The 55,515-nt window shown below is 74.0% G+C and carries 54 protein-coding genes (2 of these 54 cut by a window edge); 29 read left to right on the top strand and 25 right to left on the bottom strand.

Going from position 1 to position 55,515, the window contains the following annotated elements:
• A protein-coding gene (locus GL259_RS35370; protein WP_243762488.1) for a SpoIIE family protein phosphatase crosses the window boundary here: on the top strand, nt 1-1,195 show its final stretch. 1,226 nt of this gene lie to the left of the window's left edge; 1,195 of the gene's 2,421 nt are visible here — the last part of the coding sequence; the start codon falls outside the window, past its left edge; the stop codon is at nt 1,193-1,195.
• 68 nt (nt 1,196-1,263) lie between these two features.
• Here GL259_RS35370 and GL259_RS35365 read toward each other — a convergent pair whose 3' ends face one another.
• Together GL259_RS35365 and GL259_RS35360 are read right to left on the bottom strand one after the other, a co-directional pair.
• Nucleotides 1,264-1,926 (bottom strand): peptidoglycan-binding domain-containing protein, encoded by a 663-nt coding sequence (locus GL259_RS35365; protein WP_159537608.1) that lies wholly within the window; start codon nt 1,924-1,926, stop codon nt 1,264-1,266.
• Nucleotides 1,927-1,999: 73 nt separating this feature from the next.
• On the bottom strand, nt 2,000-2,845 hold the full coding sequence (locus GL259_RS35360; protein WP_159537606.1) for a hypothetical protein: 846 nt from the start codon (nt 2,843-2,845) through the stop codon (nt 2,000-2,002).
• Nucleotides 2,846-2,973: 128 nt separating this feature from the next.
• Between GL259_RS35360 and GL259_RS35355 the strand changes: the two genes are divergently transcribed.
• Nucleotides 2,974-3,708 carry a TetR family transcriptional regulator gene (locus GL259_RS35355; RefSeq protein WP_159537604.1) on the top strand — a complete coding sequence of 245 codons (735 nt, stop codon included), beginning with the start codon at nt 2,974-2,976 and terminating at the stop codon, nt 3,706-3,708.
• A gap of 175 nt (nt 3,709-3,883) precedes the next feature.
• Nucleotides 3,884-4,300: a zinc ribbon domain-containing protein gene (locus GL259_RS35350; protein WP_159537602.1), complete on the top strand. Its 417-nt coding sequence runs from the start codon at nt 3,884-3,886 to the stop codon at nt 4,298-4,300.
• A gap of 36 nt (nt 4,301-4,336) precedes the next feature.
• Here the strand turns inward: GL259_RS35350 and GL259_RS35345 are convergent, their stop codons facing one another.
• Complete coding sequence (locus GL259_RS35345) at nt 4,337-4,717, bottom strand: PPOX class F420-dependent oxidoreductase (RefSeq protein WP_159537600.1); 381 nt, start codon at nt 4,715-4,717, stop codon at nt 4,337-4,339.
• A gap of 136 nt (nt 4,718-4,853) precedes the next feature.
• Nucleotides 4,854-5,633: a BTAD domain-containing putative transcriptional regulator gene (locus tag GL259_RS35340; protein ID WP_159537598.1), complete on the bottom strand. Its 780-nt coding sequence runs from the start codon at nt 5,631-5,633 to the stop codon at nt 4,854-4,856.
• A 380-nt stretch (nt 5,634-6,013) separates the two neighbouring features.
• Between GL259_RS35340 and GL259_RS35335 the strand changes: the two genes are divergently transcribed.
• From GL259_RS35335 to GL259_RS35325, 3 genes are all read left to right on the top strand, one after another.
• Nucleotides 6,014-6,922, top strand: coding sequence for a manganese catalase family protein (locus tag GL259_RS35335; RefSeq protein ID WP_159537596.1), 909 nt, complete (start codon nt 6,014-6,016; stop codon nt 6,920-6,922).
• Nucleotides 6,923-6,987: 65 nt separating this feature from the next.
• A complete protein-coding gene (locus tag GL259_RS35330) occupies nt 6,988-7,218 on the top strand; it encodes a hypothetical protein (RefSeq protein WP_159537594.1) in 231 nt (76 codons plus the stop codon).
• Nucleotides 7,211-8,542 carry an Nramp family divalent metal transporter gene (locus GL259_RS35325; protein ID WP_159537592.1) on the top strand — a complete coding sequence of 444 codons (1,332 nt, stop codon included), beginning with the start codon at nt 7,211-7,213 and terminating at the stop codon, nt 8,540-8,542. Before GL259_RS35330 ends, GL259_RS35325 begins: the two co-directional genes overlap by 8 nt.
• 137 nt (nt 8,543-8,679) lie before the next feature.
• On the opposite strand, the gene GL259_RS35320 is transcribed toward GL259_RS35325, so the two are convergent.
• Nucleotides 8,680-9,450, bottom strand: a complete 771-nt coding sequence (locus GL259_RS35320; RefSeq protein WP_159537590.1) for a class I SAM-dependent methyltransferase — start codon at nt 9,448-9,450, stop codon at nt 8,680-8,682.
• A 38-nt stretch (nt 9,451-9,488) separates the two neighbouring features.
• A complete protein-coding gene (locus GL259_RS35315; RefSeq protein WP_159537588.1) occupies nt 9,489-10,682 on the bottom strand; it encodes an aminotransferase class I/II-fold pyridoxal phosphate-dependent enzyme in 1,194 nt (397 codons plus the stop codon).
• A 221-nt stretch (nt 10,683-10,903) separates the two neighbouring features.
• On the opposite strand from GL259_RS35315, the gene GL259_RS35310 reads away from it, so the two are divergent.
• On the top strand, nt 10,904-12,280 hold the full coding sequence (locus GL259_RS35310) for a S1 family peptidase (protein WP_159537586.1): 1,377 nt from the start codon (nt 10,904-10,906) through the stop codon (nt 12,278-12,280).
• A gap of 655 nt (nt 12,281-12,935) precedes the next feature.
• On the opposite strand, the gene GL259_RS35305 is transcribed toward GL259_RS35310, so the two are convergent.
• From GL259_RS35305 to GL259_RS35280, 6 genes are all read right to left on the bottom strand, one after another.
• Nucleotides 12,936-13,121 carry a hypothetical protein gene (locus tag GL259_RS35305; RefSeq protein ID WP_159537584.1) on the bottom strand — a complete coding sequence of 62 codons (186 nt, stop codon included), beginning with the start codon at nt 13,119-13,121 and terminating at the stop codon, nt 12,936-12,938.
• A 129-nt stretch (nt 13,122-13,250) separates the two neighbouring features.
• Complete coding sequence (locus GL259_RS35300; RefSeq protein ID WP_159537582.1) at nt 13,251-13,946, bottom strand: L,D-transpeptidase family protein; 696 nt, start codon at nt 13,944-13,946, stop codon at nt 13,251-13,253.
• Nucleotides 13,947-14,080: 134 nt separating this feature from the next.
• Complete coding sequence (locus tag GL259_RS35295) at nt 14,081-14,884, bottom strand: SDR family NAD(P)-dependent oxidoreductase (RefSeq protein ID WP_159537580.1); 804 nt, start codon at nt 14,882-14,884, stop codon at nt 14,081-14,083.
• Between the two features lie 50 nt (nt 14,885-14,934).
• A complete protein-coding gene (locus tag GL259_RS35290; protein ID WP_159537578.1) occupies nt 14,935-15,849 on the bottom strand; it encodes an SDR family oxidoreductase in 915 nt (304 codons plus the stop codon).
• Nucleotides 15,850-15,951: 102 nt separating this feature from the next.
• Nucleotides 15,952-16,581, bottom strand: coding sequence for an MBL fold metallo-hydrolase (locus tag GL259_RS35285; RefSeq protein WP_159537576.1), 630 nt, complete (start codon nt 16,579-16,581; stop codon nt 15,952-15,954).
• Nucleotides 16,581-17,666: an S-(hydroxymethyl)mycothiol dehydrogenase gene (locus GL259_RS35280; RefSeq protein ID WP_159537574.1), complete on the bottom strand. Its 1,086-nt coding sequence runs from the start codon at nt 17,664-17,666 to the stop codon at nt 16,581-16,583. Before GL259_RS35280 ends, GL259_RS35285 begins: the two co-directional genes overlap by 1 nt.
• A 186-nt stretch (nt 17,667-17,852) precedes the next feature.
• On the opposite strand from GL259_RS35280, the gene GL259_RS35275 reads away from it, so the two are divergent.
• The 4 genes from GL259_RS35275 (at nt 17,853) to GL259_RS35260 (ending at nt 21,705) form a co-directional block, all read left to right on the top strand.
• The gene (locus GL259_RS35275; RefSeq protein ID WP_159537572.1) at nt 17,853-19,607 is read left to right on the top strand and encodes an ABC transporter ATP-binding protein; all 1,755 of its coding nucleotides are present in this window, start codon (nt 17,853-17,855) and stop codon (nt 19,605-19,607) included.
• Between the two features lie 115 nt (nt 19,608-19,722).
• Nucleotides 19,723-20,088, top strand: a complete 366-nt coding sequence (locus GL259_RS35270) for a nuclear transport factor 2 family protein (protein ID WP_159537570.1) — start codon at nt 19,723-19,725, stop codon at nt 20,086-20,088.
• Nucleotides 20,076-20,249 carry a hypothetical protein gene (locus GL259_RS35265; RefSeq protein WP_159537568.1) on the top strand — a complete coding sequence of 58 codons (174 nt, stop codon included), beginning with the start codon at nt 20,076-20,078 and terminating at the stop codon, nt 20,247-20,249. Before GL259_RS35270 ends, GL259_RS35265 begins: the two co-directional genes overlap by 13 nt.
• A 193-nt stretch (nt 20,250-20,442) precedes the next feature.
• On the top strand, nt 20,443-21,705 hold the full coding sequence (locus GL259_RS35260) for a YncE family protein (protein ID WP_159537566.1): 1,263 nt from the start codon (nt 20,443-20,445) through the stop codon (nt 21,703-21,705).
• A gap of 294 nt (nt 21,706-21,999) precedes the next feature.
• Here GL259_RS35260 and GL259_RS35255 read toward each other — a convergent pair whose 3' ends face one another.
• Nucleotides 22,000-22,503, bottom strand: coding sequence for a metallophosphoesterase (locus GL259_RS35255; RefSeq protein ID WP_159537564.1), 504 nt, complete (start codon nt 22,501-22,503; stop codon nt 22,000-22,002).
• Nucleotides 22,504-22,719: 216 nt separating this feature from the next.
• Here GL259_RS35255 and GL259_RS35250 point away from each other — a divergent pair, with 216 nt between their 5' ends.
• Both GL259_RS35250 and rfbC read left to right on the top strand, forming a co-directional pair.
• Nucleotides 22,720-24,657 carry a glycosyltransferase family 2 protein gene (locus GL259_RS35250; protein ID WP_159537562.1) on the top strand — a complete coding sequence of 646 codons (1,938 nt, stop codon included), beginning with the start codon at nt 22,720-22,722 and terminating at the stop codon, nt 24,655-24,657.
• A 4-nt stretch (nt 24,658-24,661) separates the two neighbouring features.
• The gene (rfbC, locus tag GL259_RS35245; RefSeq protein ID WP_159537560.1) at nt 24,662-25,270 is read left to right on the top strand and encodes a dTDP-4-dehydrorhamnose 3,5-epimerase; all 609 of its coding nucleotides are present in this window, start codon (nt 24,662-24,664) and stop codon (nt 25,268-25,270) included.
• On the opposite strand, the gene GL259_RS35240 is transcribed toward rfbC, so the two are convergent.
• The 6 genes from GL259_RS35240 to GL259_RS35215 all read right to left on the bottom strand — a co-directional run bounded on the left by GL259_RS35240 (nt 25,260) and on the right by GL259_RS35215 (nt 30,838).
• Complete coding sequence (locus GL259_RS35240; protein WP_159537558.1) at nt 25,260-26,063, bottom strand: class I SAM-dependent methyltransferase; 804 nt, start codon at nt 26,061-26,063, stop codon at nt 25,260-25,262. The genes rfbC and GL259_RS35240 overlap by 11 nt on opposite strands.
• Nucleotides 26,050-26,937 (bottom strand): dTDP-4-dehydrorhamnose reductase, encoded by an 888-nt coding sequence (gene rfbD / locus GL259_RS35235; RefSeq protein ID WP_159537556.1) that lies wholly within the window; start codon nt 26,935-26,937, stop codon nt 26,050-26,052. Before rfbD ends, GL259_RS35240 begins: the two co-directional genes overlap by 14 nt.
• On the bottom strand, nt 26,934-27,914 hold the full coding sequence (gene rfbB, locus GL259_RS35230) for a dTDP-glucose 4,6-dehydratase (RefSeq protein WP_159537554.1): 981 nt from the start codon (nt 27,912-27,914) through the stop codon (nt 26,934-26,936). Before rfbB ends, rfbD begins: the two co-directional genes overlap by 4 nt.
• The gene (locus tag GL259_RS35225) at nt 27,911-28,978 is read right to left on the bottom strand and encodes a glucose-1-phosphate thymidylyltransferase (protein WP_159537552.1); all 1,068 of its coding nucleotides are present in this window, start codon (nt 28,976-28,978) and stop codon (nt 27,911-27,913) included. The genes rfbB and GL259_RS35225 overlap by 4 nt, the downstream gene beginning before the upstream one ends.
• Before the next feature lie 412 nt (nt 28,979-29,390).
• Nucleotides 29,391-29,810, bottom strand: a complete 420-nt coding sequence (locus GL259_RS35220) for a CBS domain-containing protein (RefSeq protein ID WP_159537550.1) — start codon at nt 29,808-29,810, stop codon at nt 29,391-29,393.
• Between the two features lie 80 nt (nt 29,811-29,890).
• Nucleotides 29,891-30,838: a LysR family transcriptional regulator gene (locus GL259_RS35215; RefSeq protein WP_159537548.1), complete on the bottom strand. Its 948-nt coding sequence runs from the start codon at nt 30,836-30,838 to the stop codon at nt 29,891-29,893.
• Nucleotides 30,839-30,999: 161 nt separating this feature from the next.
• Between GL259_RS35215 and GL259_RS35210 the strand changes: the two genes are divergently transcribed.
• Nucleotides 31,000-31,692, top strand: coding sequence for a type 1 glutamine amidotransferase domain-containing protein (locus GL259_RS35210; protein WP_159537546.1), 693 nt, complete (start codon nt 31,000-31,002; stop codon nt 31,690-31,692).
• Nucleotides 31,693-31,707: 15 nt separating this feature from the next.
• On the opposite strand, the gene GL259_RS35205 is transcribed toward GL259_RS35210, so the two are convergent.
• Nucleotides 31,708-34,152, bottom strand: a complete 2,445-nt coding sequence (locus GL259_RS35205) for a SpoIIE family protein phosphatase (protein ID WP_159537544.1) — start codon at nt 34,150-34,152, stop codon at nt 31,708-31,710.
• Between the two features lie 337 nt (nt 34,153-34,489).
• On the opposite strand from GL259_RS35205, the gene GL259_RS35200 reads away from it, so the two are divergent.
• Nucleotides 34,490-36,634 (top strand): SpoIIE family protein phosphatase, encoded by a 2,145-nt coding sequence (locus GL259_RS35200; protein WP_159537542.1) that lies wholly within the window; start codon nt 34,490-34,492, stop codon nt 36,632-36,634.
• 78 nt (nt 36,635-36,712) lie between these two features.
• Here the strand turns inward: GL259_RS35200 and GL259_RS35195 are convergent, their stop codons facing one another.
• On the bottom strand, nt 36,713-37,993 hold the full coding sequence (locus GL259_RS35195) for a S1 family peptidase (protein ID WP_159537540.1): 1,281 nt from the start codon (nt 37,991-37,993) through the stop codon (nt 36,713-36,715).
• Nucleotides 37,994-38,177: 184 nt separating this feature from the next.
• Between GL259_RS35195 and GL259_RS35190 the strand changes: the two genes are divergently transcribed.
• The 5 genes from GL259_RS35190 (at nt 38,178) to GL259_RS35170 (ending at nt 45,241) form a co-directional block, all read left to right on the top strand.
• Nucleotides 38,178-38,591, top strand: a complete 414-nt coding sequence (locus tag GL259_RS35190; protein ID WP_159537538.1) for a PaaI family thioesterase — start codon at nt 38,178-38,180, stop codon at nt 38,589-38,591.
• 453 nt (nt 38,592-39,044) lie between these two features.
• On the top strand, nt 39,045-39,260 hold the full coding sequence (locus GL259_RS35185) for a type A2 lantipeptide (RefSeq protein ID WP_159537536.1): 216 nt from the start codon (nt 39,045-39,047) through the stop codon (nt 39,258-39,260).
• Nucleotides 39,261-39,388: 128 nt separating this feature from the next.
• Complete coding sequence (locus GL259_RS35180) at nt 39,389-40,195, top strand: HlyD family efflux transporter periplasmic adaptor subunit (protein WP_159537534.1); 807 nt, start codon at nt 39,389-39,391, stop codon at nt 40,193-40,195.
• A complete protein-coding gene (locus GL259_RS35175) occupies nt 40,192-42,414 on the top strand; it encodes an NHLP family bacteriocin export ABC transporter peptidase/permease/ATPase subunit (RefSeq protein WP_159537532.1) in 2,223 nt (740 codons plus the stop codon). Before GL259_RS35180 ends, GL259_RS35175 begins: the two co-directional genes overlap by 4 nt.
• 1 nt (nt 42,415) lies before the next feature.
• Complete coding sequence (locus GL259_RS35170; RefSeq protein WP_159537530.1) at nt 42,416-45,241, top strand: NHLP bacteriocin export ABC transporter permease/ATPase subunit; 2,826 nt, start codon at nt 42,416-42,418, stop codon at nt 45,239-45,241.
• Nucleotides 45,242-45,319: 78 nt separating this feature from the next.
• Here GL259_RS35170 and GL259_RS35165 read toward each other — a convergent pair whose 3' ends face one another.
• The gene (locus tag GL259_RS35165) at nt 45,320-46,771 is read right to left on the bottom strand and encodes an FAD-dependent oxidoreductase (RefSeq protein ID WP_159537528.1); all 1,452 of its coding nucleotides are present in this window, start codon (nt 46,769-46,771) and stop codon (nt 45,320-45,322) included.
• 713 nt (nt 46,772-47,484) lie between these two features.
• Between GL259_RS35165 and GL259_RS35160 the strand changes: the two genes are divergently transcribed.
• The 3 genes from GL259_RS35160 to GL259_RS37825 are packed head-to-tail and all read left to right on the top strand — an operon-like array spanning nt 47,485 to nt 49,291.
• On the top strand, nt 47,485-47,979 hold the full coding sequence (locus GL259_RS35160; RefSeq protein WP_159539217.1) for an erythromycin esterase family protein: 495 nt from the start codon (nt 47,485-47,487) through the stop codon (nt 47,977-47,979).
• A 55-nt stretch (nt 47,980-48,034) separates the two neighbouring features.
• Nucleotides 48,035-49,054, top strand: a complete 1,020-nt coding sequence (locus GL259_RS35155; RefSeq protein WP_159537526.1) for a Ppx/GppA family phosphatase — start codon at nt 48,035-48,037, stop codon at nt 49,052-49,054.
• A 60-nt stretch (nt 49,055-49,114) separates the two neighbouring features.
• Nucleotides 49,115-49,291 (top strand): hypothetical protein, encoded by a 177-nt coding sequence (locus GL259_RS37825; protein WP_166461600.1) that lies wholly within the window; start codon nt 49,115-49,117, stop codon nt 49,289-49,291.
• Between the two features lie 12 nt (nt 49,292-49,303).
• On the opposite strand, the gene GL259_RS35150 is transcribed toward GL259_RS37825, so the two are convergent.
• Entirely contained in the window at nt 49,304-49,912 is a 609-nt protein-coding gene (locus GL259_RS35150; protein ID WP_159537524.1) for a flavodoxin family protein, read from the bottom strand.
• Between the two features lie 80 nt (nt 49,913-49,992).
• Between GL259_RS35150 and GL259_RS35145 the strand changes: the two genes are divergently transcribed.
• From GL259_RS35145 to GL259_RS35135, 3 genes are read left to right on the top strand one after another with little or no spacing between them, the layout of a single operon-like run.
• Nucleotides 49,993-50,979 carry an iron-containing redox enzyme family protein gene (locus GL259_RS35145; protein ID WP_159537522.1) on the top strand — a complete coding sequence of 329 codons (987 nt, stop codon included), beginning with the start codon at nt 49,993-49,995 and terminating at the stop codon, nt 50,977-50,979.
• 57 nt (nt 50,980-51,036) lie between these two features.
• On the top strand, nt 51,037-51,681 hold the full coding sequence (locus GL259_RS35140) for a HemK2/MTQ2 family protein methyltransferase (protein ID WP_243762486.1): 645 nt from the start codon (nt 51,037-51,039) through the stop codon (nt 51,679-51,681).
• Nucleotides 51,662-51,877 (top strand): CDGSH iron-sulfur domain-containing protein, encoded by a 216-nt coding sequence (locus tag GL259_RS35135; RefSeq protein ID WP_159537518.1) that lies wholly within the window; start codon nt 51,662-51,664, stop codon nt 51,875-51,877. The genes GL259_RS35140 and GL259_RS35135 overlap by 20 nt, the downstream gene beginning before the upstream one ends.
• 236 nt (nt 51,878-52,113) lie before the next feature.
• Here the strand turns inward: GL259_RS35135 and GL259_RS35130 are convergent, their stop codons facing one another.
• Nucleotides 52,114-52,548: a subtilase-type protease inhibitor gene (locus GL259_RS35130; protein WP_159537516.1), complete on the bottom strand. Its 435-nt coding sequence runs from the start codon at nt 52,546-52,548 to the stop codon at nt 52,114-52,116.
• A gap of 324 nt (nt 52,549-52,872) precedes the next feature.
• Between GL259_RS35130 and GL259_RS35125 the strand changes: the two genes are divergently transcribed.
• The 3 genes from GL259_RS35125 (at nt 52,873) to GL259_RS35115 (ending at nt 55,423) form a co-directional block, all read left to right on the top strand.
• The gene (locus GL259_RS35125; protein WP_159537514.1) at nt 52,873-53,433 is read left to right on the top strand and encodes a hypothetical protein; all 561 of its coding nucleotides are present in this window, start codon (nt 52,873-52,875) and stop codon (nt 53,431-53,433) included.
• 36 nt (nt 53,434-53,469) lie between these two features.
• Complete coding sequence (locus GL259_RS35120; protein ID WP_159537512.1) at nt 53,470-54,165, top strand: alpha/beta hydrolase; 696 nt, start codon at nt 53,470-53,472, stop codon at nt 54,163-54,165.
• Nucleotides 54,166-54,253: 88 nt separating this feature from the next.
• A complete protein-coding gene (locus GL259_RS35115; RefSeq protein ID WP_159537510.1) occupies nt 54,254-55,423 on the top strand; it encodes a lactate 2-monooxygenase in 1,170 nt (389 codons plus the stop codon).
• 56 nt (nt 55,424-55,479) lie between these two features.
• Here the strand turns inward: GL259_RS35115 and GL259_RS35110 are convergent, their stop codons facing one another.
• Nucleotides 55,480-55,515, bottom strand: partial view of an RICIN domain-containing protein gene (locus tag GL259_RS35110; RefSeq protein ID WP_159537508.1) — the 3' end only. It continues 1,605 nt past the right edge of the window; the window shows 36 of its 1,641 coding nt (coding positions 1,606-1,641); the start codon falls outside the window, past its right edge; it ends in the stop codon at nt 55,480-55,482.

Here is a 55,515-nt window from a genome sequence, read left to right as displayed (position 1 = left end):
CGTCACGTGGCTCCGGCACGCCTCCTCCGACCGGCAGGAGCAGCGGCTCGCCGACCTGCAGCGGCTGGGCAACCTCGGCTGGGCCAACTGGAACCTGAGCACGCGTGAGGTGTCCTGGTCGTCGCAGGTCTTCGCGATCCTCGACCGGGACCCGGCGGACGGGCCCGTCCGGCTCGCCGACCTCCCCGGACTCGCGGTGCCCGAGGACCGGTCCGCCCTGAGCCACGCCGTCGGCGGCCTGGCCGGCGAGGGCCTGCCGTTCGACGTCCCGTTCCGGGTCCGCACCGCACACGGCGTACGGCACCTGCGTCTGGTCGCCGAGGCCGTGACGGACCTGCGCGGCACGCCCGTCGAGGTGCACGGCTTCGTGCAGGACCTGACCGCCCGGCGCCGGGCCGAACTGGCCCTGGTGGAGAGCGAGCAGGCGATCCTCACCCAGCACGACGTGCTCCAGGCCGAGCGGACCCTGGTCGCCCGCCTGCAGAACGCCCTGCTGCCCCTGCCCCGACGGGCGGTGAACCTGGCCGGACTGCGCGTCGAGGTCGCCTACCTCCCCGCCCAGGCGGGCATACACGTGGGCGGTGACTGGTTCAGCGCCATCGAACTGCCCGACGGCGACGCCCTGTTCGTCGTCGGTGACGTCGCCGGACACGGGATCGGCGCCGTGGCCACCATGGCCCAGCTGCGCTTCACCGCCAAGGGCATGGTCATCACCGGCTCCTCGCTGACCGGCGCGCTCGCCCGGCTCAACACGCTGCTGCTGCACTCCCGGGACACCCACGGCACCGCGACCATGGTCCTGGCCCGCTACGACCCCGGGGAGCGGCGCCTGGTCTGGGCGCAGGCGGGACACACCCCGCCGCTGCTGCTGCGCGACGGCGAGGTGACCTATCTGCGGCGCCCCAGCGGCATGCTGCTCGGCGCGTCCACCGCGCCGCGCTACGAAGAGGCCGAGTGCCGTCTGCAACCGGGCGACCGGATCCTGCTGTACACGGACGGCCTGGTGGAGCGGCCCCCGGAGAGCATCGACGTGGGGCTCGGGCGTCTGGCCGAGGCCGTGGCGGCCCGCCCGGACCACGCGACCGGCTCCCTGGGGGCGCTGCTGGACGCGATGCTGGAGGGGGAGCGCCGCGACGACGTGTGCGTCCTGGACATCCGCCTGCCCGGGAAGCCGCAGGGGCACGACGAGCCGTAGGGCGTGCGGCGGACGGGCGCCCGCCCCGTTCCGGGGCCGCCGGCCCCGCCGCGGCCCCACGGCACGGGTCAGTTCCCCGGGCGGACGGAGCCCGCGGCGCGGCTCACGTCGGCCGTGCGGGACTCCAGCGCGAGCCGTGTGTCGTCGCCGTAGACGCCGGTCTCGTCGCCGCGGACGCCGTACCAGAGCTGGAAGCGGGCGACGGCTTCGGACACGGTGGCGTCGTAGCGGCCGTCGGTGGTCCCCCTCCGGTAGACGTCGGGGACGCGCAGCAGCCGTTCCTGGAGTTCGGCCACCTCGGGGCCGGCGTCGCCCTCGCGCAGGACTCCCGGGAGCGCCGGGGACGGCGAGGGCCGGGCGGGGGCGGTCGCGGGCGGCCGCGGTGCGGGTTCCGCGCGGTCGCCGGCGTCCCGTTCCGTGAGCAGGAGCGCGCCGCCGAAGCCGATCGCCGCCGCGGCGGCCACCGCGAGCGCCGGGGCGGCGCGGCGTCCCCCGAAGCGGCGGCCGTCCGCCGGTGGCCGGCCGGCGGTGAGGGGCGGGAGTTCCCGCGTCCTGTCGTCGGATCCGGCCGGCCGGGCGGGCGGCGGCGCGGGCGCGCGGCCGCCGGCGCCCTCCCGCTCGAACTCCCGGAACAGCTCCGCGAGCGCGTCGGTAGGACGCGGGCGCAGCACGTGAACGGGTTCGGGGGGCGGGCCGTCGTGCGGCTTCCCTGACCCGGGCGGTGTCGCCACGCTGTTCTCCTTCCGGCCGCACGGCGGGCGGATCCGCCCACGGGGAGGGATACGCGGCGAGGGGCCGCGGGGTTCAGCTCCCCGTCACCCCGGCGTCGTGCAGGAAGCGGCGCAGGGACGCCGTCATGGCGGCCACGAACGCCTCCCGGCCCGTCTCGTCGAGGGCGTCGAGGGACAGGTAGGGATTGAGGTCCTCCAGCTCGACCAGCAGCAGTCCGCCGCCCGGCGCGCGGCAGGCGTCGACGCGCTGGATGCCGTGGTCGAGGGTGTTCCAGTCGATGAAGTGCCGGGCGAACTCCAGGTCCCCGGCGGTCGGTTCGTACGGCTCCAGCTGCCAGCGCCGGCCGGGGTGCGGGGCGTGGAGGGCGTACTGGAAGTCGTGGTCGACGAAGTAGAAGGAGACCTCGTAGGCGAAGTCGACGTGCGGCTGCACCAGGACGCTCCCGTCGACGAGGTCGTGCACCTCGGCGGCGGGGACGACGCGCAGTCCTATCGAGTCGGCGCCGAGCCTGGGCTTGACCACGTACCGCTGCGTCTCGGGCAGCAGGTGCAGGTCGTGCGGGCGGTCGACGGTGGGGATCACCGGATGGCCGGCGGCGCTCAGGTCGAGCAGGTACTGCTTGCCGGCCATGTCACCCCTGCCGGTGAGCGGGTTGTAGACCGGCTTGCCGGTCTCCGAGGCGCGTGTCCGGAAGGCGTCGTAGGCGTCCTGGTGGGCCAGCACCGGGCCGCTGTTGCGGACCACGACGGCGTCGAAGCCGTCCATCAGGGCGGTGGCGTCGCGCGGGTGGCACAGCGCCAGGTCGAAGTCCTCGCGCAGCCGTGAGGTCAGGAAGATGTCCTCGTCGCAGTAGCGGCGTCCGCGGGCCGGGTAGGCCAGGTCGGTGACGTACAGGACGCGGGGGCGGGCGGACGGCATGCGGGCTCCTCGGGACGACGGTGGCCCGATCATATGAACGACCTGCGCCGGGGCCCATGGCAGCACTCAGTTCCGCATCCGGGTGCACCGAGTGCCATGGAGGGCGGCCGAATGCTACGTTCCCGTTCATGAGCTCCAGCAGTGCGGCTCCCGGCCGCGGCGACAGGGCCGAGAAGACCACGATGCGGGACGCACTGGTCGTGGCGGCCTTCCGGCTTTTCCTGGAGCGGGGCTACGAGCAGACGACGGTCGACGACATCGTGGCGCTCGCCGGGGTCGGACGGCGGTCCTTCTTCCGCTACTTCCCGTCCAAGGAGGACGTGGTCTTCCCCGACCACGAGCGGTGCCTCGCCGACATGACGGCCTTCCTGGCGGCCGGCGCGGACGACGAGGAACCGGTGCGCAGGGTCTGCGACGCGGCCCGGCTGGTGCTGCGGATGTACGCCGAGAACCCGACGTTCTCCGTGCAGCGCTACCGCCTCACCAGGCGGGTGCCGGGCCTGCGCGCGTACGAGCTGTCCGTGGTGTGGCGCTACGAGCGGGCGCTGGCGGGGTACCTGCGCGGCCGGTTCGCCGGCCGCCGTGACGGGACCCTGCGGGCCGACGTGATCGCGGCGGCCGTGGTCGCGGCGCACAACAACGCGCTGCGTTCCTGGCTGCGTTCGGACGGGCGGGACGACGCGGAGGCCGCGGTGGACCACGCCCTGGGACACGTGCAGGCCGCGTTCGGCGCCGTGCCGGTCCCCCCGGCGGCTCCCGCGGCGGACGGGGGTCCTGAGGACGTGGTGGTGGTCGTCGCGCGGCGCGGGGCGCCGCTGTGGCGGGTGGTGCGGGAACTCGAGTCCGTCCGGGGACACGGCTGACGGACCGCCCGGCGGCGTACGGCCGCGCCGCACAATTCAGGGTACGCAGTGCCTTTACGAGTGGCACTCAGTGCCATACTCTGTCGCCGTGCACGGTGGCACGGCGAACCGCGCACGCGCGTGCCCGGGTCACCGCGCACGCGGGTTTCCGGCCGAGTGCAGGGAGTTGACCAGCGTGTACCACCACTCAGGAAGCGTCGCTCAGCAGGCAGCCGGCTCCGCGGCGGGCGTGCTCGATCCCCAGGGCCCGGACCACGCGGAGGCCATGCTCTACCAGCGCTGCACCTGGTGCGGCACCGCCATGTACCACCGGCTGCTGTGTCCGGTCTGCCAGGGCAGCGACCTGCGTACGGAGCGCAGCGGGGGCGTCGGGACGGTCCGCCACTCCACGGTGGTCCACCGCAACACCCCGGCGGCCCGCAACGTGTCCCTGATCGAGATGGCCGAGGGCTTCGTGGTGCGCGGCCGGGTCATGGGCCCGCCCATCGGCATCCACAGCGGCGACCGGGTACGGCTGTCGACGGCCAAGGACCCGGTGCGCGGCGAGCCCGTCTTCCAGCTCGTCGACGAGCCGTACCGGGCCTGGACCTGACGCGCCGCCGGGCGCCGGCCCGCGCGGCGCGGCGCCTCAGAGGGTGATGCGGATGCCGACCGTGCCGTCGGTGCCCCGGCGCAGGCGGCTGCCGAGGAGGGTGAGCCGGCCCAGGAGTCCGTACTTGCGGGCGATCAGCTTGCGGTAGCGGGCGGTGGTGGCCGGGTCGCAGATCTCCGCGGTGGCGGGGACCTGCTCGCCGGTCGGGTTGCCGCGCACGTCGCAGGGGCCGACGAGGACGTCGCCGCGGGCCCGGATCCGCTTCACCTTCCAGGAGTCGGCGGCGGTCCACACCCCGAGCGCGTCCCCGTCCCGCACGACCCACACCGGCGTGGCGACCGGCGTGCCGTTCCTGCGGTAACTGGTGACCAGCAGGTACTTTCCCGCCCCGAGCCGGGCCTGCGACGCGTCGTCCATGCGGGCAGTCTAAGGCCTGCCGCGGCACGCCCCCGCCGCACGGTTCCGGCCGTCCGCGGGGCCGGCGACGGACCCCCCTTCCGCCGCAGCGTCCGCAGGGGCGCGGGAAGACCGGGGCGGTGGCGGGACGCGGCGTTCACGCGCCGTACCCGGCGGCTCCCCGGACGGAATCCGGCGGCCGGCGCAGGAACGGCGCGAAGAGGTCGCGGTAGCCGCTGGTGGGCGCCAGGCCCAGTTCGTCGCGCAGCTGCCGGCGGTAGAGGTCGTAGAACCGCAGTGCGTCGGCGACGTTCCCCTCGGCGAGGTGGATCTCGCTCACGCACCGGTGGGCGCTTTCCCGCAGGGGGTCCGCCTCCAGCGCGGCCATGGCGAACTCCATGGCCGCGTCCATGTGCCCGGACGCGCGCAGCCGTCTGCTGCAGGACTCCAGTGCGTGCAGCCGCGTCTGGCGGAAGTGCTCGCGCACCATGAGCAGCCAGCTCTCGCTCCAGTCGGGCAGGAGGTCCTGCCGCAGGCAGCCCGGTACCGCCGCCGGCCGGGCGGCCTGCCGGCCGGCGGCGAGGTCCCGCACGAGGTCGTGGGCGGTGTGCAGGTCGACCCGGACGTCCCGGTCCAGCCGGAGGTGTTCGCTGTCGCTGACGACGACCTGGCAGGGGCCACCGGCGCGGGACAGGCGCCACAGGGCGGAGCGCAGGCTGGCGGCGGACCGGCCGTCGGGCAGGTGCGGCCAGATCAGTGCGGCCGCGCTGCCGCGCGCCAGGCCGTGCGCGTGGATCGCGAGCAGCACCAGCACCTTCTGCGTGGTGGGCGCCAGGTAGACGTGTCCGTGAGGGAGACGGAACGCGAAGTGGCCGAGCAGGGACACCTCCGCCCGGGGCCGGGACGGACAGTCACGGTCGACAGGGGTGACGGTCATGCCGAGTGCTCCACGTGCTTTCCGGGAGACGAACAAGAACGTCCGAGTTGTCCAGAATAGGGGATTCGATGCGCGTTCCTGCCGCCGGACCTCCGTTCCCCGGGACCCCGCCGGGTGAATCCGGACCCCGTGCGTGTGGACGGCGTCACCGGTTCCGCACCGCGACGCCGCCCTGCGGTTTCCGCCGGTGCGGGCCGGCCGCCGGGCGGGGAACCGGGGCCGTCGGCGCGACCGTGTGACGCGACGGGGTGATCACCGGTAGGCGCACGGACACGTCACGGTGACGGGGGCTGCCTAGCGTCGTGGCACGAGCGGACGAGCACCGGCACGGGGCTTGTCCCCACCTCCGCCGAAACCACATCTGCCCCCAGGGGAACACCATGTTCCGACACACTCAGAAGCTTCAGTTCGAGGCCCGGCCGGAGAAGCCGGACCCCGCGTACGCACACAAGCTGCAGGAACTCGTGGGCGGCGCCTACGGCGAGATGTCCGTGATGATGCAGTACCTCTTCCAGGGGTGGAACACCCGTATCCAGGGCAAGTACAAAGACCTGATCATGGACACCGCCACGGAGGAGATCGGTCACGTGGAGATGCTCGCCACGATGATCGCGCGCCTGCTGGAGGGGGCCCCCGCCACCGCGACCACCAAGATGGCGACCTCCGACCCGGCCGTCGGCGCGGTCCTGGGGGGCATGGACCCGCAGCAGGCCGTCATCGCCGGCGGCGCGGCGCTGCCCGCGGACAGCAACGGGTACCCCTGGAACGGCCGGTACGCGATCGCCAGCGGCAACCTCCTCGCCGACTTCTACGCCAACGTCGCCGCGGAGGCGCAGAGCCGCCTGCAGACCGCCCGGCTGTACAACATGACCGACGACCCGGGCGTGAAGGACATGCTCAAGTTCAACCTCGCCCGGGACACCGTGCACCAGAACCAGTGGCTCGCGGCGATCGAGCAACTGCGCGAGGACGGGCTCGAGAACGTGGTCGTCCCGGGCGGGTTCGAGGACGTGGAGTACCGCGAGCACGCCCAGACGATCTGGCACCTGTCCGACGGGGCGGAGACCGAACTCGGCCTGTGGGGCAGCGGCCCGACCCCGGACGGTGACCACGAGTTCAGCGTGCTGCGGTCCCCCGAGCCCCTGGGGGACCTCGCCGTGCCTCCGCCGCCCGACCCGAAGCTGTACGCCACCTACGACGGCAGCCGGGGTGAGCCCAAGGGCCCGGTGCTCGGCACCGAGACCGGGCTGAAGGGCAAGATCAAGGACGCGATGACGCCGGACGAGTGAGGGCCGCGGACCGGGCCCGCCGGCGGGCGGGCCCGGTCCGGCCGCCCTTCGAAGGGATCACCACCATGCGTCACTCCGTCGTCCCCGCACCCCCGCGTCCGCCCGTGACCCGCCTCGTACTGAGCGGCCTCTACACGCTGTCCGCCGTCGTCGGACTCGTGTGCGGCGGTCCGGCGCACCGGATCCTGGCCGCGGTCCTCCTGACCGCCGCCCTCGCGGGGCTGCTGTCGGCACGGGCGGTGCGCCGCCCGGAGCCGCCGCGCCACGTGCCCGCGTCGAGGAGGCGGCATGCTTGACCCGGCCTCCACCCGGCGGGTGCCGGACACCCCGCTCGCTCCGCCGACCCGCACGCCGTCCGCCGCGGCCGGATCCCCGGCGGAACCCGTCGGCAGGGGCCGGTCCGCGGCGGGGACCGCGGCCGGATCCCGGCCGCGGATGATCCTGGCGATGCTCGGCCCGGCGTTCGTCGTGTCGGTCGCCTATGTGGATCCCGGCAACTTCGCCACCAACATGACGGCCGGCACCCGCTACGGGCCCATGCTGCTGTGGGTGATCGCCGCCGCGAACGTCATGGCCGTGTTCGTCCAGTACCTCGCCTGCAAAGCGGGCGTCGCCACGGGCAGGGACCTCCCCCAGCTGTGCCGGGCGCACACCCCCCGCTCACTGAACCGGACGCTCTGGCTGCAGGCGGAGCTCGTCGCGATGGCGACGGACCTGGCCGAGTTCGTCGGCGGTGCCGTCGCCCTGCACATCCTGTTCGGCATCCCCCTGCTGCCCGCGGCCTTCATCGTCGCGGCCACCTCGCTGCTGCTGCTGACCCTCGCTCCCGAAGGACGGCGCCGCTTCGAGATCGTGACCGCCGCCCTGCTCCTGGTCATCCTCGCCGGCTTCGTCTACCAGGCGGCGGCCGCCGGCGCGTGGAGCGGCGCCCTGTCCGGGATGCGCCCCCGCTTCGCCGACACCCAGAGCATCCTGCTGACCACCGGCATGATCGGCGCCACCGTCATGCCGCACGTCATCTACCTCCACTCCTCACTGGCGCGCAGCCCCGCCCGGTCCTCCCGGGAACACAAACGCCGCCGGCTGCGCGCCCACCGTTCCGCGCTGTTCATCGCGCTCGGCATCGCGGGACTGGTGAACGCCAGCATGCTCACCATCGCCGCCGCGGCCCTGCACGGAACCGACACGCAGGAGACGCTCGAGGGCTTCCACGCCGGCCTCGGCGCCGTCCTGGGATCCGGCGCCGCGTTCGCGTTCGCGCTCGCCCTGCTCGCGTCCGGACTGGCCTCCTCGGGCGTCGGCACCTTCGCGGGCCAGGTCATCCTGCGCGGTTTCCTCGGGCGCCGCATCCCGCTGACGGTACGCCGCCTGGTGACCATGGCACCGCCCCTGGTCGTCCTCTCCCTGGGCGTCGAACCGACGCAGGCACTCGTCCTCAGCCAGGTCGTGCTGTCCTTCGGCGTCCCCTTCGCGCTCGTTCCCCTGCTGGTCTTCACGGCACGCAGGCGGATCATGGGGGACCTGGTCAACCGCCGTGTCACCACGGTGGCCGCCGTCGTGGTGAGCACCGTGATCAGTGTGCTCAACGTCCTGCTCCTCGTCCGCACCTTCGCGGGGTGACACCGGCCGCCCGGTGGCCGCGCCGGCGAACCCCTCCCCTCCTCGCCGGGGCGTCCGGCTCCCCGCGCCCACCGCCACCGGGCGCGTACACCCGCCGGCCGCCCCGCGTCGCACCCGCCGGCCCGCCTCCCGCGGGATCAGGCGCCGGGCGCGGCCCGGCCCCCGGAGGGCTCCGCGCCGTCCCGCGGGCGCCGCGCGACGAAGACGAACTCCCGGCCCGGGCGGTCGGGGGCGTCGCGCACCTGCTCCACCGCGTATCCCTGCGCGGCCAGGTCCGCCTCGACCTCCTGCCGCTCGCGGAAGCGCAGCGTCGAGTCCGACGTCAGCACCTGCCCGTCCGAGGCGAAGACGTACGTCCACCGGAAGGACACCAGCGGCCCGCTCACCCCGGTCACCTCGACCCAGCTCCCGACCGCGCCGACGCCCGGCACGTCCGTCACGCGGTACGACGCCTCCCGGGTCCACTCCTCCCACGCCCGCCGGGCCGGGTCCCGGGTCTCGAACACCAGGCGCCCTCCGGGCCGGAGGGCCGCGCGGGCCCCGCGCAGCGTGCCCCGCCACGCGTCCGGCTCGGTGATCTCCTGGGCGACGTTCGCCGTCATGGTCGCCAGGTCGGCCCGCAGCGGCGGGAGCGCGGTCGCGTCGCCGTGGATCCAGCGCACCCGGTCGCCGCCCGGCTTGGCCCGGGCCACCTCGAGGGACGCCCCGGCGGGGTCGACGCCGACGACCTCGATCCCGCGTCCGGCCAGGAGGAGGGCGAACACCCCCGTCCCGCAGCCGATGTCCAGGACCCGCCGGGCCCCGAACTCCCGCGCCATGCGCAGGTACGCGTCGAGGTCGCCGCGGTCCGGGTCGAGCGGGTCGTGGACCGCGGCGAGCCGCGGGTGCCGGAAACACTCGTCAGCCATGCGGCCGCCCCCGTCCGTGACCGGTGCCGCGCCCCGCGCTAGTCACGGCCCGCCCGCTCCACGGCCGCCGCCATCCTCCGTACCGCCTCCTCGATCACCCCGGGCGAGGCGGCGAGGTTCAGCCGGGCGTGGCCGGCGCCGCCCGTGCCGAAGGCGAGGCCGGGGGTGAGGGCCACGCGGCCGTGCTCGAGGAAGACCCGCGCCGGGTCGTCGCCGAGGCCGAGGGCGCGGCAGTCGAGCCAGGCGAGGTAGGTGGCGTCGCCCGGGCGGTAGCGGACCGCCGGCAGGTGCTCGGCGAGGAGGCCGGTGAGCAGCCGGCGGTTGGCGTCCAGGCCGGCGAGCAGGGCGTCCAGCCAGGCGGTGCCGTCGCGCAGGGCGGCGGTGTGGGCGAGGACGCCGAGGTGGCTGGGGCCGTGGCCGACCTCCTCGGGCATCCGGGCCAGGTCGTCGGCGGCCGCGGGCCCGGCGACGGCGAGCGCGGCCTTGAGGCCGGCCAGGTTCCACGCCTTCGAGGCCGACATCAGGGACAGGCCGCGCTCGCCGCCCGGCACGCTCAGGTAGGGCACGAAGTCCGCCTCGCCGACGACCAGCGGCGCGTGGATCTCGTCGGCGACGACGCGTACGCCGTACCGCTCGGCGAGGGCGGCGACGGCGGACAGCTCCTTCGCGGTGTGCACGGTCCCGGTGGGGTTGTGCGGGCTGCACAGCAGGTAGGCGGCCCGCCGGCCGTCCGCCGCCGCCTTCCGGAAGGTGTCCTCCAGGACGCCGGGGTCGATGCGCGCGTCCGCGCCGAGCGGTGCCTCGACCACCTCGCGGTCCATGTGCCGGACGAAGTCGTAGAAGGGCGGGTACACCGGCGGGTTCACCACCACCGGGTCCCCGGGCCCGGTGACCAGCTTGAGCATCTCCACCACGCCCAGCATCACGTCGGGCACGACCGCGGTGCGCTCCACGGCGAGCCCGCTCCAGCCCCACCGCTTCTCCGCGAAGGCGGCCAGCGCCTCGGCGTAGGCGGTGCCGGCGGGGTAGCCGGTGTCGCCCGCCTCGAGCGCCTCGGTGAGGGTGCGCACGATCGGCCCGGCGAGCGGTACGTCCATCTCGGCCACCCACAGGGGCAGCACGTCCTCGGGGTAGGTGCGCCACTTCATGCTGGTACGGCGTCGCAGGCTGTCCAGGGTGAGGGCGTTCAGCGGGTTCGGTTCACCGGACGTCTCGTGCGGGATCCTGGTCATGGGCACACGATAGGGGGCCGTGGGGCGGGCGGGAGTCACGACGAGGGGCCGCGTCCGGCACCGGCCCGGCGGCGGGCGCGGCCGCTCGGCCCCGCCGCCGCGCGCCGGATCGCGCCCTCGTTGAACGCTGCGGCTCCCCGGCGCGTATGGGGAGGGGGCACCCGGCTCGAGGGGAGGCCCCGCGGTGTTCGCGCCGCGCCGCTGAGGTTCGGGAGCCATGCATGAGGCACGCACGACGACGGGTCGTCCGGCGAGTGACACGGCTGGCGGCCGTCGGCGGACTCCTCCTGGGGGCCACGATGGTCACACGCGCCGTCGCGAGCGAGCCCGCCGCGCCGGGCGCGGCCGCGGACACGGTGCCGTACACGGCCGCCGGGCAGTCGGCCGGCCCCGGCGCCGACCTGGTGTCCCGGCTCGGCGCCTCCCGTACGGCGGGCAGCTGGATCGGCGCCGACGGGCGGACGGTCGTCGCGGTCACCGACGAGGAGGCGGCGGGCGAGGTGCGGCGGGCGGGTGCCGAGCCGAAGATGGTGCGGCACAGCATGCGCGATCTCAAGTCGGCCACGCGGACGCTGCGTTCGGCGCCGCGTGTGCCGGGGACGGCCTGGGCGATGGACTACCGGTCCAACGAGGTGGTGGTCCGGGGCGACAGCACGGTCTCCGCCGACGACTGGTCCAAGCTCACCCGGGTGGCGGACGGCATCGGCGGGTTCGTCCGCATGGAGCGCACCGGGGGCACCTTCACCACCCGCCTCAACGGGGCGCGGCCCATCCTGTCGACGGCCGGGCGCTGCTCGGCGGGCTTCAACGTGACCGACGGCAGCCGCGACTTCATCCTCACGGCCGGGCACTGCGGGCCCGACGGTTCCGTGTGGTTCACCGACGACCGGGCCGGAAAACAGGTCGGTACCACGGTCGGCGGCAGCTTCCCCGGTGACGACTACTCCCTGATCGAGTACGCCGGCGGCCGGGCGGGTGAGGGCGCCGGCGTGGTGGCGGTCGGCGACGGCCGGGGCGTGCGGATCACCGGGGTGGCGGATCCCGCGGTCGGCCAGCGGGTGTTCCGCAGCGGCAGCACCACCGGCCTGCGGGACGGGGAGGTGACGGCGCTCGACGCGACGGTGAACTACCCCGAGGGCACGGTCAGCGGCCTCATCGAGACCGATGTGTGCGCCGAACCGGGCGACAGCGGCGGCCCGATGTTCTCCGAGGGCATCGCGCTGGGCGTGACCTCGGGCGGCAGCGGCGACTGCACGGCGGGCGGTACGACGTACTTCCAGCCGGTGACGAAGGCGCTGGCGCAGCTGAAGGTGCGGCTCATCGTGTCCCCGCGGGAGGGTGACGAGACGGCCTCCCCGGCGCCGTCGGCGCCCCAGGGCGCGGCGGCTCCGGGCGCCGCCTCGCCGGGCTCGTCGGCCCCGGCGGGAGGCGTCCCGAACGCGTCGACGCTGCTGTCCCGGCTCGCCGACCCCCGGAACGTCGGCCCCGGTCTGCTGGTCGTCGGGGGCAGCCTGGTCGCCCTGGTGGCGACGCGCTGGATCCGCGCGGAACAGGACCGCAAGGCGTACCGGCGCCACTACTCGGCGACCTGGGGCTGAGCGGTGCGGCGGGGGCGGTCCCCCACCCGACGGTGAGCCGCACCGTCGCGGCGGCCCCGATCGGTCCGGCCGCCTGCCGCCGGGGGCGACGTACCGCACCGCGACGCCCGCGCCGGCGAGGAGCCCGTCCGCCGCCTCCCCGCCCAGGCGGGTGCCGCCGCCGGACACCACCACAGGGCGGGCCCGGTGACGACGGTCCCCGCCCGGGCCAGGGCCCCGGGCGGTCGCCGAGGAGGAGGACGCCGCACAGGACGGACGGCGCGGCGTCCGTGACGGCGCTCACCGGCACGACCACGCTCGTCGCGCCGCGGCTCGGGCCGCGGTCGGGCAAGCGCATCGCGGTGGCGCTGCCGACGCCGGACAGCGCGCCCCACAGCAGGTCGGCGGGGCGCACGGCGCCGGCGGGCACGAGGAGGGCGGCACCGGCGGCGAGCAGCGGCCCGCCGACCCGGCCGAGGAAGGTGACGGCGGCGTGCGGGACGCGGCGGCTCAGCGGTCCGCCGGTGACGGGGGTAGCGCCCTGCTCGAGCGAAGCCGGGAGCCCGGGGGGACGACGACGCCGTAACGGAGGGCCGAGGTCGGTGCGAGAAGGGCACCCATTCGGTCGTGGGTGCCCGGTCTGCGGGATGGTGATGCCGAGGCGGCCCGGCGGCGCTCAGGCCGCCTTCGCCGACTCCGGGAGGGCCGAGGCCCACTCCTGGACGAGGCGCTGGTACTCCTCGCGCTGCTCGACGCTCAGTGTCCCGCCCGACCGGAGCCACAGGGCCCGGATCTCCTCGTTGACCTCGGCAGCCGATCGCTCGGAGGAAGGCTCAACAGTGGTGGACATGGTGTGAAGCATACGGCGCCCGAGGTGAAGACGCCGTGAGTAATCGCACGCACATCGGGCATTACGGACAGTGTCCCTGATCACGTCCATCTGTCAAGGAACGTGGGGGAGTTCACATCCCGGGCCCGGGGCGGACGCGGGTCAGGTGCCGGGCTTGCGGCCGTACACGTACACGTCGTCGCCGTTCTTCAGCAGCGACCAGTACTTCTTGGCGTCGGTCTTCGTCATGTTGACGCAGCCGTGCGAGCCGGGCGGGTTCCACATGCTGACGCCGGCCGAGTGGAAGGCCTGGCCGCCGTCGAAGAACTGGCTGTAGGGCATCGGCACGTCGTAGATGGTGGAGACGTGGTCGATGTTGCGCCAGTAGATCTTCTTGAGGCCGGTGCGGGTCTCGTAGCCGTCGCGGCCGGTGCGCACCGGCACGGGGCCGTACACGAGCTTCTTTCCGTCCTGGATCCAGCTGAGCTGCAGCGTGAGGTTCACGCAGGCGACACGGCCCTTGTTCACCGGGCACTTGCCCGACTTGTTCGGGTTCTTCCCGACGGCCTTCTGCTTGTTCATCAGGTCCATCACGCCCCAGGTGACGGGGCCGGCGTACCCGATGTTCGGCGTGATGCCGTGCTTGGTCTGGAAGGCGCGGATGGCCTTGCAGTCGGCGGTGGACTGCTTGCCGTCGACCGGCCGGCCGAGGAACTTCTCCACCTGCTTCTGGTACGGGCCCGCCTTGGTGGTGCAGCTCGCGGCCTGCGCCGGTGCGGCGCCGAGCGCGAGTGTGAGCGGGGCCACCAGCGAGGTGACCCCGAGAACGACGGCACCCCGTCTCCGCATGTCGCCCATGGTCCATCTGCCTTTCCCACGGAAGTGAGGGCACGAGCTGCGCACTCTGCCAGGTAGACGGACGGCCGGGGAAATCGGTTGTACGGGCGGGCGGTTCGGGACCGAACGGTGACATGCGGCCGGGGCCGGGCGTCCTACCGGGTGTCCCCCGGCCCGCGCAGCGCCTGCCGGAACCCCGAGTTGACCGCCGTGATGCCGCCGTCGACGACGAGGGTGGTCCCGGTGATCCAGGACGCGTCGCGGGAGGCGAGGAAGGCGACGGCGGCCGCGATGTCCTCCGGTTCGCCGACACGGCCCAGGGGGTAGAGGCGCCGGGCCGCTTCGAGTTCCTCGTCCCGGCCCTCCCAGGCGCGGGTGCGGACGGTCCCCGGCGCCACGAGGTTGACGCGGACGCCCCGGGGCGCGGCGTGGCCGGCGAGGGTGCGGGTGAGGGAGACCAGGCCCGCCTTGGCCGCGCTGTAGGCGTGGTTGCCGAAGTCCTGGAGGCCGTTGACGGAGCCGATGCCGACGATCGCGCCCCGGCCGGAGGCGGCGAGGTGCCCGAGTGCGGCGCGGCAGCAGCGGTACGCGCCGGTGAGGGTGACGTCGAGGTCGCGGGCCCACTCCTCGTCCGGCTCGTCCTCGAAACGGGGGGCGTCGGGTGTGCAGTGGGCGGCGTTGTTGACCAGCACGTCGAGCGAGCCGAAGGCGTCCACGGCGTGGGCGACCGCCGCCTCGACCGACGCCCGGTCGGCCACGTCGCAGGCGAAGGCCTCGGCGCCGAGCCCCCGGTCCCGCAGCGCCGACGCCGTCCTCTCCGCCTCGGCCGGGTCCACGTCGGCCACCAGGACCCGCGCCCCCTCCTGGGCGAACCGCCGGGCGGTGGCCGCGCCGATGCCGCGGGCCGCCCCGGTGATGAGAACCCCGTAACCCTCGAAGCGCCTTGTGTCCGTCGTCATGGGGTGAAGGTACTGCCGGGGGCGATCACCGCGGCAGGGGCCGGACGGGATCAGCGGTAGCCGGTCACGTCCGCCGGCCTGCCCGCGTCCTGGACCTCGACGAGGTAGCGCCAGGCGTCCGGGCGGCTGCCGTCGAGGTCGGTGAAGCCGTACTCGCGGGCGAGGCCGCCGCTGGAGAGGGAGGTTCCGTTGAACCGGGCCACGTCCGGGTCGGCGGCGAGCGCGGCGACGGCCCGGCCGACGTAGCGCGGGGTCTCCGAGATGGCGAAGTGGGGGACGCGGTCGAGCGCGTCGCGCCAGTTGTCCTCGCGCACCCCGAAGTGGTCGAGCATGATCTCCGAGCGCAGCCAGCCCGGGGTGAGGGCGACGGCCGTGGCGCCCCGGGGGCCGAGTTCGTGGCCCAGGGAGAAGGCCATGCGCAGGACGGAGGACTTGGCCAGGTCGTAGAAGAAGGAGACGCGGTAGTGGTCGCGGTTGTAGTCGGCGGTGCCGTCGGTGACCTCGACGACCAGCCCGCCGGGGTGGCGCAGCAGCAGCGGCAGGGCGTGGTGGCTGGTGATCGCGTGGGTCTCGACCGCGAGGCGCAGCAGGCGCAGGCCCTTGTCCAGGTCGTGCTCCCAGACGGGCGCGTCCCACTCGAAGAGCGTCTCACCGCCCCAGATGTCGTTCACGAGGACGTCCAGCCGGCCCTGTTCGTCCGCGATGCGGTCGACCAGGGCCTTCACCTGCCGGGGGTCGAGGTGGTCGGCCAGCACCGCGATCCCCGTGCCGCCGGCCTCGGTGACCAGGTCGGCGGTGTCCTCGATGGTCTCGGGCCGGTCGTACTCGGAGCGGCGGGCGCGCGTGCTGCGGCCCGTGACGTACACGGTCGCGCCCGCCGCGCCCAGCTCCACGGCGATGCCCCGTCCGGCGCCCCGGGTCGCCCCGGCCACCAGCGCGACCCTGCCCTTCAACTGCTCCGACACGTCCGGCCTCCCGTCGTCAGCGCTCTGCTGTCCCCTCGAGGATGACGGGTAAGCCGGACATCTCCTGTCGCCTTTTTTGGCCGGTCACCCGGCCGGGCCCCCTCAGTGGCCGCGGGCGATCCACTCGTCCAGGTGCGGGGCCTCCGCACCGATGGTGGTCGGGTCGCCGTGGCCGGTGAGGACCTTCGTCCCGGGCGGGAGGGTCAGCAGCCGGTCCCGGATCGAGTCGATGATCGTCGGGAAGTGGGAGTACGAACGGCCGGTGGCGCCGGGGCCGCCCTGGAAGAGGGTGTCGCCGGTGAACACGGTCGCCAGCCCCGGGTCGTACAGGCACACCGCCCCCGGCGCGTGTCCCGGGGTGTGCAGCACCCTGAGGTCGGCGCCGGCGGCCTCGATCACCTGGCCGTCGACCAGCCAGGCGTCGGGGTCGCGGCCCGGGTGGGTCTGCTTCCACAACGGCAGGTCGTCGTGGTGCAGCCAGACGGTGGCACCGGTGCGCTCGGCGAGGGCGGGCGCGGCGTCGATGTGGTCGTTGTGGGCGTGGGTGCACACGATGGCCGTCAGCCGGCGGTCGCCGACGGCCTCGGCGATGGCGTCGGCGTCGTGGGCGGCGTCGATGACGATCGCCTCGTGGTCGTCGCCGACGATCCACACGTTGTTGTCGACGTCCCAGGTGCCGCCGTCGAGGCTGAACTGCCCGGAGGTGACGAGGCGTTCGATGCGGGCGGCCATCAGAGCACCACCACCGAGCGCAGGACGTCGCCGCGGTGCATCCGCTCGAACGCCTTCTCCACCTGGTCCAGTTGAACGGTCTCGGTGACGAACGCCGCCAGGTCCAGCCGTCCCTGGAGATGGAGGTCGATCAGCATCGGGAAGTCGCGGGAGGGCAGGCAGTCGCCGTACCAGGAGGACTTCAGGGAGCCGCCGCGGCCGAAGACGTCCAGCAGCGGCAGTTCGAGCTTCATCTCGGGCGTGGGCACGCCGACGAGGACGACCGTGCCGGCCAGGTCGCGGGCGTAGAACGCCTGCCGGTAGGTCTCGGGGCGGCCGACGGCCTCGATGACGACGTCGGCGCCGAAGCCGCCGGTGAGCTCGCGGATCGCCTCGACCGGGTCGGTCTCGCGGGAGTTGACGGTGTGGGTGGCTCCCATGGAGCGCGCGGTCTCGAGCTTGCGGTCGTCGATGTCGACGGCGATGATCTTCGCTGCTCCGGCGAGGCGGGATCCGGCGACGGCCGCGTCCCCGACGCCGCCGCAGCCGATGACCGCGACCGAGTCGCCCCGGCCGACGTTCCCGGTGTTGATCGCGGCGCCGATGCCGGCCATCACCCCGCAGCCGAGCAGCCCGGCGACCTGCGCGGAGACGGCGGGGTCGACCTTGGTGCACTGTCCGGCGGCCACGAGCGTCTTCTCGGCGAAGGCACCGATGCCCAGGGCCGGGGAGAGTTCGGTGCCGTCGGTGAGGGTCATCCTCTGCTGCGCGTTGTGGGTGTCGAAGCAGTACCAGGGGCGTCCGCGCAGACAGGCCCGGCACTTCCCGCACACCGCGCGCCAGTTGAGGATCACGAAGTCGCCGGGCCCGACGTCGGTGACGCCGTCCCCCACCGACTCCACGACGCCCGCGGCCTCGTGGCCGAGCAGGAAGGGGAAGTCGTCGCTGATGCCGCCCTGCTTGTAGTGCAGATCGGTGTGGCACACCCCGCAGGCCTGGACGCGGACGACCGCCTCCCCCGGCCCGGGATCGGGTACGACGACCGTCTCGATCCGTACCGGCTCGTCCTTGCCCGGTGCGATCACACCGCGTACTTCCTGCGCCATGGTGCTGACTCCTTCGTCGACCGCTGTTCGTCCCCTCGACCCTACGGGTGACTGATCGGTAAGGCGGCCGATCGGCTCCGCCGCAGGTCGTGGTCCGTGTCGCGGCGCGCGGATCCCGCGGCCCGTGCCGCCGCCCCGCCCGCTCGACGTAGCCTGAACACCCCGTCCGACCGGTGAAGGAGCGACGTGAGCATCGCAGCGCAGGAGACCGCCCCGCCCCCCTGGCGGCTGCTCCTCGGATACGTACGGCCGCACCGGTGGGCCCTGCTGGGCGGCGCGGCGCTCTCGCTGATGACCGGCGCGACGGGCCTGATGCTGCCCCTGGTGGCCCGGGAACTGATCGACGACCTCGCCGCCGGCCGGACCGTCGCCGGCGCGCTGCTGACGATGTCGGCGCTCGTCGTCGCCAACGCCGTGCTGGGCGCGCTCGGCTCGTACGTGCTGCGGCGCACCGCCGAGTCGGTGGTGCTGGGGGCGCGGCGCAGGCTGTCGTCGTACCTGCTCCGGTTGCGGATACCGGCCGTGGACCGCACCGAGCCGGGCGATCTGATGGCCCGCGTCACCTCCGACACCACCCTGCTGCGCGAGGTCACCACGGACTCGCTGGTCGGTCTCGGCACGGGCGGGCTCACGCTGGTCGCGACCGTGGTGCTGATGGGTTTCGTGGATCCGGTGCTGCTGGGCGTCACGCTGGCCGTGATCGCGGGCATGGGCACGGTGCTCGGCGTGATCGTGCCGCGCATCAACCGGGCCAGCCGGCGGGCCCAGGACGCGGTCGGCGTGATGGGGGCCTCGCTGGAGCGGGTGCTCGGCGCGCTGCGCACGGTGAAGGCGTCCGGCGCCGAGCCCCGGGAGGAGCGCACGCTGCACGAGGCCGCGCACGAGTCGTGGCGGCAGAGCGTGCACGCCGCCAAGTGGTCGGCCGCGGCGGGCAACACGGCCGGGCTGGCGCTGCAGGTCGCGTTCATCACGGTGCTCGCGGTGGGCGGGGCGCGGGTGGCGACGGGCGCCGTCGACATCGGGACGCTGGTGGCGTTCCTGCTGTTCGTCTTCTACCTCATGGCGCCGATCCAGGAGGTCGTCGGCGCGATCACGCAGTACCAGACGGGCAGCGCCGCCCTCGCCCGGATCCAGGAGGCGCTGCGGCTGCCCGCCGAGCCGGCCGGCGGGCCCGCGCCGTTGCCCGAGCCCGGCACGGCGCCCGCGGCGCTCGCCTTCGAGGACGTCCGCTTCCGGTACGCCGACGACCTGCCGTACGTCCACCACGGGGTGACGTTCACCGTGCCGGCCCGCGGGATGACCGCGTTCGTCGGTCCGTCCGGCGCGGGCAAGACCACCGTCTTCTCCCTCATCGAGCGGTTCTACGACCCCGACTCCGGCGTGATCAGGCTCGACGGCCGCGACCTGGCCGACTGGGAGCTGCCGCGGCTGCGGGCCGCGATCGGCTACGTGGAGCAGGACGCGCCGGTGCTGTCGGGCTCCCTGCGGGACAACCTGCTGCTCGGCAACCCCGGGGCGGACGACGAGACCCTGACGCGGGTGCTGAAGACGACCCGGCTGGACGGTCTGGTGTCCAGGCTGCCGGACGGGCTCGGCACCCTGGTCGGGCACCGCGGCACCAAGCTGTCCGGCGGCGAACGCCAGCGCGTCGCCATCGCCCGCGCGCTGCTGCGCCGGCCCCGCCTGCTGCTGCTCGACGAGGCCACCTCGCAGCTCGACGCGGTGAACGAGGCGGCGCTGCGCGACACCGTCGCCGACGTGGCCCGTACGACGACGGTGCTGGTCGTCGCGCACCGGCTGTCCACGGTGACGATGGCCGACCGGATCGTGGTGATGGACGCGGGCCGGGTCCGCGCGGTCGGCACGCACCGGGAGCTGGTGACCGCCGATCCGCTGTACGCGGAGCTGGCGGCCACGCAGTTCCTGGCGACGGGTGGGTGAGCGCGGGGGCGCGGGCCTGGCTTGCCGCGCCCGGCGGGCCGGAGGAGCCTCGTAGGAGAGGCCGTCCCGGCCCGCGGGAGGAACCGGGCCGTGGCCTCGGAGGAGGTAGGTCACCATGGGAACCGCGGCACAGCCGGTCTTCGGCACCGACACACTGCGCCGGGGCATCGAGGCGGACACGTCGGCGCACCTCGTGTCGCTCTACTCGGACGACGCGGAACTGCGCATCGTGGACCGCAACACCCAGCCCAGCCACCCCAAGGTCCTGCACGGCAGGGACGAGATCGCCGCCCTGCTCGACGACGTCTACAGCCGCGACATGACGCACAAGCTGGAGCAGTGCGTCGTGCAGGGCGATCGCGCCGCCTACAGCGAGAGCTGCGTGTACCCGGACGGGGTGCGGGTGCTCTCCGAGTCGATGATCTCGCTGCGGGACGGCAGGATCACCGAGCAGACGATGATCCAGGCGTGGGACGAGTAGGAGCGGACGAGGAGCGGCAGGGGGACGGCGGTACGGAGTTCACCGCCCCGGAACCCGCCCCGGGACGGTTCCGGCGCGGGTTCCTGCCGGTACGGCCGGGGCAGGCGCGCGGGCACGCGCCCCGGACGCCGTCCTCCGGGGGCGTCGAGCCCTCCTCCTGATCGCTGTCGGTCCCCGCCCTTCCCGCGGCGGACCTCGTTCTGTCGTGCACGCGGTCTTGTGGTGGGGGCGAACTCTCCTTACTTTTCAGTAAGTTGGTTCCGGAAGCGCTCCTGCCCGGATTTCCGCCCCCTTTTTGGCATGCTCTCGTCATAAAGCACGGTCCACCCCCCACCCGCAGAGGAGGGAGCAGTCATGCCGGTCCGCAGAACCGTGCGCCTGTGCTCCGTCGCCGCCGCCCTGGCCCTGACCGCCACCGTCCCGGCCGCCGTCGCCACCGCGGCCGAATCCGCCACGGGTTCCTCCGCCGCCCTGCGCGAGGTGCTGTTCGTGGGCAACAACTGGGACGGCACCGCCGACGTCATCGAGTCCACCGGTGACTTCGCGAGGATCGGCCGGATCGACGTCATCCCCGACCGGGACGAGCGGATGAGCGAGATCAACGCCGACCCGATCCGCTGGATCTACTTCATGGCCATCCGCAACAGCGTCGGCGAGGGCCACGACCAGTTCGTGGACGACATGTACTCCACGCCCGACGGCAGGTCCGTGGTCGTCTCGCGGCCCAGCTTCGCCGACGTCGTCTCCCTCGACCTCGCCACCGGCCGGATCAACTGGCGCTTCCCCGTGGCCGGTCACCGCTCCGACCACATGGCCGTCTCCCCCGACGGCACGCGCGTCGCCGTCTCGGCCTCCACCGCCAACACCGTGCACGTGCTGGACATCACCACCGGCCGGGAGCTCGGCTCCTTCGCCACCGGCGACAAGCCCCACGAGAACGTCTTCACCGAGGACGGCAAGCACATCTGGAACATGTCCATCGGCGAGGTGAACACCGCGCTCGACGCCACCTGGCTGGACTGGACGAAGGGCGACCGGCGCATCACCGTCGCGGACGCGGCCACCTTCGAGCAGGTGAAGGTGATCGACATGCGCGACCGGCTCGACGCCGCCGGGCTGAGGAGCCACTCGGACGCGGTCCGCCCGGCCGCCTTCTCCCCCGACGAGTCGAAGCTGTACTTCCAGGTGTCCTTCTTCAACGGCTTCTTCGAGTACGACGTCGCCGCCGACCGGATCACCCGCACCAAGACCCTGCCGGAGAACCCGGCCACCAGCGACGACCGGACCACCTGGGTCAACGACTCGCGTCACCACGGCATCACCGTGAAGCCGGACGGCGGCAAGATCTGCGTGGCGGGCACCATGGACGACTACGCGACCGTCGTCGACCGCGCGACCCTGAAGGAGGGGCCGCTGGTCACCGTGTCGAAGCCGTACTGGGCGACGGTCAGCGGTGACGGGAAGTCCTGCGTGGTCTCCGAGAGCGGCGCGGACCGGGTGACGGCGATCGACTTCGCGACCGGCGAGAAGACCGCGTCCGTCCCCGTCGGCGACCACCCGCAGCGGGTGCGCCTCGGCCATGTGGAGGCCGGCTGGTCCTCCCCGGCGGGTGGTTGAGCCGGCGGGGCGGCGGCCCGGCCGTGACGGAGTGCCGGATGTGGCGCATGGGGCGGATGTGGCGCAGTCCCCCGCGGGAGGAGCCCTTCGGCCCGCCGCGCACCGCCGCCGTCCCCGCCACCGCGCCGGCGCGCAGGAGCGACGGATTCGAGAAAAGGTGTGTGAGTGCGGCGAGAAGGGGTAGTCGCCCGGTACCACCTCCGATCGTGGGAAGGAGGTCCGTGAGAGCGCATCTACTCGCAGCGCCCGGGCCGCTTCCACCGACACGAAGCGGCCCGGACCGTCAGCCCGGGGTCACCGCCGTGAGGGCAGCCGGTGGAGTTCCACCTCGTCGAGCCGGCCGCCGGCGATCACGGCGGTCATGTAGGTGCAGTGCGGCTGCCGGCGGCGGTCCGTCGGCGAACCCGGGTTGAGCAGACGAAGTCCCGTGGCGGCAGTGGTGTCCCACGGGATGTGACTGTGCCCGAAGACCAGCACGTCCAGCTCGGGGAACCGCGCGGCGCACCGGTCCTCGCGCCCCCGGGCGGGCCCCGTCTCGTGGACCACGCCGAAGCGCAGCCCGTCGAGTTCCGCGTACGCGACCTCCGGCAACCGGGCGCGCAGCTCCGGCCCGTCGTTGTTGCCGTACACGCCGACGAGGCGGCGGCTGCGGCTCTCCAACAGGTCGAGGGTGGCCGTGTCGACCCAGTCCCCGGCGTGGAACACGACGTCCGCCCGCGGGAGTTCGTCGAGCAGCGGCGCGGGCAGCCGCTTGGCGCGCCTGGGCAGGTGGGTGTCGGAGGTCAGGAGCAGTCGCACGGACGACAGCCTAGGCGGCACCGGTCCGTTCGCAGGCCGCCACGCCCCGGCCGGGCGCCGGCGGGGGCCGATCGGGCGGACCGGCCCGCGATGATCACGGCACGGTCTCGGCGGTGGTCGGAAGGTGGGACCACGGTGGCCGCGGGGTTACGATCGGGCAACGCGCACCAAGCCCGCCCGTTCGACGGCAAGAGACCCGAAGGGCCCTAAATCCAGATGCCGGTCAAGGTCAGCGTCATCGTTCCCGTGTACAACCCGGGGGTCTACATCGAGGACTGCATCGCCTCGCTGCAGCGGCAGTCGCTGCCTCCCGACGAGTACGAGGCCGTCTTCGTCGACGACGGCTCGACCGACGGGACCCCGGCCCGGCTCGACCGGCTCGCCGCCGAGGACCCCCGGATGCGGGTGATCCACCAGGAGAACTCCGGCTGGTCCGGCAAGCCCCGCAACGTCGGGATCGCCGCCGCCAGGGGCGAGTTCGTGATGTTCGTCGACAACGACGACTACCTGGGCGACGAGGCCCTGCAGCGGATGTACGAGTACGGCGTCGCCCACGGCGCCGACGTCGTCGTGGGCAAGATGGCCGGCAAGAACCGCGGGGTGCCGGTGGAGCTGTTCCGCCGCAACCATCCGCGGGCGACGGTCGAGAACGCCCCGCTGATCGACAGTCTCACCCCGCACAAGATGTTCCGCCGGGAGTTCCTCGACCGCATCGGGCTGCGCTTCCCGGAGGGGCGGCGGCGGCTGGAGGACCACGTCTTCGTCACCGAGGCGTACCTGCGCGCGGCCAACGTGTCCGTGCTGAGCGACTACGTCTGCTACTACCACATCAGACGCGACGACGCCTCCAACGCCGGTTTCCAGCGCTTCGACCCGGTGGGGTACTTCGGGAACCTGCGGGAGGCGCTCGACGTCGTCGAGCGGTACACCGAGCCGGGGCCGGTGCGCGACCGGCTGTTCCGCCGCTGGCTGCGGGTGGAGATGGTGGAGCGGCTGCGCGCCCGGCGGCTGCTCGCGCTGCCGGACGACTACCGCCGGGAGCTGTTCGCGGAGATCCACAAGGTCGTCGTCGAGCGGTTCGGCCCGGGCGTCGCGGCCGGGTTGCAGCCGACGCAGCAGGTCGTCGCCGCGTTCACCGCCGCCGACCGCTACGACGACGTGGTGGCCTTCGCCGAGTGGGAGGCCTCGGTCGCGCCGACGGCCGCGCCGACGGACGTCGAGTGGCGGGACGGCTCGCTGCACGTCGGTTTCACCGCCGGGTACGCCTGCGCCCGCGAGCCGATGACGTTCCCCGCCGGCGCCGTCCGCACCCCGCTCACCGACCCGCCGAAGAGCGTGGAGGAGGCGGTGGCGTGGGTCGGCGCGGAGACCGCGGCCCGCTTCGACCAGGCCACCGCGGATCTGCTGCTGCGCGAACGCGCCAGCTCCGCCCAGTACTTCCAGCCCGTGGAGTTCACCCGGGAGACGGTCGCCGTCGAGGACGGCGAGCGGGTGCGGCTGGTGCTGCGGGCGACCGCGACCGTCGACCCCGCCGCCCTGCCGGGCGACGGGGTGTGGGACGCCGTCGTCCGGGTGAAGCTGGGCGGCTGGACCAAGGAGTGCCGTCTGGGCCCCGCCCCGCGCGCCACCCGTCCCGAACCGTACGCGGGCGTCGTCGGCGGCCGTGCGGTCCTGCCGTACTGGACCGAGCCGCACGGGAACCTCTCGCTGGACACGGCCGTCAAGGGCAGGCGGCTCGGCCTGGGCGGTGTGCGGCGGCCGGACGTCACCGTCTCCGGGGCCCGGCTGCGCGCCCGCCTCCCGCTGCACGCGCCGGACGGCGCACGGGTGGGGCTCAGGTTCACCTCCTCCGGCCGGACGCTGCACGCCTCCGGCACGCTGAGCGGCGAACCGGACGGGGCGGGGGCGCGGTTGGAGGCCACCCTGCCGTCCGGGTTCCCCCGGGGGATCTGGCGGGTCGCCCTCGCCCCGGACCCCGGTGCGGAGCAACCGCGGTACGCGGGCCTGCCGTTCGCGCTGCGCGCCGGTGGCGGCCGGGTGCTGGTGGTGCCCGTCCCGCGTCCCGGTACGGTGCGGAAGCTGGTGCGCGGGGCGCGGCGCGTGCTCGGCGCCGCCCGCGCCAAGGTGGCTCCCCTGATCGCCGGAAGGCGGTGACGGCGTGCGGGCGCTGGAGATCGAAGGGGCCTGGGTCCTCGAGCCCAAGGTCTTCCCGGACGAGCGGGGCAGCTTCCACGAGTGGTACCGGGGCGAGGAGTTCCGCGAGGCGACGGGCCACGACCTCTCGCTGGCGCAGGCCAACTGCTCGGTGTCCCGCCGGGGCGTGCTGCGCGGGGTGCACTTCGCGGACGTGCCGCCCGGTCAGGCCAAGTACGTGACCTGTGTGCGCGGGGCGGTCCTCGACGTGGTGGTCGACCTGCGGGTGGGCTCTCCCGGCTACGGGCGCTGGGAGGCGGTGCGGCTCGACGACGACACCCGGCACGCGGTGTTCCTCGCCGAGGGGCTCGGGCACGCCTTCATGGCGCTCACCGACGACGCGACCGTGGTGTACCTGTGCTCGACCGGCTACGCGCCCGAGCGCGAGCACGGCGTGCACCCGCTGGACCCGGCCCTCGGGATCGCCTGGCCGGAGGGCGTCGACCCGGTGCTGTCCCCGAAGGACGAGCAGGCGCCCACGCTGGCCGAGGCGGAGCGCCTCGGCCTGCTGCCCTCGTACGAGGCCTGCCGCGCACGCCGGGAGGAGCTGCGCGGCAGGGGGCTCAGCGGCTGACGCCGACCTGTTCCAGGGCGCGGCGCAGGGGCTCCCAGCCCACGCGCCGCGGCAGGCCGCGGTTGCGGGCCTGGGTGAGCGCGCGCCAGAACCCGGCCCGCAGCAGCGCCTCGGGCGGCACCGCCCCGGCCCGCTCCAGGATCGCCTCGGGCACCTTCTGCGGGTCGGGCACCTTGTACTCGGCCATGATCTCGTCGTACTTGTCGTGCAGCACCGTGTTGCCCGGGTCGGCGCCGAAGACCACCAGCTGGCCGGTGGGCTGGGTGTCGACCAGCACGGTCACCAGGTCGGGACGGTAGCGCGCCAGCACCTCGGTGATCTTGTAGACGTCACCGGTCCAGGCGGTGGTGTGCCGGTCGCGGGCGGCCTCGTCCACGCTGCGCGGCAGCATGTCGTCCAGGACGATCACGCTGGACCAGTCGGAGTGCTTCTCGACGTTCATGAAGTCGCGCAGGGCGTATTCGAACAGGTGCATGCCGTCGATGAACGACAGGTCGAGCGTGGTGCGGCGCCAGTGGCCGAAGGGGCTGCGGCCCCGGCGCAGGTTGCGCAGCGGGTGCCGGCCGCCCTTGAGGTGCTGCAGCGGGTTGTCGCGGGCGAAGAAGTCGTCGCTGGTGGCCTTCACCAGGTGGACGTCGCACTTCAGCTCCGAGACCACCTTGAAGGCGGGGTCGACCGCGATGCTGGGGACGCGTGACAGGCGCAGGCTGCGGCCGTCGTTGACGCCGATCTCCAGGTAGTTGCGGTTGGCGCTGACCTTGTGCAGTTCCCGCAGGAACTCATGGCGTTTCACGAGGGTGACTCTCCTTGCGGATTCCGGGCAGTGCTTCGTGCAGGGCGGCACGCCAGTCGCGTGGCGCCGGCAGGCCGATCTCCTGCCAGCGGCCGTGCGCGAGGGCGCTGTACGCGGGGCGCGGCGCGGGGCGCGGGAAGGCCGCGGTGGTGGTGGGCCGGACCCGGTCGGGGTCGGCGCCGATCAGCCGGAACACCTCCCGGGCCAGGTCGTACCAGGTGGCCTCGCCGGAGTTGGTGGCGTGGAAGACGCCGTGCGCGCCGTCGCCGAGGCGGGGGCCGAGGTCGGCTATGCGCTCGGCGACGTCCGCGCTCCAGGTGGGCTGCCCGCGCTGGTCGTCGACGACGTCGACGGTGGGGCGGCGGGCTTCGAGACCGATCATCGTCCGCACGAAGCTGGTGCCGTGGACCCCGTAGAGCCAAGCGGTGCGCACGACGGCGCTCGCCCCGGGGAGTTCCTCCAGCACGGCCCGCTCGCCGGCGAGCTTGGAGCGGCCGTAGGCGGTGCGCGGGGCGGTGGGGTGGTCCTCCGGGTAGGGGGCGGTGCGGGCGTCCCCGGAGAAGACGTAGTCGGTGGAGACGTGGACCAGCCGGGCGCCGTGGGCGGCGCAGGCGCGGGCGAGCAGGCGCGGCCCGTCGCCGTTGACCGCGGTGGCGCGCTCCTCGTCCGTCTCGGCGTCGTCGACGGCCGTGTACGCGGCGCAGTTGACCACGAGGGCGGGACGGTGCTCGGCGAGCGCCCGTTCCACGGCGTCGGCCCGGGTGATGTCGAGGGCGGTGCGGTCGAGGCCGGTGACCCGCTCGCCGCGCCGGGTCAGTTCGCCGACGACGTCGCGGCCGAGCATGCCGCCCGCGCCGGTGACCAGCCAGGTCATGCCCGCTCCCCCGCGACGCGCCGCTTGAGCGGCTCCCACCGGGCGCGGTGGTCCCGGTACCAGGCGACGGTCTCGGCCAGGCCGGCGGTGAAGTCGTGGCGCGGGCGGTAGCCGAGTTCGTCGCGGGCCTTGGACCAGTCGACGCAGTAGCGCAGGTCGTGGCCCTTGCGGTCCTCGACGTACTCCACCCGGTCCCAGCCGGCGCCGCAGGCCTGAAGGAGCAGGCCGGTGAGTTCCCTGTTGGTGAGTTCGGTGCCGCCGCCGATGTTGTAGACCTCTCCGGGGCGTCCCGCGGTGCGGACGAGCTCGACGCCGGCGCAGTGGTCGTCGACGTGCAGCCAGTCGCGGACGTTGAGGCCCTCGCCGTAGAGCGGGACCTTCTTGCCCTCGAGGAGGTGGGTGACGAAGAGCGGGATGACCTTCTCGGGGAACTGGTGCGGGCCGTAGTTGTTGGAGCAGCGGGTGACGCGGACGTCCAGGCCGTGGGTGCGGTGGTAGGCCAGGGCGAGCAGGTCGGAGGAGGCCTTGGAGGCCGAGTACGGGGAGCTGGGCCGGAGCGGGTGCTCCTCGGTCGCCGCGCCGGACGCGATCGATCCGTAGACCTCGTCGGTGGAGACGTGCACGAAGGTGCCCACCCCGTGGCGCAGGGCCGCGTCGAGCAGGACCTGGGTGCCGACCACGTTGGTGAGGACGAAGTCGGAGGCGGTGAGGATGGAGCGGTCGACGTGGGACTCGGCGGCGAAGTGGACCACCTGGTCGGCCTCGGCCGCCAGTTTGCCGACGAGTTCGGCGTCGCGGATGTCGCCGTGCACGAACTCCAGCCGGGGGTGGCCGAGTTCGAGGTTGTCGAGGGTGCCGGCGTAGGTGAGCGCGTCCAGCACGGTGATCCTCGGCGCGTCGGGCGCGTCGGAGTCGAGCAGCATGCGGACGTAGCGGGAGCCGATGAAGCCGGCGGCGCCGGTGACGAGGAGGTTCATGAATGGATCTGCACCTTGCTGTGGTCTCCGAGGACGAGTCGGTGGGCGCTGGGGACGCCCGGTGCCGGGGTCACCTCGACGTGCCGGCCGATCAGCGAGGACTCGATGCGGCCGACGCCGTCGATGGAGGAGTCCCGCAGCACGATGGAGAACTCGAGTTCGCTGTCGGTGATCCGGCAGTTCTCCGCGACCGAGGTGAAGGGGCCGACGTAGGAGTCGCTGACGACCGTGCCGGCGCCGATGACGGCGGGGCCGACGATGCGTGAGTTCACGATCCGCGCCCCCTGCTCCACGACGACCCGGCCTATGGTCTGCGAGCCGGCGTCCACCTCACCGTCGATGCGGCGCTCGACGCCTTCGAGGACGGACCGGTTGACCTCCAGCATGTCGACGACGTTGCCGGTGTCCTTCCAGTAGCCCTGGATGACCGTGCAGCGCACGTCGGCGCGGGAGTCGATCAGGTGCTGGATGGCGTGGGTGATCTCGAGTTCGCCGCGCCAGGAGGGCCTGATGGCGCGCACCGCCTCGTGGATGGCGGGCGTGAACAGGTAGACGCCGACGAGGGCGAGGTCGCTCTTGGGGGCGTCCGGCTTCTCCTCCAGGCCGATGACCCGCCCGGACGGGTCGAGTTCGGCGACCCCGAAGGCGCGGGGGTCGGCGACGCGGGTGAGCAGGATCTGCGCGTCGGGCCGGTGCCTGCGGAACTCCTCGACGAGACCGGTGATGCCGCCGACGATGAAGTTGTCGCCGAGGTACATCACGAAGTCGTCGTCACCCAGCCAGTCGCGGGCGATCAGCACCGCGTGGGCGAGTCCGAGGGGTTTCTCCTGGGGGATGTAGGTGACCTGCAGGCCGAACTTCGATCCGTCGCCGACCGCGTCCTCGATCTCCGCGGCCGTATCACCGACGATCATCCCGACGTCGGTGATGCCCGCGTCCGCGAGGGACTCCAACCCGTAGAAGAGCACGGGCTTGTTGGCCACGGGCACCAACTGTTTCGCCGAGGTGTGGGTGATCGGCCTCAGCCGGGTTCCGGCACCGCCGGACAGCACGAGAGCCTTCATCTGGCTCACCATAGTCGTGTTCCGGCGGAACGAACATCACTTGTTTTACTCGTTCATTACGAAATCCCGGGAGGGGACCGATGAGTCGCCCGGATCCCGGCTAATCCTCGCCTCTCACGATGTTTCCCTCCGTGTCCCGGCCCGGGGCGCCGGAGGCGCCGCGGTCCACGGCGGGCAGGCAGGTCCGCAGGGGCTCCTCGCCCCGCAGTCGCCGGGCCCTCGCCCACCCGCTCTCCGGCCGGCGGGGCCGGGGTGTGTCACCGATCTCCGGGATCACGACGCATCATCTTCCTTCTGCATCCGCTGCCGCCCCGGGTCCCCGGCGCCCCGCCGGACAAACGCGCGGTGCCCGTCCCGCCTTCAACGCGCGCGCCCGGGGCGGGAGTTCCCGGCCCCGGGCGAGGTGGTGCCCTCAGGTGTTGGGCCTGGCCACGCTGATGTCGCCGAGCGCGGACTCCGAGTCGCGTTCCATCGCGACGTCGCCGAGGGAGACGATGCCGACGGGGTGCCCGTTCTCGACGACCGGGACGCGGCGCACGGCGCGCTCGCGCATCAGCCGCACCGCACGGTCCAGGTCGTCGTCGGGGCCGACGGTCACCAGGTCCTCGCTGCACGCCCCGGAGACGGTGGTCTCCTCCGGGTCGCCGCCCCGGGAGACCGACCGCACCACCAGGTCGCGGTCGGTGACCAGTCCGCGCAGTTCGTCGCCGTCCGTGACCAGGACGGCCCCGAGATCGCGGTCGCGCATGATGCGGGCGACCTCGGCGACGGAAGTCTGCGGCCCGACGCTCACCGGCGCGCCGGTCATGATGTCGCGGACATGCTGTGTCATGACGTGCCTCTCTCCCCTCTTTCCGTCTTCTCTTCCCTTCTCCTCCCTTCGCGGACCGGGTACCCGGCCGGGCCGCCCGCTCACCAGGCGCGGGCGGCCTCCAGCAGGCGGTCGCGGACGAGCGCGACATGGGGGTTGTCCGAGGTACCGGGCCGCTGCACCAGGAAGCTGGTGTTGATCGGGGCGTCCTCCGGCTCGTCGAGCGGGACCAGGGCGCCGTCGGCCAGTTCCCCGGCGCACAGGTAGCGCGGCAGCACGCTGAAGCCGGCCCCGGCCACGACCAGGGCCAGCACCGCCCGCAGGTCCGGGACGGAGACGGCGGCGTGGCAGTTCAGCCGCCGGCCGAAGACGTGCCTCCAGTAGCGGCGGACGATGGGCAGGTCCTCGGCGTAGGTGAGCAGGGGGACGCCGTGCAGCGCGCCGGGGCCCTCGGCGGCGAGGCGCCCGCGCACCCCGTCGGCCAGGGCGGGCGCGGCGACCAGGACGAACTCCTCGTCGGCCAGCGGCACCGCGGACAGGGTGCGGCCGCGCGGCCGGCTGGTGGCGATGACCAAGTCGTGGCGGCCGGTGCGCAGTTCGTCGAGCAGCGGGTCGGTCAGGCCCGTGGTGACGCGCAGCCGCGTCCCCCGGGCCACCAGCGGGGCGAGCGCGGGCAGCGCCCGGGTGGAGAGCAGTTCGGCGGGTCCGGCGAGGTGGACCGGCCGGGGGCGGGCGCGGCCGGGCGAGCCGTGTCCGGTGGCCTCGGCGAGCGCGTCGAGCGGGGCGGCGATCCGGGCGGCCAGCTCGTCGGCCACGGCGGTGGGCGCGACGCCGCGGGGCAGCCGTTCGAACAGCTCGCGGCCGGTGTGCCGTTCCAGCGAGCGGATCTGGGTCGTGACGGTGGGCTGGGACAGGCCCAGCAGCTGGGCGGCGGCCGTGAAGGACCCGGACCGGTACACCGTCAGGAAGGTGCGCAGCAGATTCAGGTCGGGCTGCGCGGGCGGGGCCGCGCCGGCCTCGGCGGAGCCATGGGAATCGCTGTGCCTCACGCCGACGAGCGTACGGGAGGCCTGTGCGTGCCGGGCTGCGGCCCGCTCCGATCATCCATAGGACTCCCTATGACTGCCATGGAAGCAGACATTGGAATTCCAGGGGGCGGGCACCCTACCGTCGAGGCATCGAAGCCCTCCGCGCATCGGGAAGTGAGCACATGTCGAGGATCCTGTTCGTCGTCACCGGCGCCGACCGCCTGACCCTGGCCGACGGCACCACGCACCCCACCGGTTTCTGGGCCGAGGAGGCCGTCGCGCCCTACGAGGCGTTCCGGGCCGCGGGCCACGAGGTCGTCGTCGCCACGCCCGGCGGGGTCGTGCCTCCCGTCGACCGGGGGTCCCTCACCCCCGAGATGAACGGCGGCCAGGAGAACGCCGACCGGATCGCGGCGGCGCTGCGGTCCTTCACCGAGCTCCAGCGGCCCGTCCCGCTGGAGGACGTCCGCCTGGACGAGTACGCGGCCGTCTTCTACCCCGGGGGCCACGGTCCCATGGAGGACCTGGCCGTGAACCCCGACTCCGGCCGGCTGCTCACCGGGGCGCTGGAGTCGGGCAAGCCGCTCGCCGTGGTCTGCCACGGCCCGGCCGCCCTGCTCGCCGCCGTGCGGGACGACGGGACGAACGCCTTCGCCGGCTACGAGGTGGCGGCGTTCACCAACGCCGAGGAGACGCAGGGCGGTCTCGCCGGCAAGGTGAAGTGGCTGCTCCAGGACCGGCTCACCGAGGCCGGTGTGCGCGTGCGGACCGGGGAGCCGTGGGCGCCGAACGTGGTGACCGACCGCAACCTGGTCACCGGGCAGAACCCGGCGTCCTCCGCGCCGCTCGCCGAGGAGCTGCTGAAGCTGCTCTGAGGGTCCTGCGGGGTCTCACCCCCGCAGGACGAACTCCGCCCACACCTGCTTGCCCCCGCTGACCGGAAGCGTCCCCCACGCCGCCGCCACCGCCTCGACGAGCAGGATGCCCCGGCCCCCCGTGGCCTCCCAGTTGATGCTGGTGGGCTTGACGGGGGTGCGGGGCGAGGCGTCGGCGACGGCCAGGCGCAGCCGGTCGTTGATCAGGGTGAGGTCGAGGCGGACCTGGCCGTCGGTGTGCACCAGGGCGTTGGTGACCAGCTCGGAGACGGCGAGCAGCGCCGCGTCGAGGTCCTCGGTCACCCCCCAGGAGCGCAGGGTGCGCCGGGCGAAGCGGCGGGCGTGCCCGACCGCCTGGGGCACCCGCCACACCGTCCAGCTCTCCCGCAGCGGGCGCGTGGCCATGCCGTCGTACCGCACGAGCAGCAGGGCGACGTCGTCACTGCGCGGGGCGTCGCCGAGCAGGGCGTCCGCGACGAGCCCCGGGTGGGCGGGATCGGCGGCGGACAGGTGCCGGGCGAGGCGGTCCATGCCCTCGTCGATGTCGGTGTCGGCGGACTCCACCAGGCCGTCCGTGGTGAGGGCGACCATCGTGCCGGGCCGGAGCCTGATCGGGCTCATGGGGAACTCGGCCTGGGCCATCACCCCGAGCGGCGGGCCGCCCTCGGCCTCCATGGTCTCGGTGGAGCCGTCCGGGTGGCGCACCACCGGCGGCAGGTGTCCGGCGCGTACGTACCAGGCGAACCCCTCCTCCATGTCGATGTCGACATAGCAACAGGTGGCGAAGAGGTCGGTCTCCATGTCGACGAGCAGCCGGTTGGCGCGGGACACCACCACGTCCGGGGGGTGGCCCTCGACGGCGTAGGCGCGCAGCGCGGTGCGCATCTGGCCCATGAGGGTGGCGGCGCCGGCACTGTGGCCCTGGACGTCGCCGATGACGAGGGCGACGTGGTTGTCCGGCAGCGGGATCACGTCGTACCAGTCACCGCCGAGCTCCAGACCGGCCGTGCTGGGCAGGTAGCGGGCGACCGCGACCGCGCCCGGCAGCCGGGGCAGGCGGCGCGGCAGCAGCTGGCGCTGGAGCATGCCGACCAGCTCGTGCTCGGCGTCGAAGGCGCGGGCCCGCATCAGCGCCTGTCCGGCGAGTCCGGCGGCCGCCGTGAGCAGGGCGCGCTCGTCGGCGCCGAAGTCGTGCGGGGCGTCCCAGCCGATCAGACAGGCGCCGGCCATGCGGTTCCCGGCGGGCAGCGGCAGCACGGCCAGGCCGCCCGGGCCGACCTCGGCGAGGGCGGTCTCCAGGGGGGAGCCCTCGGGCCACAGGGCGGCGCGGCCCTCGCGCAGCGCGGCGGCGAGGGTGGGCATGGTGCGCACGGGCGCGTCGGGCCACTCGGTGCGCCACTCCGCGCGCCACAGCTGCGGCCACGCCTCCGGCTCCGGCGGGTCGAGGACGGTGACGACGAGCCGGTCGCTCTCCAGCTCGGCGAGCGCGATCCGGTCGGCCCGCAGCGGCCGGCGCAGCGCGGCGACCACGGCCTTGCCGACGTCGTGCACGGTGACCGCGGTGGCCAGCGCGGCGGCGAGCCGCTGGACCCGGGCGACGTCCGTGATGTCGGAGCGCAGCGTGGAGGCGTCGGCTACGGAGCCCACGAGGCGGGCCGGGCGTCCCTCGCCGCCGGGTATCAGCCGGCCGCGCAGCCGCAGCCACCTGGGCGGGCCGGCGGGCTGCAGCACCCGGAACTCCAGTTCCCGCTCGCCGATCGACATGTGGTCGGCCTCGACCACGGACATCAGCGAGGGCAGGTCCTCCGGCACGGTCAGGCCCAGCAGCGTCTCCACCCGTCCGTCGAAGTCGTCCGGGTCGAGGCCGAACAGGTCCAGGATGTCCTCGCCCACCCGGACCCGGCCGGTGTCCATGGCCAGGCTGAAGGCGCCCGGCGGCAGGTCACCGCCGTCGACGGCCGCGGGTACCGCGGGGAAGGCGAGCCGGTCGGCGACGAGATCGAGGCTGAGGCGGTCGTCGGCGTCGAAACCGCCGGGGTGCTCGCTCACCGCGAGCAGGCAGCCGCCGCCGCGCAGGGGCAGGGCCGCCAGGAAGAAGGCGCGGCTCGGCACGCGCCGCGACTGGGCCTGCGCGGCGAGGTCCTCCGGACCGAGCCACACCGGCCGCCCGCTCCGGTGGGCCTCGGCCGCCGGGGAACGCCCGGCGACGGGATAGCTGTCGCGCACCCCGCACAGGGTCCTCGGCACTCCGACGGACTCCACGAGGCACAGCAGCTCACCGTCCGCACCGGGCGTGTACACGGCGGCGAACGCCGCGCCGGCGAAGACGAGGACCTGCTCCAGGACCCTGCGCGTCCGCTCGGGGGTTTCCCGGTCGGCCGCGATCGCCCTCAGAGCGCCTTCCGCACGCAGCGTTCTCGTGCTGCGTCCCGCAGCGCCCTCACCGACCACGTTGGCCATTACAGCGCTTATGGGACCCCTGCGCAGCCCCTGTGAGCGGTCCGGGGCCGCTCACAGGAGCGGCGGGCGCGCGTCACGCGTCGCCCGCGCGTGGGGCGGCGCTCCGCCCTGTGGCACGCCCCCCGGGGGGGGACTCCTCCCGGCGCCCGCGGCGCGGTGCCGGGGCGGGAGGTGACGGGTGGGGCGCCGCCCTCCGGAGCGGGCGGCGAGGCGTCCGCGGCCCGGGCGCACGACCCCGTTCCGCGCCGTTCCCCGCCGCTCGCGGTGCGCGACGGCCCGGCAGGGAGGAGATTGGGTCCCGGGGGCGGTGGCACGGCCGTGCGAGGAGGTGGTCGGCGTGTCCGAGGGGCAGACGTCCGCGCGGGCGCCGGCGGGTGCGAGGACGCCGGTCGGCCGTCCGATGCTGTCCCTGACGCTGGCCTCGATGATGGACGAGGTGCACGCCCACTCGGGGGCGGTGTACCTGCTCTCGCCGGACCACCCCGTGCTGGAGATGGCGGTGATGGCCGGACTCCCCCGCGCGTTCGCGGCTCCGTGGGAGCGGGTGGGCCTGAGCGCCCCGATCCCGGTGTCGGACGCGGTGCGCGAGCGGCGGCTGGTCTGGGTCGGCGGCGAGGAGGAGATGGCGCGCCGCTATCCCCGGATCGCCGTGGTGCTGCCGTACCCCTTCTCGCTGGCGGCGCTGCCGGTGGCGACCGCGACCAGGGCGTACGGCGCGGTCTTCGTGACCTGGCCCGGCACCCACCCGCAGGAGCTGTCCGACCGGGAGCGCGATCACCTGACCGCCGCCTGCGACCGGCTGGCGGTGCGGCTGGAGCGGGCCGCCGAGCAGAGTCTGCCCCTGCCGCCCGAACCGGACCTGGTGGCCGCACCGCTGGTGGGGGGCGTGGCCGGCACGCTCGGCACGGTGGAGGCGGCGCGGATGGTGTCGCGGCTGCCGTACGGCCTGTGCTCGCTCGACGTGCACGGGCGGGTCGGCTTCGCCAACGCCGCCGCGGCCGAGCTGCTGGGCGTCCCGGTCGCCCGGCTGCTCGGCGCCCATCTGTGGGCGTCGGTGCCGTGGCTGAACGATCCCGTGTACGAGGACCGGTACCGGGCCGCGCTGTTCAGCCAGCACGTCACCTCCTTCGTGGCGCTGCGTCCGCCCGGCGAGTGGCTGTCCTTCCGGCTGTACCCGAGCACGACCGGGCTGAGCGTCCGCATCAGCCGGGCGCGCGCGGTGACGGAGATGAACCGCACCGCGCCGCGGCCCGGGCCCACCTCGACGCGTCTGGTCACCATCTCCCAGGTGCTGAGCCTGGCCGGTGCGCTGACCGAGGCGGTCGGGGTGCAGGACGTGGTGCAGCTGGTCGCGGACGAGATCGCGCCGGCGGTGGGCAGCCAGGGGCTGGTGGTCCTCGGTTCACGGGCGGGCCGGCTGCGGGTGCTGGGGCACCGCGGTTACGCGGATCCGCAGGTCGTGGAGCGGTTCGACGGGAGGCCGCTGTCGGAGCCGATCCCGGGCAGCCAGGTGCTGCGCACCGGCGTGCCCGCGTTCTTCGGGACCCGTGAGGAGATCGAGCGCCTGTATCCGGCGCTGCTCGTGAACCCCTCCGAGTTCTCCGCGTGGGCGTACCTGCCGCTGATCGCCTCGGGGCGCCCGGTGGGGACGTGCGTGCTGTCGTACTCGGCACCGCACCACTTCGCGACGGAGGAGCGGGCGGTGCTCACCTCCCTGGCCGGGCTGATCGCCCAGGCGCTGGAGCGGGCCCTGCTCTACGACACCAAGCACCGGCTCGCGCACGGGCTGCAGGAGGCGCTGCTGCCGCACACGCTGCCGTCGCTGGCCGGGATCGAGGCGGCCGCCCGCTACCTGCCGGCCACGCAGGGCATGGAGATCGGGGGCGACTTCTACGACCTGGTGCCGACGCGGGGCACGGCGGCGGCGGTGATCGGGGACGTCCAGGGGCACAACGTGACGGCGGCCGGGCTGATGGGGCAGGTCCGCACGGCCGTGCGCGCGTACACGGCCGTCGGGCAGCCGCCCGAGGAGGTCATGCGCAGCACCAACCGGCTGCTGCTCGACCTGGGTTCCGAGCTGTTCGCGAGCTGTCTGTACCTGCGGCTCGATCCCGCGCGCGGGCGGGCCGTGATGTCCCGTGCGGGTCATCCGCCGCCGCTGCTGCGCAGGCCGGACGGGCGGGTGCGGGTGCTGGACCTCGCGGGCGGGCCGCTGCTGGGCATCGTCGGCCCGGCGGCCTATCCGTCGACCGAGGTCGCCTTCTCCCCCGGTTCGCTGCTCGTCCTCTACACCGACGGCCTGGTCGAGTCCCCCGGCACCGACTTCGAGGACGCCCTCGCCGACCTGGGCCGCCGCCTCACCGATCTCGGCGACCGCCCCCTGGACGACCTCGCCGACGCCCTGGTCCGGCACGCCGCGGACGCGGAGGGCCGCCTGGACGACATCGCGCTGCTGCTGCTCCGGGCGCTGCCGCGGGGCTGATCCTCGATCGCCGGACCCGGCCCCACCACGGCTGGGTGGCGGGACCGGGTCCGGGGGCGCCGTGCCGCTGAGGCGCCGTCAGTGGGACCGGGCCGGACCGGAGCCCTCCACGGCGTCCTGGCCGGCTCCCGCACCGGCCCCCTCGCCGCCTGCCTGGTCACCCGCGCCGGCCCCCTCGCCACCGGCCTCCTGACCGCCGGCCTCCTCGCCGGCACCCGCCTGGTCGCCGGCGCCCGCGCCGCCGGCTCCGAGGGTCGCTCCGACCGCCGCCAGGGCCGTGGTGACCGGCTGGAAGAACGTCTCGCCGCCCACGGTGCAGTCGCCGCTGCCGCCCGAGGTCAGGCCGATGGCGAGACCGTCCCGGGTGAACATCGAGCCGCCGCTGTCGCCGGGCTCGGCGCAGACGTCGGTCTGGATGAGACCGGTGACCGTGCCCTCCGGGTAGTTCACCGTGGCGTTCAGACCGAGCACCCGGCCGTCGGCGAGGCCGGTGGTGCTGCCCATCCGGAACACCTCCTGGCCGACGGTGGCCTCCGCCGCCCGGGAGACCGGGACCGTCTGGTCGCCGAGGTCGACCTCGCCGGGCGCCCGGGTCGCGGGGTCGTCGTACCTGACGAGCGCGAAGTCCCCCTCGCCGGGGAAGACGGCCTGGTCGACGGTGGCGATCGGCTGCCCGCCCTGGCTGTCCGACCACCGGTCGCCCGCGAGGGCGCAGTGACCGGCGGTCAGGAAGGCGGGCGAGCCGTCGCCCGCGGTGACGTTGAAGCCGAGGGAGCAGCGGGAACCGCCGGCGAAGATGGCATCGCCGCCCGAGGCGAACGTCTTGAACGTGCCCGCGGACTTCTTGACGGTCGCCATGCCGGGGCCGAGGCTCCGCACGGTGGACTCCAGCCGGTCCCACTCGTCGCCGGTGACGGTGCTGTCGGCGGTGACCAGGATCTTGTTGGTGCGCGGGTCGACGGCCCACGAGGTGCCGGGGATGGTCGCCCTCGCCTTGAGCGTCCGCGCTCCGGCCTCCAGCTCGGCCATGCTGTTGTCGACCTCGCGGACGGCCGCGCCCGCCTTCTCGGCCAGCACGATCACGTTGTTGTCGTCGCCCGGTACCACGTTGACGACGAGCTGCTGCTTGTCGCCGTCGTAGTAGGAGCCGGCGAACGCGTCGCCGAGGAGCCCGGCGAGCTGCGAGGCGAGATCCGAGGCGTCCGTCGCCTTCAGGGTCCTCGGCGCGGCCGCGGCGCCGTCCGACGCGCCGTCCTGCGACGCGTTGGCGTTCGGGAGCAGGATCGCGGCCGCACCGAGTGCCACCACGCTGCCCGCCGCTATCGCGGCCTTGCGCTTCGGAATTCGCTTGTGACTCAAACTTCTCGACCTCCTGGGGGACCGGAGTCGCGCCGCCGTTCGGCGGCCGTCGGGGGCGCCTGGACGGCTGGTGGTACGCACGGGCCCCGTGGGGCGTTCAATCCCGGTGCGGGGACGCTCTCCTGACGGCGGGAAACCACCGGCTGCCGCATCCGGCCCACGCGCGGCGGGAACGATCCCCCTCATGACGATGAACGCTGCGGAGGCCGACAAGGTCCTCTCCGCCAACTTCGCCCCCTGGGTCCTCGAACTCGGCCTGTCCGTGGAGGTGCTGGGCGGCGACCGCGCGGTCCTGCGGCTGCCCTGGTCGCGGCGGCTGGCCCGGGAGGGCGGTGCGCTGTCGGGGCAGGCGCTGATGGCCGCCGCCGACACGGCGACCGTGATCGCCGTGTCGGCCGCCCGGGGTGCCTACGTGCCCATGACGACGGTCCAGCAGTCGACGTCCTTCCAGCGCGCGGTGACCGGTTCGGACGTCCTGGTCGAGGCGGTGCTCACCAAGATCGGCCGCCGGATGGCGTTCGCCGACATCACGATGACCGCCGAGGAGTCGGGGCTCGTCGCCGCCCGCGCGAGCACGGTCTACGCGCTCCTGGGCTGACACGGTGCGCGACGCGGTGTGAGCGGAGGGTCACGGCCAGGGAGCGGAGTCTCGGCTTCAGCGAATCTGCACATCGAATGCCCAAGCCGGTCACCGGAGCCCGGATCCCTCCACACGCCGAAGGGGCGGCCACGCCTTTGGGGCCGGTGTGCCGGATTCCGCTCCGAGGGGCGCAAGCGACCGGGCGGGGCGATGCGGTGGGGCATGTGAAGAAGTCGCCATCGAGCCGTGCCCTCGTCTGCACGCTTGGACGCCGGCGCGGCGCAAGTTGCCTGGTGGGACGTTTGGTTGATTGGAAGCCCGTGCCCGCGGCGTGCTTTGATCCATCGCACCGCAAGGCCGTTCCGGGCTCCCGGCGACGGGCGTTCGGCGCCCGCGGTCGCGGCCTTCGTCTGTCCCCCAGAGGGGGCCGCTCCCCCCTTGTGAAATATCCATACGAAGGGAAGTTCCATCATGAACTCCACCCCCCAGGTCGAGACCGCCGAGATCTCCGACGCCGACCTCGACAGCGTCTCCGGCGGCCTGTCCGTGAACGCCGTGAACACCCTCACGGGCGCGGTGGACAGCATCGCCCCGGTCTCCGCCCTGGTCGACACGGCCGTCGGCACCGTCGAGGGTGTCACCGGCCTGAACACCGCCCCGGTCACGAACCTGGTCGCCGGTCTCTGATCGCGCCCTCGTGTCACTGAGTCCCGGAGCCGCCCCCGGCTCCGGGACTCGGCGGTGCCGTCGCCTCTCCGGCCGGCGCGCCGGCGCCCGCAGTACGTCGTTCAGTTCACGCAGGTGGGGGAAGACCCGTGCAGTTCCGCCAACAGGCCCTCGCCAGGCTCCAGTCGCCGGAGGAGCTCGACCTCCCGGTGCGCTTCGCCCGGCCGCAGGGCTGGCTGGTGCTGTCCGTGACGGTGGTCGCGATGGCGGCCGCCTCGGTGTGGGCGGTGACCGGATCGGTTTCCTCCACGGTCAGCGCGCCCGCCGTTCTCACGTACGGACAGGGCAGTTACGTCCTGCAGAGCCCCGTCGCCGGTCAGGTCACCGCCGTCCTCGCCGAGGAGGGCGAGCGACTGCCCGCCGGCTCCCCCGTCCTGAAGGTGCGCACCGCCCGGGGCGACACCGTGGTGCGGACCCTCGACGCGGGCCGGATCACCGCGCTCGCCGCCAGTGTCGGGCAGATCATCCGGACCGGCGCGAACGTCGCCGCCGTGGAGAAGGTCTCCCGCGCGAAGGCCCCGCTGTACGCGACGGTGTACGTCCCCGCCGAGAACGCCGCCGGCATCCCCGCGCACGCCCCCGTCGACCTGACCGTGCAGTCGGTGCCGAGCCAGGAGTACGGCGTGCTGCGCGGCGAGGTGAAGTCGGTGGACCGCTCGGCCCGGTCCGCCCAGCAGATCGCCGCGTTCCTCGGCGACAGCCGGCTCGGCGAGCAGTTCACCGAGGAGGGAAGGCCGGTGGCCGTCACGGTCGAGCTGGAGAGGTCGTCCGCCACCGAGAGCGGCTACGCGTGGTCCTCCGCGGACGGCCCGCCGTTCCCGCTCACCTCGATGACCCTGGCCACGGGTTCGATCCGGCTGGCCGACCGGCGTCCCGTCGATTGGCTGCTGCCGTGACCACCACCCAGGAGACCCGCGGCAGGCGCCGTGCCGCCCCGCCGAAGCGCGAGGTGCCCAGGTCCCGGGCGAAGACCGTCCGTACGCCCACCGTGCTCCAGATGGAGGCGGTGGAGTGCGGCGCCGCCTCCCTCGCGATGGTGCTCGGCCACTACGGCCGCCATGTCCCGCTGGAGGAGCTGCGCATCGCCTGCGGTGTCTCGCGGGACGGCTCGCGCGCCAGCAACCTGCTGAAGGCGGCCCGTGGGTACGGGCTGACCGCCAAGGGCATGCAGATGGACCTGGCCGCCCTCGCCGAGGTGAGCGCGCCGGCCATCCTGTTCTGGGAGTTCAACCACTACGTCGTCTACGACGGCATGGGCCGCCGGTTCGGCCGCCGCGGGGTGTTCATCAACGACCCCGGCAAGGGCCGCCGGTTCGTCCCCCTGGAGGAGTTCGACGGCAGCTTCACCGGGGTCGTCCTGGTGATGGAGCCCGGCGAGGACTTCACCCGGGGCGGCCGCAGGCCGGGCGTGCTCGGCGCGATGCCGGCCCGGCTGCGCGGTACCGCCGGGACGATGCCCGCCGTGGTGCTGTCGAGCCTGCTGCTGGTCGCGGTCGGCGCGGCGGTGCCCGGACTGAGCCGCACCTTCATCGACGAGTTCCTGATCGGCGAGCGGACCTCGATGCTGGGCGTGCTGTTCGCGTCGATGGGCGCGTGCGTACTGCTCACGTTGGTGCTGACCTGGCTCCAGCAGGCCAATCTGCTGCACGGCCGGATCATCTCCTCCACGCTCTCCAGCGCCCGTTTCCTGCGCCATCTGCTGCGCCTGCCGGTGACGTTCTTCTCCCAGCGCAGCCCGGCCGACCTGGTGCAGCGGCTGCAGTCCAACGACGCGGTGGCCGAGACGCTGGCCCGCGACCTGTCGGCGGCGGGCGTGGACGCGGTGGTGGTCGTGCTGTACGCGGTGCTGCTGTACACGTACGACCCGCAGCTGACCTTCGTGGGCATCGGGGTGGCGCTGCTGAACATCGTGGCGGTGCGGATCGTCATCCGGTTGCGCGCCACCCGTACCGCGAAGCTGCGCGCGGACACGGCGCGGCTCACCAACACGGCCTACACCGGTCTGCAGCTGATCGAGACGATGAAGGCGACCGGCGGGGAGGACGGCTACTTCCGCAAGTGGGCCGGGCAGCACGCCACGACCCTGGAGGAGCAGCAGCGGCTCGGCGTGCCGAGCGCCTGGCTCGGCATCGTCGCGCCGACGCTCGCCACCCTCAACAGCGCGCTGATCCTGTGGATCGGCGGCGTGCGGGCGGTCGAGGGGCACATCTCGGTCGGTCTGCTGGTCGCGTTCCAGGCGCTGGTCGCCCGGTTCACCGCCCCGCTGACCCGGCTCAACGGCGTGGCGGGCCGGATCCAGGACTTCGCCGCGGACGTGGCCCGGCTGAAGGACGTGGAGAACTTCCGGGCGGACCCGCTCTACGGCCGTCCCGGCGCCGGTGGGTCGACGCGCCGTCTGGACGGCCACGTCGAGCTGCAGAACCTCACCTTCGGCTACAACCCGCTGGACAAGCCGCTGCTGACCGGGTTCGACCTGACCGTGGGTCCCGGGCAGCAGGTGGCGCTGGTCGGCGGCTCCGGCAGCGGCAAGTCCACGGTGTCCCGGCTGATCTCGGGTCTGTACACGCCGTGGGAGGGCGTGATCCGGATCGACGGGCAGCGCATCGAGGACATCCCGCGCGGGGCGCTGGCCGCGTCCGTCTCCTTCGTCGACCAGGACGTGTTCCTGTTCGAGGGGACCGTCCGCGACAACGTGGCGCTGTGGGACCCGTCGATCCCGGACGAGGCCGTGGTGGAGGCGCTCAGGGACGCGGCGCTGTACGACGTGATCATGCGCCGGCCGGGCGGCATCCACAGCCCGGTCGAGCAGGACGGCCGGAACTTCTCCGGCGGTCAGCGCCAGCGCCTGGAGATCGCGCGGGCCCTGGTGCGGCGGCCGAGCATCCTGGTGCTGGACGAGGTGACCAGCGCGCTGGACGCCGAGACGGAGCTGGTCGTGATGGACAACCTGCGCCGGCGGGGCTGCGCCTGTGTGGTGATCGCGCACCGGCTGAGCACGGTGCGCGACAGCGACGAGATCGTCGTCCTGGACCACGGCACGGTCGTGGAACGCGGACGGCACGAGGAACTGGTGGCGCGCGGCGGCGCGTACGCGGCGCTGGTCAGGGAGCGATGAGATGACGACCGTGCACGAGAGCCAGGGCGGCGACCTCGTCCTGGGCGCGCTCGGCTCGCTGGGCACGCCGATCGACTGCGCCGGGTTCAGCCGCCTGGACCTGGAAGGGCCGCAGGTGCTGTGGCTCATCGCGGCGGGCGCGGTGGACCTGTTCGCGGTCGACGCCGAGCGGCAGGGCCACTGGCACCATCTGGGCCGGCTGGAGGCGGGGGCACTGGTGCTGGGTCCGGTGGCCGGTCCGACGCACACGCTGGTGGCGCGCCCGCTGCGGGACTGCGTGGTGCACCGCATCGGCCTGCGCGAGCTGTACCAGCCGGCCGGCACCCAGACCTGGTCCTACGACGAGTACGGCAACCCGCAGTACGTGCCGCCGACGACGAGCCCGCTGGAGTACGCCCTCGCGCTCGGCGCGGGCCGCGGTCTGTCGGTGCTGTTCCAGGCGCCGATGGCCACCGAGCGGGCCGCGGCCCCCACCGACGACGACGTCCTCTGGATGCAGGTGCCGCCGGGCAGCGTGCAGTACGGCTCGCTGTACGGCGCGGAGGCCGCGGCCGACCTGCTGATGGACCCGGCCCTGTGGCAGAGCATGGTCGACCAGCAGTACCGGCTGATGACCACGCTGGACCGGTGGATCGAGCAGCTGGAACACACCCACGAGACGCGCACCGCCGAGGGCATCAAGGCCGGTGAGGCGGTGCGGGTCCAGGCCGACCGGACGCTGCTCGCCTCCATCGGCAAGCGGTCGGGGCGGCGCACCACGGCGGCCGACGCGGACGCCACGTACGCGGCGTGCGAGCTGGTCGCCCGGGCGGCCGGCATCCCGCTCGCCGCGCCCGCGCAGGCCGGCACCGGCGGGGACCGGCTCGATCCGGTCGAGCGGGTCGCCCTGGCCTCCCGGGTCCGCACCCGCGTGGTGCGGCTGTCCGGCCGCTGGTGGCGGGACGACGTCGGCCCGCTGGTGGGCCACCGGGCCCTGTCCGGCGCCCCGGTGGCGCTGCTGTGGCGGCGCGGCGGCTACGTGGCGGTGCATCCCGCGACCGGCAGGGAGACACCGGTCGAGAAGGCGAACGCCGAGGAGTTCGAGCCCCGCGCGGTGATGTTCTACCGCCCGCTGCCCGAGCGCCGCCTGAGCCCGCTGGGGCTGCTGCGGTTCTGCATGACGGGGACGCGCGGTGATCTGGCCGGCCTGCTGCTGAGCGGCCTGGTGACGGTGGCGCTCGGGGCCCTGGTGCCCCTCGCGACCGGCAAGGTGCTCGGCGAGTTCGTGCCGAGGGCGCGGACCGACCTGATCGTGCAGGTGTGCCTCGCGGTGATCCTGAGCAGCGTGGTGGCCGCCGCCTTCATGCTGCTGCAGAACCTCACGCTGCTGCGCCTGGAGGGCCGGGTGGAGGCGACGCTCCAGCCGGCCGTCTGGGACAGGCTGCTGCGGCTGCCGACCCGCTTCTTCACCGAGCGGTCGACCGGTGAGCTGGCGAGCGCCGCCATGGGCATCAGCGCGATCCGCCGGCTGCTGGCCGGGGTCGGTCCCACGGTGGCGCAGTCGGTCACCGTGGGCGCCGTGAACCTGGGGCTGCTGCTGTGGTTCAGCGTGCCGATGGCGCTGGCCGCGATCGGGATGCTGGTCGTCGTCGCGGGCGTGTTCCTGGGGCTCGGACTGTGGCAGGTGCGCTGGCAGCGGCGCCTGGTGGTGCTCACCAACAAGCTGAACAACCAGGCCTTCCAGACCCTGCGCGGCCTGCCGAAGCTGCGGGTGGCCGCGGCGGAGAACTACGCGTACGCCGCCTGGGCGTCCGAGTTCGCCCGCAGCCGCGAGCTCCAGCAGAGGGCGGGCCGGATCAAGAACCTGACGGCGGTGCTGGGCGCGGTCTACCTGCCGCTGTGCACGCTGGCGATGTTCATGCTCCTCGCGGGCCCGGCGCGCGGCTCGATGACGGCGGCCGAGTTCCTCACCTTCAGCACGTCGATGACGATGGTGCTCACCTCGGTCACCCAGCTGACCGGCGCGTTCGTCTCCGGGGTGGCCGCGCTGCCGCTGTTCGAGCAGATCAAGCCGGTGCTGGACGCCACGCCCGAGGTGCGCGCGGCGAGCACCCGGCCGGGCCCGCTGACCGGGGCGATCGAGGCGCGGCGGCTGTCCTTCCGCTACTCCGACGACGGTCCGCTGGTCCTCGACGACGTGTCCTTCGAGGTGCGTCCCGGCGAGTTCGTGGCGATCGTCGGGCCGAGCGGCTGCGGCAAGTCCACCCTGCTGCGACTGCTGATCGGCTTCGACAGGCCCGTGTCCGGCAGCGTGCTGTACGACGGCCAGGACCTGGCCGCCCTGGACCGGTCGGCGGTGCGCCGACAGTGCGGGGTGGTGCTCCAGCACGCCCAGCCGTTCACCGGTTCCGTCCTGGACGTCATCTGCGGCACCGAGGCGTACACGCCCGAGGAGGCGATGGCGGCGGCCGAGATGGCGGGGCTCGCCGAGGACATCAGGCGCATGCCGATGGGGCTGCACACCATCGTCTCGGGCGGCGGCGCGGTCTCCGGCGGTCAGCGGCAGCGGCTGATGATCGCCCAGGCGCTGATCCGCCGGCCGCGGATCCTCTTCTTCGACGAGGCGACCAGCGCCCTGGACAACGCGACGCAGCGCACGGTGATCGAGAGCACCAAGGCCCTGCGGGCGACCCGGATCGTCATCGCGCACCGGCTGTCGACGGTGCTGGACGCGGACCGGGTCGTGGTGATGGAGGACGGCAAGGTGGTGCAGCAGGGCCCGCCCGCCCTGCTGCTCGCCGACACGAACGGCCGGCTGTACGAGCTGGTGCGGCGGCAGCTGGCGTGACGGGGAGCCGGGGACCGTGCGCCGGGGCCGGAGGGGGCCGGCGCCGTCCCGCCCGAAGGGGGGTGCCGGGTCCTCCCCTCAGCCGCGTACGGGCGGGTGGTCGGTGCCGTCGATCCGCAGGCGGGCGCCCTGGCGCAGCAGTTCCTGCTGGACGAGGGAGTGCGGCAGGTCCCGTGGGACGCGCCCGAGGCGGGTGGCCAGTGCCGCGCAGACGCCGGCCGCCTGACCGGTGGCCATCGCGATCGGCATGACCCGGTACGAGGAGTGCGCCACGTGCGTGCCGGAGATGCAGCGGCCGGCCACCAGCAGCCGGTCCGTCTCCCGGGGCAGCAGACAGCGCAGCGGAATGTCGTAGAAGCGGCCGGCGGGCACGCGTTTGAGGACGGTGCCGGTGCCCCTGGGGTTGTGGATGTCGACCGGGTAGGCGCCGTGCGCGACGACGTCCGGGAAGGGCTGCGCGGCCAGGATGTCGTGTCCGGTCAGCTTGTAGTCGCCCAGCACCCGGCGGGTCTCGCGGACACCGATGTGGGTGCCGCTCTGCACCACGTAGGAGTCCTCGAAGCCCGGTACGTGGTGGCGCAGGAAGCGGTCGATCTGCTCGAGCTGGCGGCGGCCGGCGTACTCGGCACGGGTGAGGTCCCACACGTCGGTGCCGAACGCCCTCGTGACGCGCGTGCTGTTGACGCTGACCTCGCCGGAATGGGGGGTGCCGAAGAACAGGATGTCCTCGCGCGGGAGCTCGAGCTCACCGTCCGCCGTGGCCTCCTTGACGAGGTCCCACAGTCCGTGCACGCCGCGCCACTGGTCGGGGTGCTCGCGGACGTACTCGGCGAACCGCGGCTGCGCGAAGTCCGCGACCCGGAACATGAGCGTCATCGGCTGCACCAGCCCGTCCTCGGGCCGGCCGACCTCGTACAGCGCTCCGCAGGAGGCGGCGACGTCGCCGTCACCGGTGGCGTCCACGACCACACCGGCGTCGATCACCACCGGTCCCGACTTGGTCTCGAAGACCACGCGCCAGCCGTCGTCCAGCGGCAGCGCGGCGGAGGCGAAGGAGTGGAACAGCATCCGCACCCCGGACTCGTCGAGCAGGTCCAGCAGGACCAGCTTGAAGACCTCCGGGTCGAACGGCACGGTGTAGCCGGTCTCCGGGGAGGGCGGGACGCAACCGCCGCGCTCGGTGAGCCGGTCCAGCAGCCGCCACAGGACTCCCGCGACCACCGGCTCGCCCTCGCCGTGGTCGGTGGGCAGCAGCCGGGTGCCGTCACCGGACCCGTCGAACACGGCCTGCTTGTGCTCGTTGTGGAAGGACATCAGCGGCATGACCAGGGCCACGGTCGCGTTGCCGCCGAGGAACCCGTAGCGCTCCACCAGCACCACCCCGGCCCCGGCGTCGGCCGCGGCGAGCGCGGCGCCGCATCCGGCGGGGCCGCCGCCGACCACCAGGACGTCGGTGCGGCCCGCGTGCAGGGCGGACCGCGGCGGCAGGGTGACGGTGCGGACCCGGTCGGGCGGTTCCAGGATGGGCATCGGGCGTCTCCCGTCGGCTCTCCTCGGGCCGCGTCGTGCGGTTCCGTCCGGGACGGCTCCGCCCGCGGCTCCCGCGGCTCACGGACGTCACCGGGCCGCTGCCCGGTGACGTGTGCACTGCTCGCGCCCCTCACGCCGTTCACCGCGTCCGCGGCGTCGGGACGGTCGGTCCGTCGTGGGAACCGGGGACGCCGACGCGCGGGCCGGTCCGGCCGGGGAGCGGGTGCGGATGCTGGGCGGCTGTGGTCATCCGCGCACTCCCGTCGCGTCGGGTTCGGTGGGCACAGGATGTCGGTGCGGGACGCCGCACGCGGCCTGCGCGGGCGGCCGGATCCGTACGTGCGGGGTGCCCTCGCGCACCCCCGGCAAACACCCGGCGGGGCCCGCGTCCGCTGCCGTCCCCCGCGCGGCTGCGGTGCGTACGCGCCGCCGCCACGGATACCCGCGCGGCGCACGCCGCCCGGTCGCGGGAGAGGCGGACGGGACGATCTCCGGTACGGCGCCCGCGGGCGGGGCGGCGCTCCCCGGCGGTCCGGCGGCCCCGGCGGGCCGCCGGCGACCGGTGTCGGATCCGTCCCGGACCAGGGAGGAGCCGATGAGTGTCCCGGCTGAGGCCTCCGCCGCGCGCGACGGGCTCGGGCGCATCCGGGACGACGCCCTGCCACTGAGCGGCCCCGGCTCGCTCGACGCCCTGATGGACCGCATCGGGAGCGCTGCTCGCCGAGGTGCGCCGCGCGTCGGCACGGACGGAGGCCCCGGAGGACCTGGCGGAGTTCTCCGCCCGGCAGAACGCCGAGGCGCCGGCCGGGGCCGAGGCCCACTACCGGGCGATGGTGGGCGGCGGCCCGGAGTCGTGGAACACCCGCGACCGGCACATGGCCGACACGCTCGACCGGCTCATGACCCACCACGGCGCCGGCGCCAAGGCGGTGGTGTGGGAGCACAACACCCACGTCGGGGACGCCCGGGCCACCGACATGGCCGACGCCGGGACGGTCGACGTCGGGCGGCTCGTGCGCGAGCGCAATCCCGTCGGCGACGTGGTGCTGGTGGGGTTCGGCTCGTACGAGGGCACCGTGACGGCCGCGGACTTCCGGGGCGCGCCTCCCCGCGTCATGCGCGTCCCGCCGGCCCGTCCGGCGCCCGGCCCCCGCACGGGAAGGGATCAACAGGAGGTCACCGTCCGGTCACACAGGGGGCACGTATGAGTCGTCCACCGCTTCCCGTCCGTTGGCCCGGGCGGTAAGTGGGTACCCACGGGCCATGCGAACCAGCGTGGTGGATGTCGGATCGAAGACCGTCAGACTCGTCGTCGCGGACGCGGAGGGCGGGGTGCCGCTGCCGGTGCACACGGCCAAGTGGCCGATCCGGCTGTCCGAGCAGGTCACGCCCGGGCTCCCGATACCGGAGCAGGCGGTGGAGCGGCTCGTCGACGCCGTGGCGGCGGCGGACCGTGCCGCCGCGCGGTGGGGTGCCTCCGGCCCGCTGGCGTTCGCGACGGCCGTGGTGCGCGGCGCGCCGAACCGGCAGGAGGTGCTGCGCGCGGTCCGGGACCGGACGGGCGTCGAGCTGTGCACCCTGCCGGGCGAGGTCGAGGCCGAGCTCACCTTCCTCGGGGCGCGCCGCTGGATGGGCTGGCGTTCCGGACCGCTCGCCCTGCTGGACATCGGCGGGGGTTCGCTGGAGGTCGCCTTCGGGCGCGGCCGGCTGCCCGACTTCGTGGCCTCGCTGCCGCTGGGCGCGGGCCGGCTGACCCACGAGTACTTCGAGGACCGGGACCCGCCCTCCCCGGAGCAGCTGCGGGCGCTGCGCCGCAGGATCCGCCACCAGCTGCGGGACGCGGCGGCGCGGATCCGCTGGGAGGGGCCGCGCACGGCGGTCGCCACCTCCCGCACCTTCCAGCAGCTGGGACGGCTGTGCGGGGCCGCGCCCGGGCGGCACGGACCTTTCGTGGAGCGGGAGTTGTCCTGCGCCGACCTGCGGGAGGCGATCGGCCGCCTGGCCGCGCTGCCCGCCGCCGAGCGCTCCCGGCTGCCCGGCATCTCCGCCCCGCGCGCCGCGCAGAGCCTGGCCGGCGCGGTCGTCGCGCACACGGCGATGAAGCTGACCGGGCTCCGGACGGTGACCATCTGCCCCTGGGCGCTGCGCGAGGGGGTGCTGCTGCGCCACATCGAGGACGGCCCGTCCTGGTGGGCGGAGGTCACCCGGCTCAACGAGGAGGCGGTCCCCGCCGATCCGGTGCCGCTGCACCTCGCCACCGCGCGCGGCCGGACCCGGCCGTGACCGCACGACGCACGTCCTGACCGGCACCGGCGGGACGAGTACCGACGAAGGGAGACACCTGTGTCCGAGCACGACGACCGCAAGGAACCCCGGACGGCCGTCGAGGAGGTGCTGCGCGAGGTCGAGGAGGCCGAGCGCCGCACCCGGGAGGAATCCGCCGGGCGCGGCCACCGGGGCGAGGCCGGGGAGGCCGTCACGCCCAACACCGAGGCGCAGGAGGAGTCCCGGGGGGACTGACGGACGTCCCGGCTACTGCGGCGGCGGCCCGAGCGGCCGTGCCTCCAGGGCTCGGGCCACCCCGAGCAGGTTGGCGGCCATGGCGCGGGCGGTCCTGCGCGACCAGTCGTGGCCGCTCCCGCCCTCGAGGAAGCTGGGGCCCGGGCCGGGGCCCTGGTTCCAGTAGGTCCACGCCTGGCCGGGGATGGTGTAGCCGATGTCCTGCAGGCCGCCGGTGATCTCGCTGATCACGTGGTGGGCGCCGTCCTCGTTGCCGGTGACGACGACGCCCGCCACCCGGTTGTAGGCGACCGGCCGGCCCTCGTCGTCCGTCTCGGACAGCATGGCGTCCATCCGCTCCAGGACCCGTTTGGCGACCGACGACGGCTGGCCGAGCCAGGTCGGCGAGGCGATGACGAGGATCTCGGACTCGAGGATCTTCGCGCGGACCTCCGGCCAGGCGTCGCCCTCGTGCACGGCCTCGCTGACCACGCCCGGGGCGATGTCCAGGTCGACCGCGCGGACGACGTCGACCTCCACGCCGTCCTTCTGCAGGTGCTCGGTGACGGCGCGGAAGAGCGCCTCGGTGTTGGAGGTCTCCGGTGACCTCTTGAGGGTGCAATTGATCACGAGTGCCTTCACACCGGCACAAAATACTCCCGGAGCGGGCCACCGGGCGGACAGGCGGGGTGGCCCGGCGCGGCCCGGGTACACGGGGGCGCATGGAACACCTGAGCGAAGAACCCCGGCTGCCCTCGCCCCGCGGCCCCCTCAGCTCCGCCGTCCAGGAGTATCTGCGGGGCACCGGCCCGCTGCCCGCGCCCGGGCAGGCGGCGGCCGCCCCCGCGTACGGCGACGATCTCCAGCTCGCCCTGTACCTGTGCTACGAACTGCACTACCGCGGTTTCGCGGGCGTGGCGCCCGGCCTCGAATGGGACCCGGAGCTGCTGCGGACCCGTGCCGCCCTGGAGGACCGCTTCCTCACCGCCCTGCGCGCGGACGTCCCGCGGCGCGACGGCGTCGACGACGCGCTCGCCGGGATCCTGGTGGAGCCGGTGGACGGCACCGGCGTCAGCCACTTCCTGCGGGACGAGGGCGAGCTGTGGCACGTGCGCGAGTACGCCGCGCAGCGGTCGCTGTACCACCTGAAGGAGGCCGACCCGCACGCCTGGGTGCTGCCCCGGCTGCGGGGGCGCGCCAAGGCGGCGATGGCGGCGGTGGAGTTCGACGAGTACGGCGGCGGCCGCCCCGACCGGGTGCACGCCCGCCTGTTCGCCGACCTGATGACGGACCTGGGCCTGGACACGACGTACGGCCGCTACCTGGACGCCGCGTGCGCCGAGCTCCTGGTCACGGTGAACCTCATGTCGCTCTTCGGGCTGCACCGCTCCCTCAGGGGCGCCCTGGTGGGCCACTTCGCGGCGGTCGAGATCACCTCCTCGCCGGGTTCCCGGCGGCTCGCCGAGGCGATGCGCCGCACCGGCGCGGGCCCGGCCGCCGAGCACTTCTACGACGAGCACGTGGAGGCGGACGCGGTGCACGAGCAGGTGGTCCGCCACGACGTCATCGCCGGTCTGCTGGAGGACGAGCCGCATCTCGCCGCGGACGTCGCCTTCGGCGTCGACGCCACGGTGTTCACGGAGGACCGGCTCGGCGACCGGCTGCTCTCCGACTGGCGGGCGGGCCGGTCGTCGCTGCGTACCCCCTGACCCAGGAGTTCGCTCATGTCTCTTGAACCCGTGGGTACCCGGGGGTTTGTGAATCTCATGGCACCCCCGGGCGTGTACGCCCCTCAGGAGGACACCGAGCTGCTGGCCGGCGCCCTGTCCGACGAGCCGGTCCCGCCGGGCGCGGACGTTCTCGACGTGGGGACCGGATCCGGTGCCCTGGCCCTGGAGGCCGCCCGCCGCGGCACACGCGTGACCGCGGTCGACGTCTCGTGGCGGGCGGTGTGCGCCACGCGGCTGAACGCGCTGGCGGCAGGGGTCCAGGTGCGGGTACGGCGCGGAAACCTGTTCGAGCCGGTGCGGGGGCGGTCGTTCGATCTGATCCTCGCCAATCCCCCGTACGTTCCGGCGCCCGGCGGCGAGAGGCCGCCGCGCGGTGCCGCCCGGGCCTGGGACGCGGGCGGTGACGGGCGGCTCGTGCTGGACCGGATCTGCCGGGAGGCGCCGGCGCTGCTGCGGCCCGGCGGTGTGCTGCTGCTCGTGCAGTCCGCGCTCAGCGGTCCCGACCTGACCCTCGGCCACCTGCGGGAGGCCGGGATGAAGGCCGCGGTGACCCGGCGCCGGCACATTTCGTTCGGTCCGGTGCTGCGGGCCAGGGAACGCTGGCTGCGGGAGCGTGGGCTGCTGCCGCCGGCCGAGGACAAGGAAGAGCTGGTGGTGATCCGTGCCGAACTCCCCGTCTGACGCCCCGCGTCGCGTCACCGTCCAGCGCAAGGGCCCGCTGCTGGTGGAAGGACCGGTGGAGGTGGAGCTGGAGGACGGCACGATCGTGTCCTCCGACCGCTTCCGCGTGGCGCTGTGCACCTGCCGCCGCAGCCGGCGCCATCCGTGGTGCGACACCAGCCACCGGGACCGCACCCGCGGGTCCGAGGAGTCCTGAGACCTTCGTCCGGGGAGCCCCGGGGCCTTCGTCCGGGAAATCCTGAGGCCTTCGACGACGGGCCGCCGCGGCGCCGTGCGGCCCGGGGGCCGTGACGCCGCGGAAGCCGGAGGGCCGGCGGGCGGCCCCACTCCGCCCGCCGGCCTCCTTGCGCGGGATCGCACGCTCCGCGAGGGGGCCCGCACTCCCCAATCCGCGGGCCGCCGCGCGGTCACGGGAACCGTGCGATCCCGGTCTCAGAACGCGAAGACGCTCGAACCGTGAGCGTTCATCACGCACTCGTTGGAGAAGATCCGCTCGTAGGAGACGCGCTGCCCCTGCCACACCCCGTCGACGGTGACGACGACCGGGTCGTACTGCTTGGTGCAGAAGACGCCCTCCCTCATCGTCAGGGCGTCGAGGTCGCCGTCGACGCCGTTGAGTTCCGCACAGGCCGACGCGGCGGCCGGGTGGGTGCCCGAGGGTCCGGGGGCGCAGGTCAGGGTGGCCGCGCGTTCCGGCGTGGTGGTCAGCGCGCTCTCGCCGTGGCCCAGGGTGAGCACCAGGGCCGACGGGGCGTAGAGCGCGGAGGGGGCGCTTCCCGCAGCGGCCGACGCGGCCCCGGCCAGGGGTGCGCAGACGGCGGCGGCCGTGAGGCCGAGGGTGGTGGCCCAGCGCGCGGTGTTCCGCATTGTGTGCATCCTTCCGCTCGTGCAGACGAGTCGCCGGCCCGTGCTCGGTCGGTGCCGAACCGGCGAGCGGGAGTCTGCCGAGTCCGCGACGGAAACTCATCTCGACCGTGTGGATTTCAGTAACATTGCGTGTTGAATCAGTGGCGGGAAGTCACGGAAGATGTGGACGTCGCCCCTGTAACCGCACGGCCCCCGGGTGCGCGAAGTGGCCAGACGGCCGAAAATCGGCTGCTTCTTAATCGGCCTGAAACATTCCGATTCTGCCGTCGGCAGACCTTTCCGCGACCTCTTGTGTTCATGAAAGGCGCGCGTAATGGTCATTACATGATTACCAGCGAGCAACGAGAACGACTGCGGGGCTGGTTCGCGGGCCGGCTCCCCGACGATCTCTTCGAGGAGCTGACCGAGGTGACGGTCGACCGTGAGGAGATCACGGTGATCGGCCGCATCCCCGGCCCCCGGGCGGCCGAGGACGCTTCGCACGCCGAACGGGAGGCGGCGGTCGAGGGCCGGATCCAGGAGTTCCGGGAACGCACCCGCGAGGCCCGGATGGCGGTCGCCCGGGACGCCGAGCACCGCTTCGGCCGGAAGGTCTCCTGGGGCGTGGAGTGCGACGGCCGCCGCGCCCTGTTCACGCATGTGGCCGCGCCCGTCATGACCCGGCTGCGCCAGCCGGAGCGCCAGGTGCTCGACACCCTCATCGCGGGCGGGGTCGCCCGCAGCCGCAGCGAGGCGCTGGCCTGGTGCGTCCGCCTGGTCCAGCGGCACACCGACGACTGGCTCACCGAACTGCGCGAGTCCCTCGAACACGTCCAGCGGGTACGGGCCCAGGGCCCGGACTCCGGACCGGAGCGGGAGACGCCCGCCGCCGACGGCGACGAGTGAACGGCGTTGTCGGTGGCCCGCGTTACCGTGCCGGGCATGACTGATTTCGTGGTGGTGGCCGGTGCCTGGCTCGGTGCGTGGGCGTGGGAGGAGGTGACGGCCGAACTGCGCGCGGCCGGGCACGGGGCGCATCCGCTGACGCTGTCCGGGCTCGCGGAGAAACGGGGCCTGCCGGCGGGGCAGCAGACCCACGTCCGGGACGTCGTGGACGAGGTGGAGCGGCTCGGTCTGCGCGACGTCGTCCTCGTCGGGCACAGCTACTCCGGCGTCCCGGTCGGCCAGGCCGCCGAGCGGATCGGCGACCGGCTGAGGCGCGTGGTGTTCGTCGACGCCGCCGTCCCGGTGGACGGGGAGTCGTTCCTGTCGGGCTGGCCGAGCGACCCCGTGCGGCGCTCGATCGCCGAGCACGACGGCTTCTGGCCGCCCCCGGAGGCGGACGGCTTCGCGGGCCAGGGGCTGACGGACGACGGGATCGCCCGCCTCGTCGGCGGATCGACCCCGCACCCGGGCGCCACGCTCACCGAACCGGCCGTCCTCACCGGTCCGCTCGACGCGTTGCCGGCGACGTACGTCAAGTGCCTGCTGGACGGCGACGAGCCCCCGCCGGCCGCGGCGAAGCCGCTGGAGAGCGGGACGTGGGAGCCGGTGACGATGGACACCGGGCACTGGCCGATGTTCTCGCGGCCGCGCGCACTGGCCCGGATCCTGCACGAGGCGGCCGCCGGCCGCTGACCTCCCGGCCGTCCGGCGCTGGACGGACCCGCGCGTACTCGCCAGTATGCGTCGGGACGACGCGGCTCGAGGAGACAGGGCGGGACGGATGGCGAAGCACTGGGCGGACTTCCAGTACGAGATCTACCTGAACGGGATGACGGGTGCCGTGCCCCGGCTGCCCACGGACCTGACCCGGCTGGAGGAGCTGACCGAGCAGCGGCTCGGGCCGGGCCCGGTCGGCTACGTGGCGGGCAGCGCGGGGGACGGCAGTACGGCCCGCGCCAACCGGGCCGCGCTCGAGCGCCGCCGGATCGTCCCGCGCATGCTGCGGGACGTGCACGAACGCGACCTGTCGGTGGAGGTGCTGGGCCGCGCGCTGCCGGCGCCGCTGGCGCTGGCGCCGGTCGGGGTGCTGTCGATCATGCACCCGGACGCCGAGTCCGCCGCCGCCCGGGCCGCCGCCGCGCAGGGCGTTCCGTTCGTCCTGTCCTCCGCGTCCAGCACGCCGATGGAGCAGGTCGCCGAGGCGATGGGCGACGCGGAGCGCTGGTTCCAGCTGTACTGGCCGAAGGACCCCGAGGTGGCCCGGAGCTTCCTGGGCCGGGCGAGGGCCGCCGGGTTCACGGCGCTCGTCGTCACCCTGGACACCCCCCTGCTGTCCTGGCGGCCGCGCGACCTGGACCAGGCGTACCTGCCGTTCCTGCGCGGGGTGGGCACCGCCAACTACTTCTCGGACCCGGCCTTCCTGGCGGGGCTGGCCAAGCCGGTGCACGAGGACCCGGACGCGGCGGTGATGCACTTCGTCGGCATGTTCGCCGACCCGGCCAAGACCTGGCCGGACCTGGCGTTCCTGCGGGAGAACTGGGACGGCCCGATCGTCCTCAAGGGCGTGCTGCACCCGGACGACGCCCGGCTCGCCGCCGACGCGGGGATGGACGGCGTGGTGGTGTCCAACCACGGCGGCCGCCAGGTGGCCGGGTCGATCGCGGCGGCGGACGCGCTGCCCCGCGTGGCGCAGGCCGTCGGCGACCGGCTCACCGTGCTGTTCGACAGCGGGGTGCGCACCGGCGACGACGTCTTCAAGGCCCTCGCCCTCGGCGCGCGGGCGGTGCTGCTGGGCCGGCCGTACGTGTACGGACTGGGGCTCGACGGGCAGGCGGGCGTGGAGCACGTGATCCGCTGCCTGCTCGCCGAGCTGGACCTCACCCTCGCCCTGGCGGGGCATGCCGTGCCGGGCACGGTCGGGCCCGGCGACCTCGTGGAGGGGACCGCCTGACACGCCCGGGCCGGGTCCGCCGGGGCGGGCGACGGCCGCCCCGCCCCGGCGGGCGCTCACATCACCGGACGGGTCAGCTCCGCGTGGAGCGC

It is taken from the genome of Streptomyces sp. Tu 3180 (genome assembly GCF_009852415.1).
GTDB lineage: Bacteria > Actinomycetota > Actinomycetes > Streptomycetales > Streptomycetaceae > Streptomyces.
The sequence above is the reverse complement of the archived record's forward strand: the minus strand, read 5'-3'. Positions and strand labels throughout refer to the sequence as shown.

Excerpts from the sequence above, each read along its gene's own strand:
- GL259_RS35155 (WP_159537526.1), top strand. The coding sequence starts at position 48,035 with ATGCGAACCAGCGTGGTGGATGTCGGATCGAAGACCGTCAGACTCGTC.
- GL259_RS35260 (WP_159537566.1), top strand. The coding sequence starts at position 20,443 with ATGCCGGTCCGCAGAACCGTGCGCCTGTGCTCCGTCGCCGCCGCCCTG.
- GL259_RS35345 (WP_159537600.1), bottom strand. The coding sequence starts at position 4,717 with ATGGACGACGCGTCGCAGGCCCGGCTCGGGGCGGGAAAGTACCTGCTG.
- GL259_RS35280 (WP_159537574.1), bottom strand. The coding sequence starts at position 17,666 with ATGGCGCAGGAAGTACGCGGTGTGATCGCACCGGGCAAGGACGAGCCG.
- GL259_RS35190 (WP_159537538.1), top strand. The coding sequence starts at position 38,178 with ATGACGATGAACGCTGCGGAGGCCGACAAGGTCCTCTCCGCCAACTTC.
- GL259_RS35250 (WP_159537562.1), top strand. The coding sequence starts at position 22,720 with ATGCCGGTCAAGGTCAGCGTCATCGTTCCCGTGTACAACCCGGGGGTC.
- GL259_RS35120 (WP_159537512.1), top strand. The coding sequence starts at position 53,470 with ATGACTGATTTCGTGGTGGTGGCCGGTGCCTGGCTCGGTGCGTGGGCG.
- GL259_RS35170 (WP_159537530.1), top strand. The coding sequence starts at position 42,416 with ATGACGACCGTGCACGAGAGCCAGGGCGGCGACCTCGTCCTGGGCGCG.
- GL259_RS35285 (WP_159537576.1), bottom strand. The coding sequence starts at position 16,581 with ATGGCCGCCCGCATCGAACGCCTCGTCACCTCCGGGCAGTTCAGCCTC.
- GL259_RS35335 (WP_159537596.1), top strand. The coding sequence starts at position 6,014 with ATGTTCCGACACACTCAGAAGCTTCAGTTCGAGGCCCGGCCGGAGAAG.
- GL259_RS35305 (WP_159537584.1), bottom strand. The coding sequence starts at position 13,121 with ATGCTTCACACCATGTCCACCACTGTTGAGCCTTCCTCCGAGCGATCG.
- GL259_RS35205 (WP_159537544.1), bottom strand. The coding sequence starts at position 34,152 with ATGGCCAACGTGGTCGGTGAGGGCGCTGCGGGACGCAGCACGAGAACG.
- GL259_RS35360 (WP_159537606.1), bottom strand. The coding sequence starts at position 2,845 with ATGCCGTCCGCCCGCCCCCGCGTCCTGTACGTCACCGACCTGGCCTAC.
- GL259_RS35295 (WP_159537580.1), bottom strand. The coding sequence starts at position 14,884 with ATGACGACGGACACAAGGCGCTTCGAGGGTTACGGGGTTCTCATCACC.
- GL259_RS35225 (WP_159537552.1), bottom strand. The coding sequence starts at position 28,978 with ATGAAGGCTCTCGTGCTGTCCGGCGGTGCCGGAACCCGGCTGAGGCCG.
- GL259_RS35310 (WP_159537586.1), top strand. The coding sequence starts at position 10,904 with ATGAGGCACGCACGACGACGGGTCGTCCGGCGAGTGACACGGCTGGCG.
- GL259_RS35330 (WP_159537594.1), top strand. The coding sequence starts at position 6,988 with ATGCGTCACTCCGTCGTCCCCGCACCCCCGCGTCCGCCCGTGACCCGC.
- GL259_RS35115 (WP_159537510.1), top strand. The coding sequence starts at position 54,254 with ATGGCGAAGCACTGGGCGGACTTCCAGTACGAGATCTACCTGAACGGG.
- GL259_RS35210 (WP_159537546.1), top strand. The coding sequence starts at position 31,000 with ATGTCGAGGATCCTGTTCGTCGTCACCGGCGCCGACCGCCTGACCCTG.
- GL259_RS35340 (WP_159537598.1), bottom strand. The coding sequence starts at position 5,633 with ATGACCGTCACCCCTGTCGACCGTGACTGTCCGTCCCGGCCCCGGGCG.
- GL259_RS35165 (WP_159537528.1), bottom strand. The coding sequence starts at position 46,771 with ATGCCCATCCTGGAACCGCCCGACCGGGTCCGCACCGTCACCCTGCCG.
- GL259_RS35140 (WP_243762486.1), top strand. The coding sequence starts at position 51,037 with ATGGCACCCCCGGGCGTGTACGCCCCTCAGGAGGACACCGAGCTGCTG.
- GL259_RS35185 (WP_159537536.1), top strand. The coding sequence starts at position 39,045 with ATGAACTCCACCCCCCAGGTCGAGACCGCCGAGATCTCCGACGCCGAC.
- GL259_RS35130 (WP_159537516.1), bottom strand. The coding sequence starts at position 52,548 with ATGCGGAACACCGCGCGCTGGGCCACCACCCTCGGCCTCACGGCCGCC.
- GL259_RS35325 (WP_159537592.1), top strand. The coding sequence starts at position 7,211 with ATGCTTGACCCGGCCTCCACCCGGCGGGTGCCGGACACCCCGCTCGCT.
- GL259_RS35315 (WP_159537588.1), bottom strand. The coding sequence starts at position 10,682 with ATGACCAGGATCCCGCACGAGACGTCCGGTGAACCGAACCCGCTGAAC.
- rfbB (WP_159537554.1), bottom strand. The coding sequence starts at position 27,914 with ATGAACCTCCTCGTCACCGGCGCCGCCGGCTTCATCGGCTCCCGCTAC.
- rfbD (WP_159537556.1), bottom strand. The coding sequence starts at position 26,937 with ATGACCTGGCTGGTCACCGGCGCGGGCGGCATGCTCGGCCGCGACGTC.
- GL259_RS35355 (WP_159537604.1), top strand. The coding sequence starts at position 2,974 with ATGAGCTCCAGCAGTGCGGCTCCCGGCCGCGGCGACAGGGCCGAGAAG.
- GL259_RS35145 (WP_159537522.1), top strand. The coding sequence starts at position 49,993 with ATGGAACACCTGAGCGAAGAACCCCGGCTGCCCTCGCCCCGCGGCCCC.
- GL259_RS35220 (WP_159537550.1), bottom strand. The coding sequence starts at position 29,810 with ATGACACAGCATGTCCGCGACATCATGACCGGCGCGCCGGTGAGCGTC.
- GL259_RS35320 (WP_159537590.1), bottom strand. The coding sequence starts at position 9,450 with ATGGCTGACGAGTGTTTCCGGCACCCGCGGCTCGCCGCGGTCCACGAC.
- GL259_RS35300 (WP_159537582.1), bottom strand. The coding sequence starts at position 13,946 with ATGGGCGACATGCGGAGACGGGGTGCCGTCGTTCTCGGGGTCACCTCG.
- GL259_RS35270 (WP_159537570.1), top strand. The coding sequence starts at position 19,723 with ATGGGAACCGCGGCACAGCCGGTCTTCGGCACCGACACACTGCGCCGG.
- GL259_RS35125 (WP_159537514.1), top strand. The coding sequence starts at position 52,873 with ATGATTACCAGCGAGCAACGAGAACGACTGCGGGGCTGGTTCGCGGGC.